56 protein-coding genes and 1 riboswitch (2 of these 57 cut by a window edge) are annotated in these 57671 nt (G+C 39.1%); of the genes, 46 read left to right on the top strand and 10 right to left on the bottom strand.

Annotated features, from left to right (window positions below):
* A protein-coding gene (locus AC3II9_RS00535) for a hypothetical protein (protein WP_489152549.1) crosses the window boundary here: on the top strand, window positions 1–130 show its final stretch. 380 nt of this gene lie to the left of the window's left edge; only the last 130 of its 510 coding nucleotides appear in the window; its start codon lies beyond the left edge, outside the window; the stop codon is at window positions 128–130.
* A 63-nt stretch (window positions 131–193) separates the two neighbouring features.
* Window positions 194–643: a ferric iron uptake transcriptional regulator gene (fur, locus tag AC3II9_RS00540; RefSeq protein WP_391366781.1), complete on the top strand. Its 450-nt coding sequence runs from the start codon at window positions 194–196 to the stop codon at window positions 641–643.
* A gap of 355 nt (window positions 644–998) precedes the next feature.
* On the opposite strand, the gene AC3II9_RS00545 is transcribed toward fur, so the two are convergent.
* On the bottom strand, window positions 999–1472 hold the full coding sequence (locus AC3II9_RS00545; protein WP_489152550.1) for a WapI family immunity protein: 474 nt from the start codon (window positions 1470–1472) through the stop codon (window positions 999–1001).
* 248 nt (window positions 1473–1720) lie between these two features.
* Here AC3II9_RS00545 and xerD point away from each other — a divergent pair, with 248 nt between their 5' ends.
* The 10 genes from xerD (at window position 1721) to AC3II9_RS00595 (ending at window position 12480) form a co-directional block, all read left to right on the top strand.
* Complete coding sequence (xerD, locus tag AC3II9_RS00550) at window positions 1721–2623, top strand: site-specific tyrosine recombinase XerD (RefSeq protein ID WP_489152551.1); 903 nt, start codon at window positions 1721–1723, stop codon at window positions 2621–2623.
* 113 nt (window positions 2624–2736) lie between these two features.
* Window positions 2737–3915, top strand: a complete 1179-nt coding sequence (gene deoB / locus AC3II9_RS00555; RefSeq protein WP_489152552.1) for a phosphopentomutase — start codon at window positions 2737–2739, stop codon at window positions 3913–3915.
* A 26-nt stretch (window positions 3916–3941) separates the two neighbouring features.
* Window positions 3942–5192, top strand: coding sequence for a thymidine phosphorylase (locus AC3II9_RS00560; protein ID WP_489152553.1), 1251 nt, complete (start codon window positions 3942–3944; stop codon window positions 5190–5192).
* Window positions 5193–5325: 133 nt separating this feature from the next.
* A complete protein-coding gene (locus tag AC3II9_RS00565; RefSeq protein WP_489152554.1) occupies window positions 5326–7080 on the top strand; it encodes a SulP family inorganic anion transporter in 1755 nt (584 codons plus the stop codon).
* A gap of 301 nt (window positions 7081–7381) precedes the next feature.
* The gene (locus AC3II9_RS00570) at window positions 7382–7735 is read left to right on the top strand and encodes an STAS domain-containing protein (protein ID WP_391366819.1); all 354 of its coding nucleotides are present in this window, start codon (window positions 7382–7384) and stop codon (window positions 7733–7735) included.
* Entirely contained in the window at window positions 7728–8165 is a 438-nt protein-coding gene (gene spoIIAB, locus AC3II9_RS00575) for an anti-sigma F factor (protein ID WP_489152555.1), read from the top strand. Before AC3II9_RS00570 ends, spoIIAB begins: the two co-directional genes overlap by 8 nt.
* Window positions 8166–8177: 12 nt before the next feature.
* Entirely contained in the window at window positions 8178–8954 is a 777-nt protein-coding gene (locus tag AC3II9_RS00580; RefSeq protein WP_391366822.1) for a SigF/SigG family RNA polymerase sporulation sigma factor, read from the top strand.
* Complete coding sequence (locus AC3II9_RS00585) at window positions 8951–10402, top strand: spore germination protein (protein WP_489152556.1); 1452 nt, start codon at window positions 8951–8953, stop codon at window positions 10400–10402. The genes AC3II9_RS00580 and AC3II9_RS00585 overlap by 4 nt, the downstream gene beginning before the upstream one ends.
* Window positions 10403–10565: 163 nt before the next feature.
* Window positions 10566–11882, top strand: coding sequence for a diaminopimelate decarboxylase (gene lysA / locus AC3II9_RS00590; RefSeq protein WP_489152557.1), 1317 nt, complete (start codon window positions 10566–10568; stop codon window positions 11880–11882).
* A gap of 229 nt (window positions 11883–12111) precedes the next feature.
* On the top strand, window positions 12112–12480 hold the full coding sequence (locus AC3II9_RS00595) for a GNAT family N-acetyltransferase (RefSeq protein ID WP_489152558.1): 369 nt from the start codon (window positions 12112–12114) through the stop codon (window positions 12478–12480).
* A 3-nt stretch (window positions 12481–12483) separates the two neighbouring features.
* Here the strand turns inward: AC3II9_RS00595 and AC3II9_RS00600 are convergent, their stop codons facing one another.
* Window positions 12484–12984: a DUF309 domain-containing protein gene (locus AC3II9_RS00600; protein ID WP_489152762.1), complete on the bottom strand. Its 501-nt coding sequence runs from the start codon at window positions 12982–12984 to the stop codon at window positions 12484–12486.
* 157 nt (window positions 12985–13141) lie between these two features.
* Between AC3II9_RS00600 and AC3II9_RS00605 the strand changes: the two genes are divergently transcribed.
* From AC3II9_RS00605 to glnA, 15 genes are all read left to right on the top strand, one after another.
* On the top strand, window positions 13142–13918 hold the full coding sequence (locus tag AC3II9_RS00605; RefSeq protein WP_391366831.1) for a segregation/condensation protein A: 777 nt from the start codon (window positions 13142–13144) through the stop codon (window positions 13916–13918).
* The gene (gene scpB / locus AC3II9_RS00610) at window positions 13893–14474 is read left to right on the top strand and encodes an SMC-Scp complex subunit ScpB (protein WP_489152559.1); all 582 of its coding nucleotides are present in this window, start codon (window positions 13893–13895) and stop codon (window positions 14472–14474) included. The genes AC3II9_RS00605 and scpB overlap by 26 nt, the downstream gene beginning before the upstream one ends.
* Window positions 14475–14490: 16 nt before the next feature.
* The gene (locus AC3II9_RS00615; RefSeq protein WP_489152560.1) at window positions 14491–15459 is read left to right on the top strand and encodes a D-alanyl-D-alanine carboxypeptidase family protein; all 969 of its coding nucleotides are present in this window, start codon (window positions 14491–14493) and stop codon (window positions 15457–15459) included.
* 260 nt (window positions 15460–15719) lie between these two features.
* Entirely contained in the window at window positions 15720–16460 is a 741-nt protein-coding gene (locus tag AC3II9_RS00620; protein WP_431029623.1) for a pseudouridine synthase, read from the top strand.
* Between the two features lie 139 nt (window positions 16461–16599).
* Complete coding sequence (gene resA, locus AC3II9_RS00625; protein ID WP_489152561.1) at window positions 16600–17133, top strand: thiol-disulfide oxidoreductase ResA; 534 nt, start codon at window positions 16600–16602, stop codon at window positions 17131–17133.
* Between the two features lie 12 nt (window positions 17134–17145).
* Window positions 17146–18807, top strand: a complete 1662-nt coding sequence (gene resB / locus AC3II9_RS00630; RefSeq protein ID WP_489152562.1) for a cytochrome c biogenesis protein ResB — start codon at window positions 17146–17148, stop codon at window positions 18805–18807.
* Window positions 18804–20018: a c-type cytochrome biogenesis protein CcsB gene (ccsB, locus tag AC3II9_RS00635; protein WP_489152563.1), complete on the top strand. Its 1215-nt coding sequence runs from the start codon at window positions 18804–18806 to the stop codon at window positions 20016–20018. The genes resB and ccsB overlap by 4 nt, the downstream gene beginning before the upstream one ends.
* Before the next feature lie 111 nt (window positions 20019–20129).
* Window positions 20130–20846: a response regulator transcription factor gene (locus AC3II9_RS00640; RefSeq protein WP_489152564.1), complete on the top strand. Its 717-nt coding sequence runs from the start codon at window positions 20130–20132 to the stop codon at window positions 20844–20846.
* The gene (locus AC3II9_RS00645; RefSeq protein WP_489152565.1) at window positions 20839–22614 is read left to right on the top strand and encodes an ATP-binding protein; all 1776 of its coding nucleotides are present in this window, start codon (window positions 20839–20841) and stop codon (window positions 22612–22614) included. Before AC3II9_RS00640 ends, AC3II9_RS00645 begins: the two co-directional genes overlap by 8 nt.
* A gap of 123 nt (window positions 22615–22737) precedes the next feature.
* The gene (locus AC3II9_RS00650; RefSeq protein WP_489152763.1) at window positions 22738–23289 is read left to right on the top strand and encodes an RNA polymerase sigma factor SigX; all 552 of its coding nucleotides are present in this window, start codon (window positions 22738–22740) and stop codon (window positions 23287–23289) included.
* Complete coding sequence (locus AC3II9_RS00655) at window positions 23286–24479, top strand: hypothetical protein (RefSeq protein ID WP_489152566.1); 1194 nt, start codon at window positions 23286–23288, stop codon at window positions 24477–24479. The genes AC3II9_RS00650 and AC3II9_RS00655 overlap by 4 nt, the downstream gene beginning before the upstream one ends.
* 79 nt (window positions 24480–24558) lie before the next feature.
* A riboswitch (FMN riboswitch) is annotated at window positions 24559–24732 on the top strand.
* 214 nt (window positions 24733–24946) lie between these two features.
* Window positions 24947–25522 carry an ECF transporter S component gene (locus AC3II9_RS00660; protein WP_391366851.1) on the top strand — a complete coding sequence of 192 codons (576 nt, stop codon included), beginning with the start codon at window positions 24947–24949 and terminating at the stop codon, window positions 25520–25522.
* 123 nt (window positions 25523–25645) lie between these two features.
* Window positions 25646–26263, top strand: coding sequence for a cyclase family protein (locus AC3II9_RS00665; protein WP_489152567.1), 618 nt, complete (start codon window positions 25646–25648; stop codon window positions 26261–26263).
* A 217-nt stretch (window positions 26264–26480) separates the two neighbouring features.
* Window positions 26481–26876 carry a MerR family transcriptional regulator gene (locus tag AC3II9_RS00670; RefSeq protein WP_489152568.1) on the top strand — a complete coding sequence of 132 codons (396 nt, stop codon included), beginning with the start codon at window positions 26481–26483 and terminating at the stop codon, window positions 26874–26876.
* A 22-nt stretch (window positions 26877–26898) separates the two neighbouring features.
* Window positions 26899–28257 carry a type I glutamate--ammonia ligase gene (glnA, locus tag AC3II9_RS00675; RefSeq protein WP_489152569.1) on the top strand — a complete coding sequence of 453 codons (1359 nt, stop codon included), beginning with the start codon at window positions 26899–26901 and terminating at the stop codon, window positions 28255–28257.
* Window positions 28258–28625: 368 nt separating this feature from the next.
* Here glnA and AC3II9_RS00680 read toward each other — a convergent pair whose 3' ends face one another.
* Window positions 28626–29336: a response regulator transcription factor gene (locus AC3II9_RS00680; protein WP_489152570.1), complete on the bottom strand. Its 711-nt coding sequence runs from the start codon at window positions 29334–29336 to the stop codon at window positions 28626–28628.
* A 102-nt stretch (window positions 29337–29438) separates the two neighbouring features.
* Here AC3II9_RS00680 and AC3II9_RS00685 point away from each other — a divergent pair, with 102 nt between their 5' ends.
* From AC3II9_RS00685 to AC3II9_RS00715, 7 genes are all read left to right on the top strand, one after another.
* Window positions 29439–30551, top strand: a complete 1113-nt coding sequence (locus tag AC3II9_RS00685; RefSeq protein ID WP_489152571.1) for a class II histone deacetylase — start codon at window positions 29439–29441, stop codon at window positions 30549–30551.
* 431 nt (window positions 30552–30982) lie between these two features.
* Window positions 30983–31099, top strand: a complete 117-nt coding sequence (locus AC3II9_RS00690) for a hypothetical protein (protein ID WP_489152572.1) — start codon at window positions 30983–30985, stop codon at window positions 31097–31099.
* A gap of 420 nt (window positions 31100–31519) precedes the next feature.
* Window positions 31520–31678, top strand: a complete 159-nt coding sequence (locus AC3II9_RS00695; protein WP_489152764.1) for a hypothetical protein — start codon at window positions 31520–31522, stop codon at window positions 31676–31678.
* A gap of 96 nt (window positions 31679–31774) precedes the next feature.
* Window positions 31775–33799 (top strand): hydantoinase/oxoprolinase family protein, encoded by a 2025-nt coding sequence (locus AC3II9_RS00700; protein ID WP_489152573.1) that lies wholly within the window; start codon window positions 31775–31777, stop codon window positions 33797–33799.
* 24 nt (window positions 33800–33823) lie between these two features.
* Window positions 33824–35803 (top strand): hydantoinase B/oxoprolinase family protein, encoded by a 1980-nt coding sequence (locus AC3II9_RS00705; RefSeq protein ID WP_489152574.1) that lies wholly within the window; start codon window positions 33824–33826, stop codon window positions 35801–35803.
* A gap of 91 nt (window positions 35804–35894) precedes the next feature.
* Window positions 35895–37304 (top strand): purine-cytosine permease family protein, encoded by a 1410-nt coding sequence (locus tag AC3II9_RS00710; protein ID WP_489152575.1) that lies wholly within the window; start codon window positions 35895–35897, stop codon window positions 37302–37304.
* Between the two features lie 375 nt (window positions 37305–37679).
* Window positions 37680–38174, top strand: coding sequence for a DinB family protein (locus tag AC3II9_RS00715; protein ID WP_489152576.1), 495 nt, complete (start codon window positions 37680–37682; stop codon window positions 38172–38174).
* Window positions 38175–38247: 73 nt separating this feature from the next.
* Here the strand turns inward: AC3II9_RS00715 and fabI are convergent, their stop codons facing one another.
* Both fabI and AC3II9_RS00725 read right to left on the bottom strand, forming a co-directional pair.
* On the bottom strand, window positions 38248–39030 hold the full coding sequence (fabI, locus tag AC3II9_RS00720; RefSeq protein ID WP_489152577.1) for an enoyl-ACP reductase FabI: 783 nt from the start codon (window positions 39028–39030) through the stop codon (window positions 38248–38250).
* An 808-nt stretch (window positions 39031–39838) separates the two neighbouring features.
* The gene (locus tag AC3II9_RS00725) at window positions 39839–40087 is read right to left on the bottom strand and encodes a ferredoxin (protein ID WP_489152578.1); all 249 of its coding nucleotides are present in this window, start codon (window positions 40085–40087) and stop codon (window positions 39839–39841) included.
* A 615-nt stretch (window positions 40088–40702) separates the two neighbouring features.
* Here AC3II9_RS00725 and AC3II9_RS00730 point away from each other — a divergent pair.
* From AC3II9_RS00730 to AC3II9_RS00745, 4 genes are all read left to right on the top strand, one after another.
* A complete protein-coding gene (locus AC3II9_RS00730; RefSeq protein WP_489152579.1) occupies window positions 40703–41737 on the top strand; it encodes a YpbB family protein in 1035 nt (344 codons plus the stop codon).
* 3 nt (window positions 41738–41740) lie between these two features.
* Complete coding sequence (locus tag AC3II9_RS00735) at window positions 41741–43177, top strand: RecQ family ATP-dependent DNA helicase (protein ID WP_489152580.1); 1437 nt, start codon at window positions 41741–41743, stop codon at window positions 43175–43177.
* Between the two features lie 76 nt (window positions 43178–43253).
* Window positions 43254–43913: a LysM peptidoglycan-binding domain-containing protein gene (locus AC3II9_RS00740; RefSeq protein ID WP_489152581.1), complete on the top strand. Its 660-nt coding sequence runs from the start codon at window positions 43254–43256 to the stop codon at window positions 43911–43913.
* Between the two features lie 93 nt (window positions 43914–44006).
* Complete coding sequence (locus AC3II9_RS00745) at window positions 44007–44771, top strand: metallophosphoesterase (protein WP_489152582.1); 765 nt, start codon at window positions 44007–44009, stop codon at window positions 44769–44771.
* A gap of 96 nt (window positions 44772–44867) precedes the next feature.
* Here AC3II9_RS00745 and AC3II9_RS00750 read toward each other — a convergent pair whose 3' ends face one another.
* The 4 genes from AC3II9_RS00750 to AC3II9_RS00765 are packed head-to-tail and all read right to left on the bottom strand — an operon-like array spanning window position 44868 to window position 48734.
* Window positions 44868–45941: a sulfate/molybdate ABC transporter ATP-binding protein gene (locus AC3II9_RS00750; protein WP_489152583.1), complete on the bottom strand. Its 1074-nt coding sequence runs from the start codon at window positions 45939–45941 to the stop codon at window positions 44868–44870.
* Window position 45942: 1 nt separating this feature from the next.
* The gene (gene cysW / locus AC3II9_RS00755) at window positions 45943–46806 is read right to left on the bottom strand and encodes a sulfate ABC transporter permease subunit CysW (protein ID WP_489152584.1); all 864 of its coding nucleotides are present in this window, start codon (window positions 46804–46806) and stop codon (window positions 45943–45945) included.
* Between the two features lie 12 nt (window positions 46807–46818).
* Window positions 46819–47649: a sulfate ABC transporter permease subunit CysT gene (cysT, locus tag AC3II9_RS00760; protein ID WP_489152585.1), complete on the bottom strand. Its 831-nt coding sequence runs from the start codon at window positions 47647–47649 to the stop codon at window positions 46819–46821.
* 50 nt (window positions 47650–47699) lie between these two features.
* Complete coding sequence (locus AC3II9_RS00765) at window positions 47700–48734, bottom strand: sulfate ABC transporter substrate-binding protein (protein WP_489152586.1); 1035 nt, start codon at window positions 48732–48734, stop codon at window positions 47700–47702.
* Window positions 48735–49033: 299 nt separating this feature from the next.
* Between AC3II9_RS00765 and AC3II9_RS00770 the strand changes: the two genes are divergently transcribed.
* The gene (locus tag AC3II9_RS00770) at window positions 49034–49990 is read left to right on the top strand and encodes a YpdA family putative bacillithiol disulfide reductase (protein WP_489152587.1); all 957 of its coding nucleotides are present in this window, start codon (window positions 49034–49036) and stop codon (window positions 49988–49990) included.
* A 96-nt stretch (window positions 49991–50086) separates the two neighbouring features.
* On the opposite strand, the gene AC3II9_RS00775 is transcribed toward AC3II9_RS00770, so the two are convergent.
* Window positions 50087–51055 carry an asparaginase gene (locus AC3II9_RS00775; protein ID WP_489152588.1) on the bottom strand — a complete coding sequence of 323 codons (969 nt, stop codon included), beginning with the start codon at window positions 51053–51055 and terminating at the stop codon, window positions 50087–50089.
* An 89-nt stretch (window positions 51056–51144) separates the two neighbouring features.
* Here AC3II9_RS00775 and prsW point away from each other — a divergent pair, with 89 nt between their 5' ends.
* From prsW to der, 7 genes are all read left to right on the top strand, one after another.
* Window positions 51145–51819 carry a glutamic-type intramembrane protease PrsW gene (prsW, locus tag AC3II9_RS00780; protein WP_489152589.1) on the top strand — a complete coding sequence of 225 codons (675 nt, stop codon included), beginning with the start codon at window positions 51145–51147 and terminating at the stop codon, window positions 51817–51819.
* A 98-nt stretch (window positions 51820–51917) separates the two neighbouring features.
* Window positions 51918–52679, top strand: coding sequence for a spore cortex-lytic enzyme (gene sleB, locus AC3II9_RS00785; RefSeq protein WP_489152765.1), 762 nt, complete (start codon window positions 51918–51920; stop codon window positions 52677–52679).
* Window positions 52680–52688: 9 nt separating this feature from the next.
* Window positions 52689–53939, top strand: a complete 1251-nt coding sequence (locus tag AC3II9_RS00790) for a PepSY1/2 domain-containing protein (protein WP_489152590.1) — start codon at window positions 52689–52691, stop codon at window positions 53937–53939.
* 81 nt (window positions 53940–54020) lie between these two features.
* Window positions 54021–54677: a flagellar brake protein gene (locus tag AC3II9_RS00795; RefSeq protein WP_489152591.1), complete on the top strand. Its 657-nt coding sequence runs from the start codon at window positions 54021–54023 to the stop codon at window positions 54675–54677.
* A gap of 821 nt (window positions 54678–55498) precedes the next feature.
* Window positions 55499–56173, top strand: a complete 675-nt coding sequence (gene cmk, locus AC3II9_RS00800; RefSeq protein ID WP_489152592.1) for a (d)CMP kinase — start codon at window positions 55499–55501, stop codon at window positions 56171–56173.
* A gap of 105 nt (window positions 56174–56278) precedes the next feature.
* On the top strand, window positions 56279–57424 hold the full coding sequence (gene rpsA / locus AC3II9_RS00805; protein ID WP_489152593.1) for a 30S ribosomal protein S1: 1146 nt from the start codon (window positions 56279–56281) through the stop codon (window positions 57422–57424).
* A 161-nt stretch (window positions 57425–57585) separates the two neighbouring features.
* A protein-coding gene (der, locus tag AC3II9_RS00810; RefSeq protein ID WP_489152594.1) for a ribosome biogenesis GTPase Der crosses the window boundary here: on the top strand, window positions 57586–57671 show its start. It continues 1225 nt past the right edge of the window; the window shows 86 of its 1311 coding nt (coding positions 1–86); the start codon lies at window positions 57586–57588; its stop codon lies beyond the right edge, outside the window.

A 57671-nucleotide genomic window follows, 5' to 3' on the forward strand; every position in this document is an offset into this window, starting at 1 on the left:
TATAGCATCCGCTCCTAAATTCGCAAAAAATAAAGAGCGCTCTTCACTCAAGATTAGCGTCACGGTTTTTATACTTATTAGTTTGCTATTTTTTGTAGAAATCGTCGTCATTTCGTACGTTTTTAAATGAATCATTATCTTGTAATAAGTTTCGCTCATTTGGTATAATGAAAAGAGTTTAGGAGGGCGTCGCATGGAGAGCCGTATTGATCGAATTAAAAAGCAATTACATAGTGCTAGCTATAAGCTGACGCCACAGCGAGAAGCAACGGTAGCAGTTTTACTCGAGCATGAAGAAGACCATTTGAGCGCAGAAGATGTTTACTTATTAGTAAAAGAGAAAGCTCCAGAAATTGGTTTGGCAACCGTGTATCGTACATTAGAGCTGCTAACAGAGCTGAAGGTTGTCGATAAAATTAATTTTGGTGATGGTGTATCACGCTATGATTTACGTCAAGAGGGCGCGACACACTTCCATCATCATTTAGTTTGTATCGAATGTGGTGCAGTGGATGAAATCCAGGAAGACTTACTGGAAGATGTAGAACAAATTGTAGAAAAACGTTGGAAGTTTATCATCAAAGATCACCGATTAACTTTCCACGGTATTTGTCATCGTTGTCAAGATAACGACGAGGAGTAGTACTAAAAAAGGAACAGCTTGAGGGGGCTGTTCCTTTTTTATTTTGTCAAAATTTCATTTGAATTGTAATAGTGTTGTTAGCGAAATGAATATCCTGCCATTGAAGATTGAAGACCTAGCAATGCACCTTTTCGTGCACCTGTAAATGCTAAAACGTGAAACAGTATACTGTATGTGATGTTTTCGCTTTTTTGTCCATCATTTAGCAATAGATTTAGCTCGGCTTCGGTTAAAAACTTTGCACTGTTTTCTTGATTTGAGCAGGGCTTTGAGTTTGTCTATAAAACGGTGGTTAAATAGTTGTTGGATTTCTTTAAATTAGGCTCTATTAAATTTCAACCTTGATTAGCGAATCTTAATAGAACTCAACATGTCTTTTTTGTTCAGAAACTGAGGTGAATTTTTTGAAATCTCGTATTAATTTGAAGAGGAATTCTGAGTCAATTTGAAATCCACCAGTCAATGTATTGATTATGGATACTTCGCTATTAAATTTAGAATTTGATAGGGAGTAAAAGGCGACAATATCTCCTTTTTTATTGTAGCTTTCAAACGTAATGTTGAAATCTTCGTAAGTCATCGCACTTAAACAAGCCTTACCTTGTCTCGTTTTTTCTAACTCTTCCAAAGCCTCAATAAATGAATGTAAATCAGAAAGTGAAAACCATACATCCGTATTCCATCCAATAAATTCATTATCTATGACCTCAATTGTACAAGACAAACTTGATAGTCGTTTATGTATATATTCGACAAGTGTAAAGGTCATATGAAAAGATTTATTATTTGAAATAATCCTGAAATCATAATCAGTTTTTGGGTTAAACATTATTTCACCTCAATATTTTTAAACTATGAACTTTGACTTCCTTAAACTACGATAAGTATCGGTCATTTCAAATACAAATGAAGTTAATGGTAATATATGTTTGTGGATTTGCTCGCTGTGAGTTGCAAATAAAGAAAGTCCAAGAAAAGCCGATTCTATACAATGCTCATATAGATGTTGCTACTGTTTGCGTTTCGAATCCAGTATAATACATACTACAAGGTTTTTCGTATAAAAGGAGACGTTTTATGGAAGCATTTACATATCCAATTGAAGATTATATTCATTTTATTCGTGTGGAAAGGCAGTTATCGAATAATACGTTAGCATCCTATCGACGTGATTTAGTGGCGTATGCACAGCATTTACAAGAGGTGCAGCAAGTAAAGAGCTTTAATGACGTGACACGGGCGCATATTTTATTGCACCTGCAAAATTTGCGGACAGAAGGAAAAACGGCGCGTACAGTAGCACGTCATATTTCTTCTATTAGGTCGTTTCACCAGTTTTTATTGCGCGAAAAGGTGACGACTACCGATCCGACTGTCCATCTTGAAATGCCACAATTGGAGCAAAAGCTACCGAAAGTATTGTCTATTGAGGAAATCGATGCGTTAATCTCCGCACCAGACCGTTCCAAACCACAGGGCATTCGTGATGTGGCCATGTTAGAGCTGTTATATGCATCAGGTATGCGTATTTCGGAGTTAATTGAGTTAAACTTAGAAGATATCCATTTAACAATGGGCTTTGTACGGGTGTTTGGGAAAGGCGGCAAGGAGCGCATTATTCCGCTCGGACGCGGTGCATTACATGCCGTCAGTAAGTATTTAGAGCGTGCACGCTATGAGCTACAAGGTAGCTATCCAAAAACAGATGCGTTGTTTATTAATCGAAGAGGAAAACGGCTGACGCGGCAAGGCTGCTGGAAATTGTTGAAGCAGCATGCACAGGCGGCTCATATCCAAAAAGAATTAACACCGCACGTATTAAGACATTCCTTTGCGACACATTTAATTGAAAATGGTGCTGATTTACGTGCTGTTCAAGAGATGCTAGGTCATGCAGATATTTCGACAACGCAAATTTACACACATGTGAGTAAAACACGTTTATCCGAGGTATATAAACAATTCCATCCAAGAGCGTAATGGAATTTAGGTGTAACTTAGCGAAAAAGATACACTGTGTCGGATGTCTGACCTTTATTTATTTTGTATTTTTGATAAAATATACTAGTAGTAAAGAGGAGGACGTATATAAGATGAAACCATTTAAAAAAATACATTTAATCGTCATGGATTCGGTTGGCATTGGAGAAGCGCCAGATGCAGCCCAGTTCGGTGACGTTGGATCAGATACACTGGGGCATATTGCAGAAAAAATGAACGGACTTCATATGCCAAATATGTCTTCGTTAGGCTTAGCAAATATTCGTGAAATAAAAGGAATTACGCCTACAGATACGCCAAAAGCGTACTACGGGATGATGCAAGAAGCGTCTGTCGGCAAAGATACGATGACAGGTCATTGGGAGATTATGGGGCTGAATATTGATAAGCCGTTTAAAGTGTACCCAGAAGGCTTCCCGCAATCATTAATCGAAGAGCTTGAAAAACGGACGGGTCGTAAAGTGCTTTGCAATAAGCCGTATAGTGGGACAGCGGTGATCGATGACTACGGTAAGGAGCATATGGAAATGGGTGCCATTATCGTTTATACATCAGCGGATCCTGTACTGCAAATTGCGGCACATGAAGAAGTTATTCCACTTGAGGAATTGTATAACATTTGCGAAATTGCACGTGAGCTCACATTAGACCCGCAATATTTAGTAGGTCGCGTGATTGCGCGTCCTTTCGTTGGTGAGGTAGGGAATTTCACACGTACTCCGAATCGTCATGATTATGCATTATCGCCGTTTGGTCGCACAACGATGAACGAATTAAAAGATGCAGGTTTGGATGTCATTGCGATTGGGAAAATTTCAGATATTTATAACGGTGAAGGTGTAACAGAAGCCGTTCGTACGAAAAGTAATACGGATGGCATGGATCGACTAAATGAAATTGTACGACGTGATTTCCATGGGTTAAGCTTTTTAAATTTAGTGGATTTTGATGCAAGTTTTGGTCACCGTCGTGATCCAATTGGTTACGGGGAAGCGTTAGAAGAATTTGACCGTCGTTTACCAGAAGTAATGGAAGCTATGTCAGAGGATGAGCTATTAATTATTACAGCAGACCATGGTAATGACCCGACATTCCCAGGTACAGACCATACACGTGAATACGTGCCATTAATTGTTTACTCGCCGCGTTTTGAAGTAGGTGGACCATTACCACTTCGTCAAACATTTGCGGATATTGCGGCAACAGTAGCAGAAAACTTCGACGTAAAACGACCTGCATTCGGCACGAGTTTTTTAGCGAGCTTAAAATAAGTACAAATTGACGGGGAGTGGGAAAGATGAATATTTTATCTATTATTGAAAAAAAGAAACATCAACAACCATTAACAAAAGAAGAAATTCAATTTTTTGTGAGCGGTTATACAAAAGAAGAAATCCCGGATTATCAAATCTCCTCATTGCTGATGGCCATTCGTTTAAACGGTATGGACGATGAAGAAATGTTTTATTTAACAGAAGCAATGGTCAACTCTGGCGATGTCATTCATTTATCGGAGATTGAAGGCTTCAAAGTAGATAAGCATTCGACAGGGGGCGTGGGCGATAAAGTAACATTAATCGTAGCCCCAATCCTCGCAGCCTTGAATATTCCGGTGGCAAAATTTAGTGGGCGCGGTTTAGGGATTACAGGTGGCACAGTGGATAAGCTAGAGTCCATTCAAGGGTTTAACGTAGAGTTAAGCCAACAAGATTTTATTGACAATGTGAAAAAGCATCATATTGCGGTTGCGGGTCAAACAGGCAATTTATGCCCAGCAGATAAAAAATTATATGCATTACGTGATGTCACAGGTACAGTCGATTCAATCCCTTTAATCGCTTCTTCTATTATTAGTAAAAAAATTGCGAGTGGCTCTGACGGCATCGTGTTAGATGTGAAATACGGGAACGGCGCGTTTATGAAGACACAGGAAGATGCGAAAGTACTGGCTGAGAAAATGTGTGAAATCGGGCGACGATTTGGTCGTAAAGTGGTGTATACACTAAGCGATATGAACAATCCACTTGGTCGCTATATTGGCAATAAAGTAGAGGTTGTCGAGGCACTTGATGTGTTAAGTGGAAATGTAGCGAATACACATGCTGACTTAATCGATGATTGTGTGGAAGTAGCTTCATTGATGTATATGCTCGCAACAGACTGCACAAAAGAAGTCGCAATGGAAAAAGTAAAGGCAGTTATGGTGAACGGCCAAGCGCGGGACAAATTTTTAGAGTTTGTGCAAGCGCAGGGCGGACAGGTAGCAGATCTCAAAACAAATGCAACAGCATACACAGTAGAAATGACGGCGAATGCTGCTGGAACAATCGCAAGTGTGGACGCACTAGCGATTGGCGAACTATCCGTCATGTTAGGTGCGGGTCGTTTAACGAAAGAGTCAAAGCTTGATTTTGATGCCGGCATTAAAATTGTCGCAAAACAAGGCGACACAGTACAAACAGGTGACACATTAGCTGTTGTTTATGCCAACATTCCTGTAACAGATGAAATGAAAGAAAAAGCAGTTTCTGCATTTACTATTCAATAATTATATAAGCGAAGAGGTCACGTATATTTTTATACATGACCTCTTCTTTTTGTTGTGATAAATATGGTATAATATGAATTGAATTCTATCGAAAATGCAGAAAGTTTGTAAATACTTAAAAAGAAGGGATTGTATGGGTTTTTGGTCAGGACGATTTGAAGGATATTCTTTCAATCATTTTAAAAAGGATGTATTATCAGGTACGATTGTAGGGATTGTCGCAGTACCGCTCGCCATGTCTTTCGCGATTGCTTCAGGCGTGAAGCCAGAGTACGGAATTTATACAGCAATTATTGCGGGTATTTTAATTTCGCTACTAGGTGGCTCGAAATATCAGATTGGTGGCCCTACTGGCGCATTCGTTCCTATCTTACTTGGTATCGTACTCGTGTATGGGTATGAAAATTTATTAATTGCCGGATTGATGGCCGGGATTATGCTTGTATTAATGGGGGTATTCAAATTAGGATCGCTCATTAAATTTATTCCGCGCCCTGTGACGGTTGGATTTACGGCAGGGATCGCAGTCATTATTTTTACTGGTCAAATAGGCAATTTTCTCGGGTTAACAGGTCTCGAGCAGCATGAGTATTTTTTAGCAAATGTAAAAGAGATTGCTACTCATCTAGACACGTTTCAGCTAAAAAGTATGTTCATAGCGGGACTTAGTTTAGCGCTTATTTTAGTAACGCCGAAAGTAGCACCAAAAGTCCCAGGTGCGTTAGTCGGCATCATTGTGTCGACGGTAGTGACAGCGATGTTCTTTAATGGACAAGTCGCTACAATTGGTTCAACATACGGAGCGATTCCGAATACATTACCGGAGTTCCGTATGCCTGAAATCACATGGGACCGCATTTATGTGTTGCTTGGACCAGCGTTTGTCATAGCGATGCTCGGTGGTATTGAGTCACTTCTTTCAGCTGTTGTAGCAGACGGTATGACGAATAGCAAACATAATAGTAATCGGGAGTTAATTGGACAAGGGATTGCCAATATCGTAACACCGTTTTTTGGAGGGATTCCTGCAACTGGCGCAATTGCCCGAACAGCGACGAATATTCGTTCAGGGGCAACGTCGCCTATGTCAGGTGTCATTCACGGCGTATTTGTCTTATTAACACTGCTTGTGCTGGCTCCATATGCGGTACATATTCCATTAGCAAGTCTTGCACCTGTATTAATGGTTGTTGCTTGGAATATGAGTGAACGCCATCATTTTGCCCATATTTTAAAGTTAAAATCTGGGGACTCACTTGTACTTGTGACTACGTTTTTATTAACGGTGTTAACAAGTTTAACGCTAGCTGTTGAGATTGGCTTAGGGATTGCGATTGTGTTATTTGCAAAACGGATGAGTGATATTTTAGTCGTGAAAAAAGTACTTCCAGATCACAGTACGAAGCAAGGGAAAGTAGTCCCCCATGTTGTAACGGATACGCATGATTGTCCGCAAATTAGTATTTATACAATTGAGGGACCGCTCTTTTTTGGGGCGGCACAAACGTTTGAACGTGCTATTTTGTCATCACTTCAGCCTAAACCACAAGTACTGATTTTACGGATGCGAAAAGTGCCGTTTATTGATACGACAGGGGAGGAATATTTCCGAAATGTTGTGCGAAGCTTCCAAACATCAGGCGGGACATTATTGGTAACGGGTGTACACCCAACACTAAGGGCCATTTTAGATGCGAATGGGCTGGCCAAGAAAATCGGAAAAGACCATTTCTTCTATAATACAGGTGATGCGATTGAAGAGGCGATTGGGCATATTCATTATGAGCAATGTTTAGGGTGCAAACACTTTGCCTTTAAAGAATGTACAAAGCTCTCTATTGGAGAACCGTCAGAAATAAAAGTGAATTATGTGGAAGCAATCAACTAGCAAGGTCTATAGGGGCCTTGCTTTTTTGTTGTGTAGGCAATTATAAAGGAAGGTAACAATTGTTGAAAAAGAGTCGTTTCCTGATACCTCCCTATGTACGACCAACACGCTTGTCGAAGGTTAGCATTTTTGTCTAGATAAGTATAAGTTTTGGCGTTTAAAAAATGCATATAATTCCTATACTGAACGTACACCCTTTGTCTATTAAGCACTACTTTCGCAGAATGAACACTAGTTTTGTCGTATGGAAAGGATATTTACCCTTGCTCTAGAAGTTATATGGGGCGAAGGAGGAGAAGCGATGAAATGTAAAATCACAATGTATCCAAACGAAGTAGCAGTCATTAAATTGTATGGAGAGCTTGATCATCATGAAGTAGAAAAAGTGCGTTCGCAAATTTCAATGACCATTTTACAAGGAAACTTAAAAACACTTATTTGGAATTTAGAATATTTACAGTTTATGGATAGTGCGGGCGTTGGTTTAATTTTAGGGCGCATGCGTGAATTACACGCTGTGAATGGGCGCACTATTATTTTAAATCCCTCGCCAACTATGGAGAAAATTTTCCGTTTTTCGGGATTAGCAGCTTATATGATGCATGGAGGAGAAGATATGGCAATTTCACAAGCAAGGGGGATTGTGAATGGATAACGAAATGACACTTTCATTTTTAGCGAAAAGTCAAAATGAAAGTTTAGCGCGACTGGCGATTACAAGTTTTATCGCACAAATTGACCCAACGATCGATGAATTAGCAGAGTGTAAAACGATTGTATCGGAAGCGGTGTCCAATGCGATTATTCATGGCTATGACGGGGCAGATGGTGTTGTAACAGTTCGTGCCGTATTAGACGGAGATATGTTAACTGTATCGATTAAAGATGAAGGACGTGGTATTCCTGATATTGCGTCAGCGAGGGAGCCATTATTTACGACAAAAGGGCATGAAGAGCGTTCGGGTATGGGCTTTACAATTATGGAAAGCTTCTCGGATGAGCTTCATATTGAGTCGCATGTAGGCCATGGTACAACGATTACGTTTACAAAAAAATTTTCGCCCGTGCAGGCGGTTGCGATGTGACGAAATAGGGGGATGAAGACAATCGAACAGCCGTCAGAAACATTATTAACACAGGAGGAAATGCGAGAGTTAATTGCGCGGGCACAGGCAGGAGACGACGAGGCACGTAAAAAAATGATTGAAGGCAATACACGGCTTGTTTGGTCCATCGTGCAACGCTTTTCTTCTCGTGGGATTGAATTGGATGATTTATTTCAGATTGGTTGTATAGGTCTTATGAAATCGGTTGATAAATTTGACTTGAAATATGAAGTGAAATTTTCAACATATGCAGTGCCAATGATTATTGGCGAAATTCAGCGTTTTTTGCGAGATGACGGCATGGTGAAAGTGAGCCGTTCCATTCGTGAGCTCAATTTTAAAATTCGTCATGCGACAGAAAATTATATGAAAACGAATGAAAAACCGCCATCAATGGCAGAATTAGCGGACATACTACAAGTGTCAGTTGATGACATTATTATGGCAACGGATGCGATGCGTGATCCAGCTTCTCTTCACGAACAGTTGTATGAAAATGACGGTGATTCTGTTACCTTAATGGATCAAATGCGAGACGAGAAATCACAGTTGCCATTCGATTATATTCCGTTGAAGGAGGTGCTAAAACGCTTAGGAAAGCGTGAACAATCCATCATTTATTTGCGTTATTTTGTAGATTTAACGCAGACGGAAATTGCTGAGCGTTTAGGAATATCACAAGTACAAGTATCGCGCCTCGAGAAGAAAATATTGGCTCAGCTCAAAGTTTGGATGGAGGCGACTACAAAAAAGACGGTGTATAAATGAGCAATAAGTTATTTACTTCCTTAGAAGATGGACGTCAATATTGCGAAGATATATTAGGAAAAGGCAAGACGTTTGATATTGTGATTCAACGAGTGCATATTCGTGATTTAGCGGTGTTAATTGTTTACGTGAGTGGACTTGTGAACAATGATAGTGTCGCGAACTTATTAACCCATCTGCAGCATGAAGGAACAGCGCATCTGCATGAAGCAAAAGATGAAAATGAATATTTTTATGATCATTTCAACTTTCAAGGCATGACGCCAATGGAAGAAAGAGATGCCTTTATTACGGGAGTATTAAGCGGGCAAGTTGGATTCATCACAAAAAGCGGTTATTGCTTTATTACGGAATTTAGGAACTACCCTGGACGCAATCCGGAAGAACCTGCGAATGAGCGAGTCATTCGTGGAGCACGTGATGGGTTTGCTGAAAATATTATTATCAATGCAGCACTTGTGCGACGACGCATTCGGAGTCCGAAACTACGACTCGAAATGCAAAAAATCTCGACATTAGGGGAAACAGACGTTGCGATCTGTTATATGGAAGATATCGTAAACGGAGAGCACTTGGAATGGGTGAAAAAACGTCTTGAACAAATTCATCACGATGGACTGACAATGGCAGATAAATCGTTAGAGGAATGGATGTTCAAACAAAAATTTCACCCCGTTCCGTTTGTCAGGTATTCCGAACGACCGGATATTGTAGCAGCCCATTTATTAGAAGGACATATTGCGATTATTGTCGATACTTCACCATCTGTTATTTTACTTCCGGTCTCAATGTTCCATTTATTGATGCATGCAGAGGAGTATCGTCAAGCGCCATTAATTGGCACCGTGATGCGTGGACTCCGTTATTTTGCCGCCCTGTTTAGCTTATTCTTAATACCGCTTTGGTATTTACTAGCGACCAATACGGAAAATCTACCGGAGAAAATATCGTTCATTGGGGTAAAGGAAGCGTCAGAAGTTCCGCTTTATTTACAACTCGTGCTCGTGGATATAGGGATTGAATTTTTAAGGATTGCCGCCATTCATACGCCGACACCGTTATCGACAGCAATGGGGTTAATTGCTGGTATTATGATCGGGGATATTGCGATTAATGTTGGACTGTTTTCACCGGAAGCTATTTTATATAGCTCCATTGCAGCCGTATTTACGTTCGCCATTCCTCATTATGAGTTAAGTATTTCGGTGAAGGTATTCCGACAAATTTTACTGGCTGCTACGGCTTTATTTGCTGCGAATGGGTTCTTTATTATGAGTTTTCTAATTTTTGTGTATTTATGCACTTTACGCCCGATGAATATTCCGTATTTATGGCCGGTAGTACCATTTTTCCCAAATGCGTTTAAACGTATCATCATCAGGTTCCCGATGGCCGATGAAGCGCTTAGACCATATATTGTTGGGGCTAAAAATCGTAAGCGTGGGTGAATAAATATAGTTTAATTGCGTATTTTTATTCGTAAAAATTAAAAAAATGCATAAACATACGTTGCAGTCCGTCCTTTGCTATGTTAAAGTTCTCGTATAATATTTTGAGACTTTTATGAAAATGAGCGAATGCTTTTTTTCAAGTAGTAGAGGAGAGAGCGCAATGCATTTATATGGAACACAGCAAATTGAAAACGGTCATTTAACAATTGGTGGTGTCGATACAGTTGAGTTAGCAAAACAGTATGGTACACCACTATTTGTGTATGATACGGCGTTAATTCGCAAGCGTGCACGCGGTTTTAAAGATACGTTTGAAAACTTAGGTGTAACAGCACAAGTTGCGTATGCATCGAAAGCGTTTGCGTGTGTGGCTGCGTATCAATTAGCAGCGCAAGAAAATCTTTCGTTAGATGTTGTGTCTGGTGGCGAGTTATATACCGCGATTAAAGCAGGGTTCCCGGCAGAACGCATTCATTTCCATGGCAATAATAAGTCGGTGGCGGAGCTAGAAATGGCGTTTGACACAAAAATCGGTTGCATCGTTGTGGATAACTTTTATGAAATTGCTTTATTAAAAGAAATTGCTGAAGCAAAACAACAAAAAATGAATATTTTACTTCGTGTAACACCAGGAGTAGAAGCACATACACATGATTTCATCACGACAGGTCAAGCGGATTCAAAGTTTGGTTTTGATTTGAATAATGGACAGACGGATGAGGCTTTTGCGCAAGTAAAAGACCATGCATACTTAAATTTACTAGGGTTACACTGCCATATTGGATCGCAAATTTTTGAAACAGATGGCTTTACATTAGCCGCTAGTAAAGTAATGAATAAAATGGGTACTTGGAAACAGGAACATGGCTTCGAGTGCTCAGTACTTAATCTTGGCGGTGGTTTTGGTATTCGCTATACAGAAGAAGATAAGCCACTTGAGCCGCATGTGTACGTAGAAGAGATGATTAAATCTGTACAAGCGGAGGCAGAAGCGGTAAAATTAGCGATGCCGGAGATTTGGATTGAGCCAGGTCGTTCGCTTGTAGGGGATGCAGGTACATCACTTTATACAGTTGGTTCACACAAAACAGTGCCAGGTGTGCGTGAGTATATCGCTGTTGATGGGGGAATGAGTGATAATATTCGTCCTGCGTTGTACGATGCGAAATATGAAGCAATCATCGCAAATAAGGCCGATGAAGCGAAGGATGCAACGTATACAGTTGCAGGAAAGCTTTGTGAATCTGGTGATAAGTTGATGATTGATGCAGCACTACAAAAAGCTGAATCTGGTGATGTTTTAGCGATGTTCTGCACAGGTGCATACGGATATTCCATGGCGTCAAATTACAATCGTGTACCACGCCCGGCCGTTGTATTTGTAGAAGCAGGTGAGCATCAATTAGCTATCAAGCGCGAAAGCTATGATGACATCGTTGTAAATGATCTCCCGTTAGTTTTAAAAAAGGGTGAGTAATCTTTGAAAATATCGAAACAGGCTAAGTGGGGTCTTGGATTGTTATTTGGGGTTTTAGCTTGGGCACTTTTATTCATCTACGTCATTAGTCCATTAATTGCAATGTTTAACGGTGAATAGGCCTTTATATTGTAATCAACACTACAGACTTGTCTTGGGAAATTGTGTTATTGCATTTCAGAAGCGGTTTTGGTAGGATGTGCAATGGTAGAATTGAGGGAATGTGACAATGCTAGTACGGTATAAAAAGGCGCTAGAGAAAATCGCAATGGGGTTACTATCTTTTATGCCTCAAGAAAAAGATGTGAAGCGCCTAATGGAAACAATTCAGCAGTATGAACAATTAGATCATTGGATGCTTTATTTATGGAAAAAGGATGAAGAATATGTGGGGATTGTTGGGGTTTTAGCTGAAGAAACAGTTGCAACAATTCAACATATTACGGTTATTCCATCGTATCGTGGGGAAGGTGTAGCGCTTGGTATGCTACAAGAACTTTACGATTTAGAAATGTTTACGCATATTCAACCGAATGAAGAAACAGCACCTTTTTTAGAAAAATGCATACCAATCATAAAAGAAGCTGAGTGTAATTAGCACTCAGCTTCTTTTCTTTTTATTTTTTACTATTTTTTGTGCACGTGCTTCAAGTATGTCGGAGCGGTCACGTAGCATATGCTTATGAAGAAGAAAATGCGCATCCTTCTTCGTCAATGTCGCGATCTTTTCTGCAATCATTCGTTCAAACGCTTCATCGATCAATGGAAGTGGAAAAGATTGAAAAGGCTGTTCTTGTTCAATTTGCGAAATAGATTGTGAGATTCGCTCTGCTAATAATGGAAAGTGGAACGGGTGCAAGAAGGCGGATGCTTGATTGGTTAGTAAATTTTTTTGTGCTTTTCGTAAAATTTTTGTTGCACCATTCAAGTTATGACGGCGCCAGTGATACATACCTGTTGCCAATTGGACAAGTCCGACGAGTACATGTTCTTTATCGCCAGGAGCAATGTCTTTCCAATATTCTTCTAATACTTCATGACATTCAAAATAATCGTGATTACCGTTAAAATATGTACAATAATCAACAAACAGTGGGTGCATATATGGCAAATGAATCACCTTTCCTCTATACTATTGATGAGCTATTTTAGTGGATTCGAAAGTAAAAGCTTTTAAGGAAATCCACAAAAATATGCTGACAACTCGCGCTATTTGTGCGTGAATTGTATTTTTAATGAAAATGACAGGTGGCATACAGATGAGCTATGAAGTAAAACTAGAAGCATTTACAGGTCCACTCGATTTATTATTACATTTAATTCACCGATTGGAAATTGATATATACGATATCCCAATGGCTGAGCTCACAGCACAATACATTGAACATATACATGCTATGCAGGAATTAGAATTAAATGAAGCAAGTGAATACTTAGTGATGGCCGCGACGTTACTTGCGATTAAAAGTCGTATGTTGCTACCCATTCATGAAGGTGAAATCGAAGAGACGGACTTTATAGAAGATGGTCCTGACCCTCGTGAAGAGCTTGTATCACGCTTAATCGAGTATAAAAAGTATAAGGAAGCAGCGTCTACCTTACAAACATTAGAAGAACAACGTGCACAAGTGTATACTCGTCCACCAGCAGATCTTTCAGAATACACTCCGACTGAATCATCTATACTATTTGAAACAGATGTCAATGTGTATGACATGTTATCAGCGTTTCAAAAACTACTACGTCGTAAGCAATTAAAAAAACCATTAACAACGCGTGTAGCGAGACAAGAAATTTCTATTAAGGATCATATGTTTGCAGTCGTGAATCGGTTGAAGGTCAGCGGTGGTCGTATGACATTTACGCAATTATTCCCGTATGAGGATAAACAAACATTAATCGTCACATTTTTGTCATTACTTGAATTGATGAAACGCCAAGTCGTTTTTGTAGAGCAATCCAATAATTTCGAAGAACTAACCGTATTACTACAAAAGGAGGAAATTGGCGATGGACTCGAAGAACTTGATGAGTAGAATTGAAGCATTATTATTTGTTGCGGGAGATGATGGTATAACAGCGCGCCAACTTGCACAATATTTAGAAGTAGAGGTGATGGATATTGAAGCAGGATTAAGTGAGCTTGAGACGAAATATAATGAAGCAGAAGAGCATGGGATTACAATTAAACAACTTGCAGGTACATACCAATTGACGACAAAGCAGTCGGTTGCGGAAACACTTCAAAAACTTGTGGAAAATCCGACGAGTCAAGTGTTAACATCAGCCTCTCTGGAAGTACTTGCGATTATAGCATATAAGCAGCCAATTACACGTGCAGAAGTGGAAGATTTACGTGGAGTGAAGAGTGAACGTCCCATTCAAACGCTCGTATCAAAAGCACTCGTGCAAGAAGTAGGGCGTGCGGAAGGAACAGGACGGGCTATTCTTTACGGTACGACGAAGGAGTTTTTAAACTACTTTGGCTTAAAAAATATTTCTGAGCTACCTCCTCTACCAACGGAGGAATCAGAAGAAGAGGAAACGACAGATTTATTTATGACGAAATTCCAAGAAGCATTTAACGAATAAAATAAGGAGCGGTAAGTTGAAAAAACTTTTGTTTGTTTTATTCTTGTTGTTTGTGCCAGTCAGTGTAGAAGCAGCGTCTAGTTATGCCGTAGTGGATGCGGAAACGGGCCGCGTGCTAATGGGAGAAGCAGAAAATGAGCGGTTCCCCATTGCGAGTTTGACAAAAATGTGGACAGCCCTTGTGGCCATTGAGGAAGGGCATTTAGACGACATGGTCACAGTGTCCAAGCGGGCCGTTTATAGCGAAGGGTCTTCGATTTATTTAGAAGAGGGGCAACAAATCACGTTAGAAGAATTACTGTACGGTTTAATGCTACGTTCAGGGAATGATGCAGCGACAGCCATTGCTGAACATGTTGGTGGTTCGGTAGAAGGCTTTGTGAAACTGATGAATGATAAAGCGGTATTACATGGTTTAAGTGGCACGGTGTTTACTAATCCATCAGGGCTCCACCATGAGGAACATTTGGCGACAGCTGCTGATACGGCGAGGATGCTACAAATCGCTATGAAAAATGAGACGTTCCGTAAAATTGCCTCAACGGTTATATATAAAGGCAGTAAAACGACGTGGCAAAATAAGCATAAACTATTATCGCAAAACGTCGGTGCGGTGGCAGGGAAAACAGGGTATACGAAAGTGGCAGGTCGTACACTGGCTACCTATTTTGAACGTGGTGACAAAGCGTTTGTCGTTGTGACGATCAACGAATCAAACGATTGGGAAACGCATAAATTTATCGCTGATGCGATTGATCAACGTTACGAATCGTATACACTTGTAGAAAAAGGGGAATATCTTATTCCGAATGCGACCATTACAATCGAAAAACCCATTACACTGTTACTTACCGCACAAGAACGTGGTCATATTGAGCATATGCTGATCGCACAGCGTGACTATAAAAGAGCAATATGGCACGTTAAATTAAACAATGACATTCTGTTTTCAACAAGAGTGTCGATTAAAGAAGACAAGGGATAACGGCATGGCAGTTATTAAAACAACAATGAAGTAAACTTACTGAATGTTTAAGTTTAACCTATACAAAAATAGATAAAGGGAGGCAAAGTCGGGTTTTGGGCTTTGTCTTTTTCTTTAGTGAAATTTTGGTAAATGAATGATGAAAGCTATTTCTCTTTATGTTTCCGTCAAAATGTGACATAATTTTCAACAGATTAGAGGGAACAAATTAGTCTAGTCCCACGTCTAACGTGTGGCGTAAAAATCAATGAGGTGAACTTATGGAAAGACTACAAAAAGTCATTGCGTACGCAGGTATTGCGTCTCGTCGTAAAGCAGAACAATTAATTACAGAAGGGAAGGTTAAAGTAAACGGCAAGGTTGTGCGTGAGCTTGGAACAAAAGTTTCCAATTCAGACACAATTGAAGTAGAAGGTGTAAAGCTTGAAAAAGAAGATAAAGTATACTTCCTACTTTATAAACCAAAAGGCTATATTTCTGCGGTAACGGACGATAAAGGACGTAAAACGGTCGTGGATATTTTGAAAAAACGCGTACCAGAGCGCGTTTTCCCTGTTGGGCGTTTAGATTATGATACGACAGGCTTGTTATTATTAACAAATGACGGGGAGTTTTCATATCAGTTAACACACCCTAAATTCAAAATCGATAAAACGTACATTGCACGTGTCAAAGGTGTACCGACGATTGAAGGGTTAAAAAAATTACAGCGCGGCATTAAGCTAGAAGATGGGAAAACAGCTCCTGCGAAAGTAAGCATGACTTCATTTGACGAAAAAGCGGGCAAGGCAATCTGTGAAATTACTATCCATGAAGGTCGTAATCGTCAAGTACGCCGTATGTTCGAAGCGATTGGTACGCCAGTTGTGAAATTAAAACGTGAGCAATTCGCCTTTTTAACATTAGGTGATTTAAACCCAGGGGAATACCGTCCACTGACAAAGCAAGAGGTGAAATGGTTACGTGTACTAGCTGAAACAGGGCATGTAGATTTACACTAAACAGTTAGTGGAAACGTTCATAAATCCTTCAAAAACCGAAGAAGGCGTCTACGCTTTCTTTGGTATAATGGATAAGGGTTAAAGTCTCTGGCGGATGCCATTACGCCGAGGCGTAATCGATTAGGGAGGAATTGCGGAAATGGACAAGAAGCAAAAGCGTTCCATGACACGAGGTATTATTTTGGCCCTATTAGCAGTAGCTATTGGCTATACGATTTATGCATCAGTAACAAAAGACAAAGTAGACGTACTGCAAAGGGGTATGGATGCACCAGACTTTGAAGTGGTTGATTTAGAAGGCAATATCCATCGCTTATCGGATTATAAAGGACAAGGAGTCGTTTTAAACTTCTGGGGCACATGGTGTGAGCCATGTAAGCGTGAATTCCCTGCAATTGAACGACAATATAAAGCTTTTGAAGAGCAAGGTGTTCATGTGTTAGCTTTGAATATTGCGCAGTCTAACTTAGAAGTGAAAAATTATGTCAAGAATATGGGCATGACATTCCCTGTAGCAATTGATAAGACGAAAAGTGTCATGACAGCTTATAACGTGACAATATTACCAGCGACGATTTTAATTAATTCGGACGGCAAGGTAGAGCAAATTATTACGGGAGAGATGTCGGAGTCGCAAATCGTGGCTCATATGGAATCGATAAAACCGGAATAGGAGTTTTACGACATGGAAAAGGAAAAAATAAGGTGTGAATGTGGCCACGAAAATCCTATTGGTACGAAACTCTGTGCGTTATGTGGACGCGCATTAACCGAAGAAGAACAGCAAAAGAAACTTGCAGATATGCGTTACGATGGGATCGCCATTCGTTCAAAAACATATAACAAATCAATTATTGATAAAATCTGGAACTTTTTCTCGAGCGTAAAGGTTGGAATTACGTTAATTATTATTAATTTAATTGCGGCTTCCATTGGTACGATTTTGCCGCAAGAGTTTTATATTGATGCGGCGACAGAAGAAGCGAAGAAGATTTATTATACAGATCTTTATGGTACGTTTGGGACACTGTATTATAATTTAGGACTATCAGATGTGTATTCTTCCTGGTGGTTCCAAATTTTAGTGGCAATGCTCGGTGTATCAATTATTATCGCGAGTATTGACCGCGGGGTGCCTTTACATAAGTCTCTTAAAAATCAGCGTGTGAAACGACATGCGAGCTTTATGAAGCGTCAGCGTGTCATTGCTGAAGGGACACCAACTGTAGCACAAGCTAATACGCTTGAATTAGCAGAGCAAAAATTAAAAGCGCTTCGTTATAATGTGCATCGCGAAGGCAATGCATTAATGGCGGAGAAAAATCGTTTCTCACGTTATGGTCCTTATATTAATCATTTAGGTTTAATTATTTTTTTAGTTGCTGTGATGTTGCGTTTAGTACCGGGTTTCCACGTCGATGAATCGATTTGGGTGGCAGAAGGAGAATTACGTGCTGTTCCTGGAATGGACGGATATTTCATCTATAATGAAAACTTTATTTTAGAAACACATGAGGGGCAAGCGCAAGGTGAACAACTGAAACAAGGTGTCAACGTTGTTGCGAAAAACTTCCAGACAGATGCCATTCTGTATAAGCAAGCAGAAGGTTCATTACCAGGGCAAATTGATAATTTGGAAGAAGTCAAATCATCTGAAATTCGTGTAAATCATCCTTTAAAGCATGAGGGATATGCATTTTATCAAATGGATTACAGTTTAAATGAATTGCATAAAATGAAATTTGCTTTAACGAATAAAGCGACAGGAGAATCATTGGGGGATATTGTTATTGATTTAACGAATCCTGACACAGTCTATGAAATCGATGAAAATACAAAAGTAGAAATACTTTCATATGTACCGGATTTTGCTGGCTTTAAAGATGGTGAACCGCAAACAGCTTCTCCATCACCGAATAATCCGGCGTTTATTTTCCGTATGTATACACCTGAAACAACAGAAGGAGAGACGAGTTTTGTTGCGATTAAAAATACATTAGAGCCGCTTGGGGAGAATACATACAAGATGAGCTTCCAGGGTATTGAAACGCGCGATAAAACAGGTTTAACGATTCGTAAAGATAGTACGATTCCGGTTTTATTTGTCGGTGGTTTTATCTTTATGCTCGGTGTAGTGATTGGTTCGTACTGGGCACATCGCCGTGTTTGGATTGAAGAACTTGAAGATGGCACAATTCGTCTTGCTGCGCATACAAACAAAAACTGGTTTGGTATTAAGAAAGAGCTAGATGCCTTAACGGAGTTTGCGCATCTTCCAGCATATGTGGATCAGGTGGATTTAGAGAAAGAGAAGGAAAAAGAAAAGGAAGGTGACAACATCTTATGAGTTTAATCGAGGTGAGTGATAAGCTCTTATATGTCGCATTTATGTGTTATTTAATCGCAACATTTTTATTTGGTGGTGCGATTAAGCCAGCAAAAGAAAATGTGCCAAAGGGTGCTAGTAAATTAGGTACATTAGCGATTGCGATTACGATAATCGGTTTCTTATCGCATTTAGGTTACTTTATTACGCGTTGGATGTACACAGGTCACGCACCTGTAAGTAATATGTTTGAATTTACAACAGCATTCGGCATGTTCTTAGTATTTTCATTTATTATTATTTATTTCATGTATAAAGTATCGGCGTTAGGTGTTGTCGCATTACCGATTGCGATTTTAATTATCGGTTATGCAGCGATGTTCCCGTCAGAAACAAGCCCGCTTGTACCATCATTACAATCTGACTTTTTAGCAGTTCACGTTATTACAGCAGCGCTTGGCCAATCGATTTTATCTATTTCTGCTGTAGCAGGGATTCTTTACTTATTAAAAGCGGTTGATAAATCTGCAACATCAAAAGAGCGCTTATGGTTAGAAGTAGTCATGTATGTTTGTGTACTCGTTGTCGGCTTCGTTATTGCATCGGTAACATTTAATGGCATGGGCGTGGAAAGAACGTACCAATTTGTGAATAATGAAGGCAGTGTCACAACGGAAACGTACAATATGCCAACATTATTTATGTTTGAAGATGCCGTGCAAGTGGAAAAAAATGCGGAAGGTCAGTATGTTGAAACAACGGAACAAAATCTAGGTGTCATTCAATTACCACCGCTATTTGATTCACGTCAATTTACAATTGTATCATGGTCTATTTTATTTGGTTCCGTACTTTATGGATTACTCCGTTTAATTGGTCGCCGCAGCATTACAAGTATGGTGCAGCCGCTTGTGAGACGGGTTGATTTAACATTAGTTGATGAAATTGGCTACCGCTCCGTGTTAATTGGTTTCCCTGTCTTCACACTGGGTGCATTAATTTTTGCAATGATGTGGGCACAAATTGCATGGGGACGCTATTGGGGCTGGGACCCGAAAGAAGTATGGGCTCTAATTACATGGTTATTTTATGCAGCGTTCCTTCACCTGCGCCTGTCGAAAGGTTGGGAAGGTAAAAAGTCTGCTTGGTTAGCGATTGTTGGTTTTGCCATCGTAATGTTTAACCTTGTCGCTGTGAACTTAATCATCGCTGGTTTACACTCTTATGCATAATGTAGCGTAAATAAAGGACAAGGGGCCGCGTTTGCTGCTCCTTTTCTTTTCATTTCCTACCTGAAAATGTACAATAGAGAATAGAGAAAGATTGAAAGGGGATTCGTACTAGTGTCTGAAAATATTTCTGTATTAGTGGTAGATGACGAAGATCGTATTCGCCGCCTATTAAAAATGTATCTTGAACGTGAAGGATACATGGTAGATGAAGCGGAAAATGGAGAAGAAGCAATCGAAAAAGTATTTGAAAATGACTATCATTGTATTCTTTTAGATATTATGATGCCGGAAAAAGACGGCTTGCAAGTTTGTGAAGAAATTCGTGAAAAGAAAACAACACCGATTATTTTATTAACAGCAAAAGGTGAAGAAGCAAACCGTGTACAAGGGTTCGAACTAGGCGCGGATGATTATATTGTGAAACCGTTCAGCCCACGTGAAGTCGTATTACGTGTTAAGGCGATTTTGCGTCGTTCGGCTGCATTCTCACCCGTATCCAATCCGACGACATCAAAAGATTTAGTGGTGTTCCCGCATCTTACAATTGACCATGATGCACACCGCGTAACAGCGGAAGGGACAGAGGTCAATTTGACGCCGAAAGAGTATGAGTTACTGTACTTCCTAGCGAAATCTCCTGATAAAGTATTTGACCGTGAACAATTACTAAAAGAGGTTTGGCATTATGACTTCTTCGGTGACTTACGTACAGTGGACACGCATGTAAAGCGTTTACGTGAAAAGTTAAACCGCGTATCTGAAAATGCGGCAAAAATGATCGTAACAGTTTGGGGTGTCGGCTATAAATTCGAGGTCGTGAATGAATAGAATATGGAATAGTATTGTCGGGAAGCTATGGGTAACCATATTGCTTCTCGTTTCATTTGTCCTTTTTATTTTCACGGTATTTATGCTAGAGTTTTTAGAAAATTACCATAGTGAGCAAGCGGAAAGTTCACTTCGACAAACGGCATCTGCCATTGCTAGTATCGTAGATCAGCATGGGGCTGTGCAATCCCCAACGCAAATTATTAAAGATATACTCGATTATCATACAAATGCATTAATTGTGAATCCTCCTGGTAAAATCGAGTATGCGATTCAAGAAGGGATTAATCAAGAACAAATTCAACATTCGATTTTAGAAAATGAAGCATTTCAAGACATCTATGAAACAGATGACCCGATTTTAAAGGAAATCATTTTGCCGTCACAAACAGAAGAAGAGAAGATGGAGTCGTATGTGGTGTTGGGCTTTCCGCTAAAATCAGAAGATGAGTTGCACGGGGCAGTCTTTATTTATCAAAACCCTGCAGCGATGCATGAAACGAGTCAGCAAACAACAAAGCTAGTCTTTATTGCCGCATTCATTGCCTTTTTATTAACAACCTTTTTTGCTTTTTTCTTATCAAGCCGTATTACGTATCCGCTTCGCCAAATGCGAGAGCATGCGTTTCAATTATCGAAAGGGCGATTTGATTCACAAGTGCCAACGAAACAAAGTGGTGATGAAATCGGTCAACTTGCTGTCGCGTTTAATCAAATGGGCCGTCAGTTAAAGCATCATTTAGAAGTGATTAACCAAGAAAAAGAGCAATTATCGAGCATTTTGACATCGATGACGGATGCTGTCATTACATTTAATCGGGATCGTACCATTTTAGTTAGTAACCCACCTGCAGAAAAGTTATTACAAAAGTGGTTTATTAGTAAAGGGAGCCAAAGTGCACGACCGATGCCAGCTGAAATTTATCATATGCTGGATCATGTGCTTGATTTAGAGGATAAGATTGAGGAAGATCTCGACATTGCTGGCTCTTACTATAGCATTACGATTTCCCCTTTATATAGTGGTGAGTCTATTCGGGGGGCGGTGGCGGTGATACGAGATAAAACCGACCAGCATCGCTTAGAAAAGTTGCGTTCAGACTTTATCGCCAATGTATCGCATGAATTGCGTACACCAATTGCGATGTTGCAAGGATACTCTGAGGCTATTTTAGATGGTGTTGTACAGTCAGAAGAAGAGCGCAACGAAATGATTCGTATTATTTACGATGAATCGCAGCGGATGGGTCGTCTTGTGACCGATTTACTTGACCTTGCTCGTATGGAATCGGGACATTTGCGCTTATATAAAGAGCAAGTACCCATCGCAGTAGTACTCGAACGCATGACGCAAAAGTTTATGCAAGTCGCCAAAGAAAACCACATTCATTTGCAGTTTGCTTCAGAGCTACCAGAGGATGTGCTCATTTCATTAGATGAAGATCGCATTGAGCAAGTATTAACGAATTTAATTGATAATGCAATTCGTCATACACCAGCAGAAGGAACGGTAACCGTAGCACTCACAAATGAATTATCGTACGCGAAAATTTCGGTAAGTGATACAGGAATAGGTATACCACAAGACGATCTTCCTTATGTATTTGAACGTTTCTATAAAGCAGATAAGGCGCGTACTCGTTCAAAAGGTGGTACAGGTCTTGGGCTTGCCATTACCCGAAATATTGTAGAAGCACATGGAGGAAATATAAAAGTAGAGAGTGTCGAAAAGCAAGGGACAGTATTTACGTTTTATTTACCGATGTAATATAGTAAAAGGGGGTGTCCAGAAAGTAAGAGCTTTCAGAACACCTCCTTTTTACTGGCAAGAGATTAGGTGTTTGGATGACGAGCCGTTTGAAACTTTCATGATGTACATACGACTAATTCTATAAGAACGGGGGTGGAGTGGATGAAGGAATCCATTTTCCATCGATTGTATGATAACTATCACCAAGATGTCTTTCAGTTTTTAATCTACTTAGTCAAAAATAGGACAGTAGCAGAAGATTTATCGCATGAAGTATATGTGCGTGTACTAAAAGCATATGAGCGTTTTGAAGGCAAAAGTTCTGAAAAGACATGGCTATTTTCGATTGCTAAAAATGTTGCGATTGATTATTTTAGGAATGCTAATGTACGGGATCGCCATACATTTGATGCATTTGATTGGGAACAAGAACAGCTGATTTCTCCGGTCAAATCGCCAGAGCAATTTGTTGAATTAGATGATGAGATGAATCGTTTACTTGAGGTGTTAGAACTATGCACGGGTGATCAAAAAATGGTGATTGTGATGCGGTATTTTCAAGAGCTTTCCATCGCTGAAACAGCCGGTATTTTAGGGTGGACAGAAGGGAAAGTAAAAACAACACAACATCGGGCCATTAAAGCACTGCGCGAGAAAATGATTCAACAAGAAAAGGAGGCGAATTCGATATGAAGGATGAAAAATGGGGCGAGCAAGAAATCGAAAAGTTATTATCGCAAGCACCAAAAATTCAAGATAATCGTTCGAAAGAAGACGTCTTCGCAAAATTAAAAGAAGCAGGAGCTTTTGAAGAAGAAGTACCCGTACAAAAAGTCATAAAGAAAAAACGAAGCTTGTTTGGTATATATGGATTAACAGCTGCTTTATTGTTATTTGCATTTGGTGGTGTGTACTATATATCTGGTAATAAGTCGCAAGACATAGCCTCTACTTCAATGGAAAATGCAGATATGGCAACAAAAGAAGCTGAAGGAGAAATGACGAGCGGAAGCCCGATGATGATACGGAACTTTGTGCTTGAAGATATGCGTACAGCTGTTTATCCCGAACAGTTAGAAAGTAGTAAAGCTTTTTATATCGGTTTAGCGGGTGATGATGCAGAGAGTGTACCTGTGACAATCATTATTCCAAATGACAAACTAATAGAGGATTTCGGCACGGATTCCCCGTCACAAGTGGCGATGTATCAGAAGTATGCAGCGCTAATTGACGAACAAGCGGCGGGCTTTCATGATTATCATCCGGTGAAAGGAATCGTGGAAGAGCAAGGGTTAACAGTTGTGCATACATTACCACAAAACCATGGCTATGATACCGCTTCTGGTACGATGTCTATGTATATCGGGATGCTTGTCGATACATTTGGGGAAAGTTATGACACGGTGGAAATCGTAAGTGAGGAAGGCTCAGCAATGACGTTTAGTGAAGTAGGAGAGTCGAGTAAGCCATTACTATTAACGGAGAAGAAGCGCTATAGTTATTTTATTGATGAACAATCAGGTGGCATTTATTTATCACCAAATTTCCGTCAAACATTCGATACGGTAACAGAAGCATTGCAGTTTATGAAAACGGAAAATAATGATATTTATCAATCGGCTATTTTATCAGGTGTGGATTATACCGTAACGGAAGAGGATATTGTGACGGTTACATTCACACAACCGTTAGATTTAGAAGCATTTGATCCGCAACAGGCGATGTATATGATAGAGGCTATGTTATTAACGGCATCTAGCTTCGATAAGCAAGTGCGTTTTGAGAATGTTATGCAGACAGAGTGGCAAGAATTTAATTTTACGCAAGTGTTACCAATGCCAGTAGGTGCAAATCGGTTATCAATAGAATTCCTACAAAGATAGTCGGAGAAAAACGAAGGAAAGTACTTTACAAATTTAGAATATAACCTATAATGATAGGTGTAAGACAATTTCATATTTGATTCATCTTCGGGGCAGGGTGTAATTCCCGACCGGCGGTAATAGAAGCCGCGATTTCTGACCATTTTGGAGGATATTGCAACAGTGCTTCTTCAGCCCGCGAGCCACTTTTTAGTGTGCAGGATTTGGTGAAATTCCAAAGCCGACAGTATAGTCTGGATGGGAGAAGGTGAAGGTACGGTCGTTATTTGAAAAAATATCGTCTATTTTTGTATACCGAAAAAGCTATGGGAACTAGCTTTATTTGTGATACAAAAAAATGATATGATAACACCTGTTTCAGTGTGCCTTATTCTCCCTTACGTTTATGTTACGTAAGGGTTTTTTCATGGAGACGACCGAAATACCTTTCTTCTTGCGAGATGGAATCAGCAAAGGAGAAGATTTCTATGACAAAACAAAACAAAAAGTTACGCTCGTTCGTAACCATTGCCATGTTAAGTAGCATTTCTTTCGTATTAATGTTATTTAACTTTCCTCTACCATGGTTCCCAGCCTTTTTACAAATTGACTTCAGTGATGTACCGGCATTAATCGCGGTCATTACGATGGGGCCTGTTGCCGGTATTTTAGTAGAGTTAGTGAAAAATATTTTAGACTGGATTTTCTCAGGTGCACCAACAGGCGTGCCAGTGGGACATATGGCAAACTTTGCGACGGGTGTGTTATTCATTTTACCTGTTTACTATATTTATAAAAAATTCACGACATCAAAAGGTTTAATGGTAGGCTTAATCGCCGGTACCATTTCCATGTCGTTAGGGATGGCGTTGCTCAATTATGTAGCGTTCTTACCGATGTATGCATACTTCTTAAACTTCCATTTAGAATCATATGAAACGATTGTGAAAGGGATTTTACCGTTTAATTTAGTTAAAGGTGTGTTATTAATCGTCATTATTACGGTATTATTCCGTACGATGAAGACGTGGATCTCTAAACAACGCTTACAATATTTATCATAAAATAGACGCAGTCACGTTCGTGGCTGCGTTTTTGCGTTTTAACTCGGGATAAATTCCTTCCGTGCTATGTAGTTCTATTGTATCGTTGGTATGGAACGATGAATGATAGAAGGAGTAATGAATATGTGGATTGATATTACGATGCCGTTACATAAAAATATGCCCATTTGGCCAGGGGATACAGCGTTTTCATATAAGCAGGATGCGACGTTAACAGAGGACGGGGCGAATGTCGGGCAAATTACGATGAGCTTACACGCGGGGACACATGTAGATGCACCGTACCATTACGATGATTTTGGGAAGGCGATTGATGCGTTGTCGCTAGAGTTGTTTATAGGCGCTGTGAAAATAGTGGATGTTGTAGGAGTGAAGTGCATTCAGTTAGAACATGTGGAAAGTCTCGAGTTACATAACGTGGAGCGTCTATTTTTTAAAACGAAAGTCGTACAGGATTTATACCATTTTGATGAAGGTTTTACAACGATTGCTCCAGAGGTGATTCGCTTTCTTGCCAATCGAGGAGTGCGTGTTGTTGGGACCGATGCGCCGTCAGTTGATGCATTAGATGATGTGAGCTTAGTTGCACATCATACGTGTAAACAAGTGGGTATTTATATTATTGAAAATTTATTTTTAAAAGATGTTGATGCGGGTATGTATGAGTTTATCGGTTTACCCCTTGCGATTCAAGGGGGAGATGCATCGCCTATACGTGCTGTTGTACGGAAAATGAAATAATGAAGAAGCCTACAGCTTAAGTGGATTACTTGAGCTGTATTTTTTGTGGGAAATTAAGGTGTCTTAAAAAGTATTTATGCTATTTTGTCGCAAGTTGTAATTTCATCTGAACTTGCGATAAAATTAATCGAAACTCTGTATGTTAAGTTTTATAACATAATATTGATAAAATACATAACATAATGTAAAGTGAAGTTAGAAAATGGAGGGGATGATGATGAGTCGAGAGTTTCGAAGGGCGATGCCGTTACTCCCTATAAGCATGGTCATGCAATTAACGGAACTAACCGCAAGGCAAATCCGTTATTATGAAGAACATGAGTTAATAGCCCCGGCAAGGTCTGAAGGGAATCGACGTATGTTTTCGTTGGATGATATCGATGCATTATTAGAAATTCGAGAACTGCTTGACCAGGGAATTAATATGGCGGGGGTCAAAAAAGTATTTGACCTGCGAAATGTAAAAGATGTCAGGAAAAATGACGTGAATTTGATTTCTGATGCAGAGCTTCGTGCTATTTTACGAGAAGAAATGTTGCAGGCACAACGGATGCAAAAATCTTCGCTACGTCAAGGTGACCTATCGCGTTTCTTCCATCTTAAAAACGAATAATAAAATAGGAGAGTGAATGAGTATGTTTAATACAGTTGCGAATTCAACGAGCAAGTATACAAAAGAGAAGATTAAAGAAATTGTGAAGGACAAAAATGTAAAGTTTATTCGTCTACAGTTTACGGATATTTTAGGCACGATTAAAAATGTTGAAATCCCAGTCAGTCAATTAGATAAAGCGTTAGACAATAAAATGATGTTTGATGGTTCTTCCATCGAAGGTTTTGTGCGTATTGAAGAATCAGATATGTACCTTCGTCCGGATTTAGATACATTCATGATTTTCCCGTGGACAGCGGAAAAAGGGAAAGTAGCTCGATTCATTTGTGATATTGCTCGTCCGGATGGCACGCCTTTTGAAGGAGATCCGCGTTCGAACTTAAAGCGTATGTTAAAACAAATGGAAGAGTTAGGTTTTACAGGCTTTAACTTAGGGCCAGAGCCAGAATTCTTCTTATTCAAGTTAGATGAAAAAGGGAACCCGACACTCAATTTAAATGATGATGGCGGATATTTCGACTTAGCGCCAACAGACCTTGGGGAAAATTGCCGTCGTGATATCGTATTAGAACTGGAAGAAATGGGCTTTGAAGTGGAGGCTTCTCACCATGAAGTAGCGCCTGGTCAGCACGAAATTGACTTCAAATATGCCAATGCGATAGAGGCATGTGATAATATTCAAACGTTCAAGCTGGTCGTAAAAACAGTAGCCCGTAAACATGGTTTACATGCAACATTTATGCCAAAACCGCTATTTGGGGTCAATGGTTCAGGGATGCACTTTAACTTATCATTGTTCCAAGGGGAGAAAAATGCGTTTTGGGATGAAGGGGCGGAGTTACAATTATCGAAGACGGCGCGTCATTTCTTAGCAGGTGTACTAAAGCACGTACAAGGTTTTACAGCGGTAACGAACCCGGTTGTGAACTCCTATAAACGTCTAGTACCAGGGTATGAAGCGCCTTGTTATGTAGCGTGGTCCCCGAAAAACCGTTCGCCACTCGTACGTATTCCCGCATCTCGTGGGTTATCGACACGTATTGAGCTACGTTCGGTAGACCCATCGGCAAACCCATATTTAGCAATGGCCGTCATTTTAGCGGCTGGCTTAGATGGCATAAAAAATGAATTAGAGCCACCAGCACCCGTAGATCGCAATATTTACGTGATGAATGCAGAAGAGCGTAAGCAGTATGGCATTGATAATTTACCCGCTTCACTTGATGCAGCATTAAAAGAACTGGAGAAAAATGACATCATTAAAGCGGCACTTGGTGGGCATATTTATGAAAACTTTAAAGAAGCAAAAGAAGTAGAGTTCGATATGTTCCGTACAACGGTTCATCAATGGGAACGCGACCAATATATGAAAATGTACTAAAAAAGTGCCGGAGTGATCATGCTCCGGCGTTTTTATTATTAGAATCAATGACCTATAATCTCGAAGTGCTTTTCTAAGAGAGTGAACAGCCCGTAATTTGGCTGGAATATCGTCATAGGTCCACTTCACAAAGCCTGTTTTTTGCTTCTAAATTGAGAGCTAGAATTTTGCCATTAACACATTTGACTCTATTCTACTGACAGAAGCGATAATACAACCTGCTTGAATTAATCCTTCAGCTTAAATCTTAAAAGTGAATTAGCAACTGCTAGGTGCTCATATGTATGAAATTTTAGTTCCATACATACGAGGTTATTGTATGAATCAAATGAATACTTCTAAAAAGTATAGAATGTTTTTACTGCCGTTTAAAATAATTTATTCACTAATTCCATTCGATTCATAACACCTGATTTTTGGAAAATATTATATAAATGCTTTTTGACAGTATTAATTGAAATATACAATTCCTCGCCTATTTGAGAATTTGTATAACCCTTTTTTACTAATTCGATGATTTCAATTTCTCTTGAGGTTAGGGGATACTTTTTTTCTTCGTTACAATGAAGAAGTACTGAAGAAATAATTTGTGATAAGTAATTAAATCTTAGTACATCATGCGAAGTAAATTGATTATAACTTTCTTTACTAGCCACTCCAATTGCTCCAATAATTTGTCCCTCATGCTTTAATGTTATAACCATTTCATCGTAAAATCCGTACTTCAGCATAAATCTTTTAAAGTATTCCGATTCCTCATATTGTTCCGTCGTCACAACATCCATTAATTTTAAAGCACTTCTTTTTTCAAATAGTTCTTTATTTAAAGAGGGATATAAAAAATCTTGCATGTAAATCTCATCTAAATATTCCGCTAACATTTTATCTGAAATGTTATTGTTTAGAGGATTGCTTAAATTCCCTTCTTTATCAGATAACCAAAATAATGTGTGCTTGTAGTCAAATATATTCTCTAATTCTTTTAGGACAATGCTTCTTGTTTTAGGGATTGATTTGGTAATCTGGGAAGCAAAATGAATAATTTTTTCATAATCTTTTATTGGTAAAAAGGAACTCAAGAACCTCACCTCGCGACGAAAAATTATACTTTAGTGTAATTTTATTCTACTTAAAACGATATTATCATAGAAATAACTTTTAAGGAAGGAAGGGATATAGATATGAAAAAAACTGCTTTTATTAGTGATGAAAGTTATTTCTGGCACGACACAGGTAATGGAGCATTATTTTTACCACCAGGAGGATATATTCAAGCAGATGGGCATGCTGAAAACCCTGAAACAAAACGTCGATTTAAAAATTTAATGGAGCGTAGTGGATTATTTGAGCAATTAATAAAGCTTAAGCCTAAATCAGCTACAGCAGAACAAATTCAGTATTATCATACAAGTGAATACGTAAAAAAAGTTAAGGATTTAAGTGACCTTGGTTTTGGTGATGCTGGTGAACTTGCTTTGGTCGGGAAAGGCTCCTATGAAATTGCTCTCCTTTCCGCGGGTGGCGCACTTACCGCGGTTGAAGCAGTTGTTAAAGGTGATTGTGATAATGCTTATTCATTATCTAGACCTCCAGGACACCATGCTGAAGCAAATTTAGGAATGGGTTTCTGTTTATTTAATAATGTAGCGATTGCTGCACATTATGCTATAAAAGAACTTGGTTTAGAACGTGTTATGATTATAGATTGGGATGTACATCATGGAAATGGTACGGAGTCGGCTTTCTATCAAGATTCAAACGTATTATTTGTTTCTTTACACCAAGAAGGTTTATTTCCGGCGGGGCGTGGCTTAATTGATGATATCGGTGAAGGTGAAGGGAAGGGATATACAATTAATATTCCTCTTCCTGCTGGTACGGGTAATGCCGGTTATATGCATGCACTTGAAGAGATCGTTAAACCTGCAACAGAAAAATTCAAACCACAACTTATCCTTATCTCTGCTGGTCAAGATGCTAGCATATTTGATCCGCTTGGCAGAATGATGATTACTGCGGACGGGTACAAGAAAATGACTGACTTTATGTTACAACTTGCAGATGCTCATTGTGATGGAAAGTTAGTTGCGGTCCATGAAGGTGGATATAGCACTGCTTATGTTCCATTCTGTTCACATGCAATTGTGGAGCAATTAAGTGGCATTAAAACAGATGTAGAAGATCCATTTATTCATGCATTTAGTGGCGTTCCTTATGAAGAGTTAACTACGAGTCAAAAAGAACGTATTGAAGAAATTAAAAAAGTACATCAATTATTGAATTTTCAAGTTTAAAAATTAAATAATGGGTTAATAGAAACTAGAGTTTCTAAAAGTCTATAGCGCACATTCGGCACCCTTCATATAAAAAATCACAGGATTTTCTAGCTCCTTCTCTAGTGATTTAAACTAAGAGAGAGGAGCTTTTTTATGCGACTAAACACAAGTTACGTATTTTGTTCTGTTATTGAGTAATTGCTTGAGAGTGGTTTGGTATTTTTGTTTACCCAATAACGATATGGTTCGCTATCACACTCAAAGTGAGGTTTTATTAAATATTTTTGTATTACAAAACTTTGAGTAATACGAGCATTCTCAAAGTTGTTCGTAATATAGAAAATGTAGAACATAAGCAAAGTGTGTCTGAGCAAATCTTAACTATGATGTTTAGTGGCACGTTAAAGGTGCAAATAGTGGCGTATGACAAGCAAATGATGAAGTAAGCGTTGTCTAAACATCTAAGTATAAGACAAGCTACAAAATCACTCGGATGCAATCAATCTACATTAGTACGGAAAATACAAAAATACCAATTAACACGAAACATATTATACGAAGATTAATGATGCAATTATACATCATAATTGTATTTGCGCACGAAAAGTTGCAAAAAAGCAATGTTTTCTCGTGTCACATTGCAATGAAATTAAAAAAATATATCAATGATTTTCAACAAAATATCTAATAATGATCTATTTAAAACATTTAGGAAGACAGAATGAGCATTTTCAAAAGGAAAAATGCTTTTTTTTATTTTCTAAAGAAGTTGGCATGAGAATTGCTACTAGGAAAGTGTATGAAATTTTAAGTGAAGAGAGGTTGATATTTATGACAATTCAATTAAAAGAAGCGTTAAGAAATATTAGATTAGAACCATTTTCCACATCCAACTACGTTCATTGAAAAACAATCACAAAGATTAGCTGCTATTTTTTATAGAAAAGAAAGGTATTTATTTAAAAAATATAGAAGGCAATATATACATTGATAGTATGTCTTCTTTATGGGATGTAAATATTGGGCATGGTCGTGAAGAAATTGCCGAAGTCGCGAAGGAGCAAATGTCTACATTAGTATTGAGCTCATGCTTTGCTGCATTCAAATGTAAGCGCAATCAGTTATATGTTCTAAGATTACTATAGAAGTTAGTAGCTATAAATATAGTTTTCTAATAATTTATCTGAATATTCAGGTAATAATGCGTCTTTTAAAACTATTAAATGAAAGAAGGTATCTCTATGACACACACTCGTTTAGCAATTGATGTTGGTGGAACTTTTACAGATGTATTTGTTTTTAACGAAACTACAGGAGAAGTGTTTGTGACGAAAACGTCTTCTACACCTTCGAACCCTGAACAAGGAATTTTAAATGGGATTGAGAAGGCTGAATTGAATGGGAAGGACATTAAAATTTTCTCTCATGGCACAACAGTGGGAACAAATGCGTTAATTGAACGGAAGCTGCCGAAAACAGCGCTCATTACAACAAAAGGCTTCCGTGATGTAACTGAAATTCGTCGTGGTACGAAGGAAGACATATGGGATACGTATAAAGATACAGCAAAACCTTATATTCAACGGCGTGATCGATTTGAAGTCACGGAACGGATAGATTATGAAGGAAATATTGTTGAAGCGATTCAAGAAGATGAGATTCGCGCATTAGCTAAGAAACTAAAGCATCGTAATACAGAATCCATTGCAGTTTGTTTCCTTAATGCGTATGTGAATGGTGAAAATGAAGTAAAAGTAAAAGAAATTTTAAAAGAGGAACTACCAGATGTATATGTTTGTATATCAAGCGAGGTACTTCCGGAAATTTTTGAGCATGAACGTATGAGTACAACGATTATTAATGCAGTTCTTGGTCCAATTATGAGTAATTATATAAACAAATTGAGCGATGAAATGCGGAAAAAAGGCTACGAAGAGGAAATTTTAGTTTTACATTCTGGTGGTGGAGTTATGACTTCTAGTACAGTTCCTCGTTATGCTGCTAGGTTAGCGAGTTCTGGTATTGCTGCTGGAGCGATTGCTAGTAAACATATTGCTAAGTTATGTGGATTTAATAATGCGATAGGTTTAGATATGGGGGGTACGAGTACCGATATTTCACTCATGTATGATGGTGATATTCGTATAACGAAAGATTGGTCTATTGAATATGGCTATCCTATTGGATTCCCGAGTATAGAAATTTTAACGATTGGTGCTGGTGGTGGTAGCTTAGCTTGGAAAGATGCAGGCGGCTCCTTACGTAATGGACCACAAAGTGCAGGGGCAGTACCGGGCCCAGCTTGTTATGGGCGAGGGGGAACAGAGCCAACAAACTCGGATGCTAATTTAGTGTTAGGGCGATTAGGTGTCAATTTATTAGACGGGACGATGCAACTGGATAAAGAGGCAGCAATACAAGCTGTGAAGAAAATTGCAGATGAATTTGGTCATTCTGTCGAAGAAGCGGCGAATGCGATTATCGAAGTTGCCAACGCCAATATGAGTGATGCAGTTCGATTAATTTCTGTACGTCGCGGATACGACCCACGTGATTTCGCTCTAGTAGCATTTGGCGGGGCAGGGCCATTACATGGAGCATATTTAGCGAAAGATTTAAATATCCCCAAAATTATTATTCCCTCTCATCCAGGAGTAGCAGCAGCTATGGGATGCTTACTAGTAGATGTACGACATGATATCTCTAAAACCTATGTAAAAAAAGCGAATGACGTTTCTATTGAGGAGCTCACAAGTCAGTTTAATGACCTACGAATAGAGGCGAAAGCACTATTAGAAGATGAAGGTATTTCAGATGAGACATCTACATTGATGAACTATATGGATCTTCGTTATAAAGGGCAATGGCGTTCATTAGCTGTTGTCGTACCAGATCAATTGACGTCATTGGATGATGTATTAGCAGCCTTCCACAGAGAACATGAGCGAGAATTTGCTTTCTCTGATCAGGAACAAGTCGTTGAAATATATGGCTTACGTGTGACAGCAATTGGTACAGTACCTAAACCTGATTTTCCACAATATGCACCAGAAGGCTCGATTGATGATGCTTATAAAGAAACACGTCCCGTTTATTTTGAGGGTAAATATGTTGAAACGGAAGTATATAATCGTGACAAGCTCCCGGTTTACACACAACTACCGGGTCCAGCAATTGTAGATCAATTAGATACGACGACGGTGATTCCACCAGGGTTTACAGCGGAAGTAGATGTTTATAAAAATATCATTATTACGGTGAACTAATACACGATAAGGGGGATGAGATTTATGAGTACAATGAAATTAGTAGAAAACAATAAAGTACAAAATCTAGATCCTGTAACATTTGAAGTGTTAAAAAACGGTTTTGTAAATTTGGTCGATCAAATGGCAGAGCAAATGTTACGTACATGTTATTCGTTTGTTATTTATAACCGAGATTTTAGTTGTGCATTATGTGATGCTCAGGGAAACACTATCATGCAAGGGACGCAAGACATTTCAGTTCATGTAGGGACATTACATTTAACTGCTAAGGCTGTATTAGAGGATTTTGCAGATGATATTCACCCTGGCGATGTATTTTTAGTAAATGATCCATACCGTGGTGGGACACATTTTAGTGATGTAAGGGTCATTCTACCAGTATTCCATGATAAGAAGCTAATTGCGCTTATGCAAACAAATGGACACTGGGCCGATGTCGGTGGTTCAAACCCTGGATCTTTTGATATTACAGCGAAAGAACATTACGGGGAAGGGGTGCGTATTCCACCAGTACGTATTTATAGTAAAGGGCAATATTTAAAAGATATCGTGAACATTATCGTGATGAATATGCGTATTCCAGAAGAACGTATTGGAGATTTACGTTCACAAGTAGAAGCAGCAAAAGTCGGCGAAAAGCAACTAAAAGAGATGATTGAGAAGTATGGTATTGATACGGTTTTATTAGCTTTCGAAGAAGTACAAAATTACGTAGAACGCTTAACGAGAGCAAAAATTACATCATTGCCTAAAGGAGAATGGGAAACAGTTGATTATATTGATATGGATCCACAACTAGGGGATGGTTTAATTCCAATTCGTGTGAAAATGACCATTACAGAGGATGAGATTTTATATGATTTAAGTGGTTCTCACCCTTATATTAGTTGTTTCTTAAATGCTGGATTTGGTTCGGCGCTTTCAGGAACATATGCAGGAACAAAGACATTTTTCCCAGAAATTCCACTAAACTCGGGCTTCTATCGTGTAGTGAAAATATACCTTCCTGAAAACTCGGTTGTTAATGCACCTAGTCCAGTAGCTGTATCAGGCTATTGTTCAGGTTCATTTGAAAAGATTATGAATGCGTGCTTTGAATTATGGTCAAACATTATGCCTAAACGTGCCATTGCATGTTCGTTTAACTTAGAGTATTTACTCATTGGTGGCTACGATAAACGGCAAGATAGTAATGAGTATTTCATGTGGTACGACTGGATGGCAGGTGGTCATGGTGGGCGTGTTGATCGGGATGGTGCGAATACAACTTCACCCGTGTTCGGAGTGGGATTAAGTGTTCAGCCGTGTGAAGGTCAAGAACGCTTATCACCGGTCATTACGACGAAGCATGAAATCATTACAGATTCTGCAGGTCCAGGGAAATATCGTGGTGGCTGTGGTGTTGAAAAGGGAGGCATGTTAACAGACATAAACCATACAGTCATGTCTTATTGCTGTGATCGCTCTCGCTCTATTACATGGGGCATCATGGGGGGATTACCGTCTATTGCCCAAGGTGCTATCTTAAATCCGAATCAAGAGGATGAGGAGTTTTTAGGGACGATTTTCTCAAACGTAGAGGTTAAAAAAGGGGATTCCTTTACACGTCCATCTGCAGGAGGTGGGGGACTGGGTGATCCGTTAGAACGCGATGTAAACGCTGTATTAGAAGATGTGATTGATGAGTATGTTTCGATTGAACGTGCGAAGCTTGATTACGGAGTAGTGATTTATGAAATTGATCGTGATATCGATGCATTTGAAATTGATTATAAGGCTACCTCCATAGAACGTGAATATATTCGCAATCATCGTCATCAATGGTTAGAAATAGACCCTCATGAGGTAGAGCAGATGTATAATGCAGGAGAAATTAATCAAATGGATGTAGTTCGTCGTTACGGTGTGATCATGGATTACAAAACGAATAAGGCATTACCAATCTCGACTGAGCAATATCGAGAAGCGATGAAAAAACGCTCTTTAGCCTACTGGTCGTAGTCAGGGAGTTGAAGGGCTACTAATTGTTTTGGTGTTATATGGAACTTCTTCTTAGTGTAACTCGTAACCAATGTAAAGGAGTGGAACACAGATGGAAGTAGTAATACCAAGAGACGAAGAGATAACGGATGTTTTAGAAAATGAGAAACGGGATGATTTCGCCTTAGAGAAAGTACCTCGAGATGGGCGGTCCATGAATTGGGCTAGCATCACCAATATTACACTTGGTGTAGCAACAGCAATGCTTTTCATACAAATGGGAAGTTTAATGGCTGTGAGCTTTGGAGCGATGAATGCTTTATTAGCTGCTATTTATGCAACGGTTATTGGAGGAACGATAGGTGTTGGTATAAGTTATTTAGCTGCAAAAACTGGATTAAATGTAAACTTATTAGCTCGTGGCGGTGGATTTGGCTATTTAGGTGCATCGATTACTTCGCTCATTTATGCATTAAATTTCATAATGTATTGTGGAATCGAAGGGGCAATTATGGCCTATGCTGTGCATGAATATGTACAATTCATTCCAGTTTGGATGCTTATGGTGTTTTTCGGTCTTGCTGTGATTCCATTGAATTGGTTTGGTATTAAGCAATTAGACAAGCTTCAAAAGTGGACTATGCCCATTTTTATTTTCTTTATTGTAGTTGGTTTTTTCATGTTGGCAAAGGAAACAACATTTACAGGGAATATCTGGACATTCTTACCTGAGGGCGTAGAAGTCGGCGGAACATCTTTACTTGCTTGTATTGGGATTATGAATGGCTTAGTAGGAATTATGGCGCTATTAATCTCAGATTATGCTCGTTTCATTAAACCATCTGAATTTAAAATGGGCGTATTTATGGTTGGCTTTATGCCTCAATTTATTTGCTTCTTTGTCATGGGCGTTATTGGTATTTGGTTTGGTGTTCAATTGAACGAGCAAAATCCGGGAATATATTTTGTCCACTTATTAGGCATCGGTGGTGTGATTTTTACAATATTAACACAGCTTCGTATTAATATTACAAACTTATATAGTAGTTCACTGTCGTTAGCGAATTTTTTTGAAAATGTATTTAAATTCAAGCCGGCTCGAGTGTTTTGGGTTATCGTAACATCGGTTGTAGCGATTTTTCTTATGTTATTTGATGTCATTAATCATATTGGTAATTTACTAACATTCCAAGGTGTATTTTTACTGTCATGGGGTGCCATTCTAATTAGCGATGCATTAGTGGTGAAGCGTTTAATGAAAATTGGGCCATTGTATTTCGAATATCGTCAGCATTATTTATATGCTTGGAATCCTGTGGGCATTGTGTCTCTAGTGGTTTCTTCTGTCATTGGTTCTATAGCCGCATTTGGATATATGGGAAGCTTTTTGCAAAGTGTTGCAGCTTTTTTTGCAGCGCTACTAGCTTTTGCTTTAACGATTGTCATTGCGATGATCACAAAAGGTAAATATTATGTGAAACAAGAAGCAAACGACATTCCTGATTATGAAAAACTAGCATAGTAACCATACTAACATTAGTAGTACGAACCAAGGCCATGGTTTGTGCTACTATTTTTTTTAGTAGAACTGTACGTTTGACCGATGTGATAATATTGAGCCGAAGAAAAGTAGTTTAATCCAGTTAATGGGAAATAATAAAAAGAAAGGCTCGAAAGTATCGTACTGTATGTTTACACATGGTATTACGAAAGGGAAGTTAGTGTGAAAGAGAATCGACTATATAGTTATAAATAGGGCTTTTCACCATTTGTTTTCCTTCTTTAAATTTCTCCATCCTCACCACTTCGTCCAGCTGTTCTTTGTTTATTCTATTGTTTAGTTCTACATAGGACATCATTTGAATATGAGATAGTAAGAGTTAAAGGGGGATGGATAATGGAGCATAATGTGAAAATTCGAGAAAAGATTTGGGAAAGTGTTAATAGTTTAACGGATGAACAATTAAATGCAGTGGTGGAAGAAGGTACGTGGAGTATTGCGCAAATACTAGAACACTTATATTTACTGGAGAAAAATGTAGGAAGGCAAATCGCTAAAACGTTGATAAGTGAGGATGTGAATGTACCAGAGGCATTTCCCGTACATGTAGTAGCAAATCGAACACAAAAAGTAGATGCTCCTCAGTATGTGCTGCCTTCTAATGAGCATCAAACATTGTTGGAACTGAAACGTAAATTAACTACATCAAGAGACACGTTAATGCAGATTGTTGGAGAGGTTTCCGATAAAGAGTTAACTGAGAAAGCGTTTGCCCATCACCGTTTTGGTACATTGTCATTGAAGCAATGGGTAGAGCTAATTGGCTACCATGAAGAACGTCACCTTGGTCAAATAGAGGAAGTGAAACAAGCGTTAGTAAAAAAGGTTTAAAAGTCTAATTTGAGAAACTGTGTAGAATAGTAAAAGGACCGAGCTAACAATGTGATGGCTCAGTCCTTTCGCTTTATCCCATAATATTATAACCACAGTCTACATAAATTGTTTCACCTGTTACACCGCGTGATAACTGGCTTAACATACCAATTGTCATATCCGCAACTTCTTCTTGATTTGTGTTGCGTTTTAGAGGAGATGTTTCTTCAATTTTGTGTAAGATTTGATTGAAGCTTGGAACACCTTTTGCTGCTAGTGTGCGAATGGCACCTGCTGAAATCGCATTGACACGAATACCATCACGGCCAAGATCTGCTGCTAAATAGCGCATAGCTGCTTCAAGTGCTGCTTTTGCTACACCCATCACATTATAGCCGTCTAGTACACGCTCAGCGCCTAAGTAACTCATTGTCACGATAGAAGCGCCTTCTGCTAAGTAAGGTTTCGCTGCTTTACTTACGGCTACTAACGAATAAGCACTTGTATCTTGTGCAAATGCATAGCCTTCTCGCGTTGTTTCAACGAAGCGATTTTTTAAATCTTCTGCATGTGCAAATGCTACTGAGTGAACAATTCCGTGAATGGAACCAAACTCTGTACCGATTTGTTCGAATGCTTTTGCGATTGACTCATCATTATTGACATCGCATTCAATGACTGCTGTTTTTTTATCGCTATAATCTGTTAAAAGCTTTTCAATTTTCCCTTTTGAACGATCTTTGCGATATGTGAAAATAACGTTTGCGCCAATTTCCAATAATCGTTTTGCGACGCCCCAAGCGATGCTTCGTTCATTTGCCACGCCCATTACGACGATGTTTTTATTAGTTAATTGTAAAAGATCCATGCTCATACCCCTTTATCAATACGGTCTATTATTAGTACCAACTACTAAAACTAACTATAACATTAAATAATTATGGTGGCAATTAGAAAATGCAACTCGCATTAAAATAGCGCCATTGGATGTCCTCTCCTTATGTATAGGAGCTTATTTACGTGCATTTTAGCTGAAAAAGGAACGATTTTATTCAAAATATCCCCCGATAGGAATAGCTGTTGTGATAAAAAAGAGGGAAAATTACTAAAAAGAGGGCTTATGTAGCGAGAGGAAAAAAGCATCGTTTTAGCTAAAAAATGAAAAGAATGATGCTTTTTTTCGAAAAATATACCGTCTATCCAAACTGGTGGATACATGTCTTTAGGTTGTGGGCAACTATAAAAATAATACATTTCTTTCTATCATGATAATAATAAACAGTGCTGTAGAATTTTTTAATAAGAAAATTAGCTGCACAATTTAAAAAACAACAAAATCTTCAACTGTCGATTTTGATATACGACTTAATTAAGGATAAATGCCATTTAGGTAAATGGTCCCGGTTTGACACTTATTTTAAATTAAGTTGTATCTCGATTTCGCTATGTGACATCAACTAGGCATTAAAAATAATCGATTTTAATTGCGGGAAGTAAAAATAGAGGTGCTTACTTTTCATTTCACTGTAATTTTTAGTACGACTAAGTATTAAAAGGAGTGGTCTCAACTGCAGCATAATTAGAATAGTTGCCCGCTATGGATGTCGGCGTAGCATGAACGTATATTTATCTATAAAAAAAGATGTGCGGGATTCGCACATCTTTATAATTAAATTTGCATACTATTCGTATTTTAATGCATCGCCATCGAATGATTCTTCTGCTACTTTAATGGAATCAGTAGGGCAACCTTCAAAAGCGTCTTGTAAATCTTCTAATAAGTCTTCAGGCACTTCTGTAGTACCCATGTTATCATCTAAAATAACGAAAGCAATTCCTTCGTCATCGTAATCATAAATATCTGGTGCAGCAGCGCCACATGCGCCACATGCGATACAAGTATCTTTATCTACAATTGTATATTTCGGCATTGTTACCTCTCCTTTTGTCATTGCTCTTCCGTAAGCTTCTTTCTTATTCTAAAGGTGTTTACTATACTTTTCAACAGTGAAAACATGAATTTCATACAAATGTATGAGATGTGAAAACCTTGTGAAATAAAGGTTTTGTCAATTGACAGATGTCAATGGGCTTCATTATAACATATTACCCGTGTTCAAAAAAATATATTTCGAGCCCTGTCTTCAACAAGCGTATACTAGCGTCCAATGATATATTATGCGATGAGAGGTACAAAAAAATTACATGTATTAATATAGGAATAAACAGTAAGAAACCTGTACCTAATAGTAAGTCGTTTTTATACTATAATGTAGCTGAGGTGATCACATGGGATAGCTGAAATAGTTACGGTTGTATTCATTATATTAAAGCTAACAGGAGTGATTGCGTGGTCTTGGTGGTTAGTCCTATTACCAGTAATCATTTCTTTTAGCATGTATGCTTTTATACTGTTGATAAAATTAGCCATAGTGATTATTACTGTAATTGCTATAAAAAAGCCTTAATATCCTTGATATAATAGGCTTTTTTGCATGATTCGGTTATACTTTTTAACAATACATTACGAAAATGAGGGATTTGCTTTGATTTTACAACAAATTCTTTTGCATATTTTTCATAAATTGAATAACGAACGGACGATCAATGCAGCCTACCATTTGCTTCGTGGAAAACGTTCGGGTCAGACGATTCAAGATGTCGGTATTTTTAAACTGTATCCGCATTTTGGTTTGTTAAGAAAGCTATCTCGTCAAACATTTGAGCAAGCGGTGCAGACATTACGAGATAACGATTATATAACGGTAGACGAAAATGACTATTTTACGTTAACGGCAACAGGTGAGGAACAGGCAAGTCAATTACAGCTTCCGTACTTTGACGGCTGGCATTACCGCGGAAATGAGCATATTTTTTTTGCGCGGCTATCGCTCGTTGTCCAAAGCTTGTCCAACCAATCTGCAGGTATTCACGCTTTTATACCTGTACAGCGAGAGGAACAAATTCAAGCATGGTGTCGTCAATTTTTACGGGACACTAAGTATCAGTCAAATGCCATTCAGCAGCCTCTTTATGAAGAAATCATCAGTAGCTTAGAGCAATCAGCGATGCCAACTTTACAGAAGGAGTTATTGATGAATCGCTTAACAGGTGTTGGGGTAATCGGTATACCGTGGCAGCAACTGAGCTTTGAATATCAGATGCCCGAGTTAGATTGTCAATTGCAATTTGTAAGTGGACTTCAACGCTGGCTTGATGCAATCAATCGTGATGGAACGCGCTGGCCATATTTATTGAAACTGGCAGAACAGATTCGCATTGAAAATGTATTGACTGGTTCCGCGTATCAAACGGCACAGCTCTATCAGCAGGGCTATTCTGTAGAGCAAATTTGTGGAATGAGACGTTTAAAACCGAGTACCATTGAGGATCATTTAGTTGAATTAGCGATGAATGAGCCAACGTTTGATATTACGCCATTTGTCACGAGTGAAGAGCAACAACAAGTGCATAGCGCGGCAGAAGACTATGCGACACGAAAGCTAAAAGTATTACATACCGTCCTGCCACATTTAACGTATTTTCAAATTCGCTTAGTCCTTGCGAAAGGGGAGGTGTAGTGTGTGTTAGAACAAACATTACAACAAGTTTTTGGCTACGATACATTTCGACCTGGACAGAAGGAAATTATTGAGCAGTTACTCAAAGGACGTGACTGTATCGCCTTGTTACCGACAGGGATGGGGAAATCTTTATGTTACCAGCTACCAGGCTATATGTTTGAAAAACCAGTGCTTATTGTGTCACCGCTACTTTCTTTAATGCAGGACCAAGTCGATCAGTTAAAGCAACGCGGTGAAAAGCGGGTTGTGGCGTTAAATTCTTTCCTATCACCGAATGAAAAGGCATATGCACTCCATTTTTTACATGAATATCGTTTTATTTTTACATCCCCTGAAATGCTCACGCAGCAGCCCGTTCGTGAACGTTTAATGGAGATGGAGTTGTCGCTTATTGTAGCGGATGAGGCACATTGTATCTCGCAATGGGGGTTTGACTTTAGACCAGATTACTTACGTATAGGCGAAATTTTACAGACTAATCGTCCACCGATTTTAGCATTAACAGCAACAGCGACGGATTCGGTATTAGCCGATATTCAAACGTATTTACACATGAAAGAGCCGTATCAATTTATTCATCATGTAGACCGAGAAAATATTAAACTGGCCAAATATACATTTTCTCTAAAAGAAGAGAAGCAACATTGGATTTTACAGCACGTCACAAGTACGAAAGGTCCGGGTATTATTTATATGCCATCACGTAAAAAATGTGATGAATTCAGTCAATTGTTAATTGAGCGAGGCATTTCTGCAGTAAGCTACCACGCTGGAAAAGAAGCGGAGGATCGGCAATTTATTCAGCAACAGTTTATTCAAGGGGATGTCGAATGGATTGTAGCGACCAATGCATTTGGCATGGGGGTACATAAGCACAATATTCGACAAGTGATTCATGAGTCTATGCCAGCCAATGTATCGAACTATATGCAAGAAATAGGACGCGCAGGACGCGATGGGGAAGACGCGTTAGCCATCTTACTCTATGCAGAAGGGGACGAGCATTACGCGCACTATGTATCGATTGAAGACTTACCAAAATCTGCCCATGTAGATGCCTATGTCCAACGTCTACAGCTGCAACAAAATCCGAAAGTGATGCTCGAAACAGGGGAGATATCTGAAACGGCTTACCGAGTGTTGGCGTATTGGATACAGCAGGAAGCACCGCAAGCGGTCAAAAAACGACTAACTCAAATGGAAGCTGCAAAATATCAGGCGGTACAAGAAATGCTTCAAATCATTGATACATCGAACTGTATGCGTCGGCAGCTCGTGCAGTATTTTGGACAAAAACTGACTGCCGTACACACCATTTGCTGTAGCAATTGTGGCTTTCATATCGGCGATGTAACGGAATCTCGTGAATTGCTTCAACCGCAAAAAACAATGCAGTGGGAAGAACGTTTGCGAAAATTGTTGTTTGGGCGTAACTGAACCATTTCGACCGTTTACTTTTCTCGTAAATTTCGTCATAATATGAAATAGATAGCGAAGTTTGGAGGGTATGCAAATGACGAAAGAAGACTATCGCGAAAAAATCGAAGAAGATCGTCAAGAAATTGAGCTTGAAACGACTAAATCTAGAATGTCTCGCTCAACAGGTAAAATAAAAAAGCGTAAAAGCCCACTTATGCCTACTTTACTTGTCATCTTCATATTTATTCCGTTATTAGTGCTTATTTATACGCAATTTATTTATGAACCTACTAGTCCAGTAGAAACAGTAGAGCAAACAAATGATGTTGTACAAGTAGAAAAAAATGAACCGCCCGTAGTAGCTGAAGCAGCAGATGATGAGGAAGATGAAGACGAGAAAAAAGACGGGAAAGCAACTTCTGAAAAGCTAGATGATGTATCGGAAGAACAGAAAAAAGAATTAGCAGCAGCTCAAGCAGCAGCGGCGGCTGAGGCAACAAAAGCGGCGCAAGAAAAAGCAGCAGCTGAGCAAAAGGCAAAGGAAGAAGCAAAAAAGAAAGCCGAAGAAGAGGCGAAGCGTCAAGCCAAGGAAGCGGCGAAATCGAAAAAAACGCATACAGTCCAATCAAATGAGACGTTATACCGTATCGCGATGAATTATTATAATGACCCAAGTGCAGTAGAAAAAATCAAACAAGCAAACGGTTTAAATTCAGAATCCATTTATGTTGGACAAACACTTGTTTTACCGTAAAATAATATGATATGTGTACATAAAGTACAATATGGAAAAAGACGGACCCATGCACGTGGAGTCGTCTTTTTCTAATGAATGGGAGGAAGCTAGATGATCTGGATGTATGGCGTATTTTGCATCTTGCTTCTGTTTGTGCTCTATATGGTGAAAGAAGCACATGAAAATAATATTCGCACACATGCGGTGCAAGCTACGGGGAATGAAGATCAATTTGCGGTGTTCTTTATTTCGGATGTCCACAATCGGCGGATTTCCACGCATATGCTGCAACAAATAAAGCTGGTAGAAGCTGTGATTATCGGTGGAGATTTTGCAGATAAACGTGTGCCATTCAAGCAGATAAAAGAAAACTTACAAAAGCTTAGGAAGCTTGGACCCATCTATTTTATTTGGGGGAATAACGACCGAGAAGTAGGAGAAGAACAGTTGCGAGCATTATTGGCTCAGTATGATGTAACCATTGTAGAAAATGATGCGGTCTTGTTGCCAAACAGGGCAAATCCGACATGGATTAGCGCAATTGACGATACATCGACACGCGCTTATAGCTTTGAAAAGGCACTTGAAAAATGTCAGGATGGGGATATTACGCTGTTTGTTTCACATAATCCTCAAGTTTTTTATAAAGCCTATCCGTTGCATAAACCGACATTAATGATGGGGGGACATTTACACGGTGGGCAAATTCGATTAGGTCCATTTAGTGTGCATCCGCACGGCTCCTTTTCCATACGAAAAGGTGTACCTACTTTAGTAAGTAACGGGTACGGGACAACGCTTTTCCCACTTCGTTTGATGGCCAAACCAGAATGCCATATTATTACGATCACATGTCAAAAAGCTACTCGTAGCTGATATGGGTGATAAGTATACAAGGAAACGAATATAAAATACACCTCGCGCTATTGGGGCGCGAGGTGTATTTAGTAATGGAGCGTTATTGAAAAAAAATCAAATAGAGAAATCCTCTGGAACAAAGACTTTTAATTGTTTTGGTCGAACATAGACCGTATCCCCTTTTTTTATTGCTAATAGGTGATATTGTTCCTTTGGTAGTGCTGCTTCTAAATATTCGTCGCTATCTAGTCGTTTTAATTCCACTTGTACGGTTGGACCTACAAGGTGGATATGTGTGATGAGCGCTGGGACAGTATGATCTGCTTTTTCTTTTTCAATCGCTATATCATGTGGTCGTACATAACCGACAGCCTCATCATATGTGGCACCATGTAATTCTTCGGAAAGATGAATTTCAAATGGCCCATGTGTTAGCTTGCCATTATGTAGGCGTCCTCTAAATAAATTCACATTTCCTAAGAAATCATAAACAAATGGGCTAGCTGGATGATCATAAACCTCTTCTGGACTACCAATTTGTTCAATTTCCCCCCCGTTCATGACAATAATACGATCTGCTACATCTAGTGCTTCTTCCTGATCATGTGTGACGAAAATACTTGTAACATGATACTCATCGTGTAACTTGCGTAGCCATCGACGAAGTTCTTTTCGTACTTTTGCATCCAGCGCACCAAATGGTTCATCCAGTAATAAGACTTTCGGTTCTACGGCTAAAGCACGGGCTAACGCAACACGTTGGCGTTGACCCCCTGAGAGTTGAGATGGATAACGATCAGCAAAGTTTTCGAGTTTTACTAGGCGCAACAAATCATAAACCTTTTGCTTTATTACTTCTTTTGAAGGGCGAGTGTTACGTGGTCGTACTTTTAAACCGTATGCTACATTATCAAATACGGTCATATGGCGAAATAGCGCATAATGCTGGAATACAAAGCCAACATTTCGCTCTTTCGGATTCACGTTTGTAATATTATGTCCATCAAATAAAATAACGCCTTCATCTAGCCCTTCTAAACCTGCAATAATTCGCAATAAGGATGTTTTCCCAGAACCAGAAGGCCCAAGCAATGCAATAAGTTCGCCTGAAGCGATGTCGAGTGAAATATTTTGTAAAGCTTGAAAACTACCAAAAGATTTCGAGACATTTTGAATTGAAATACTCATTTTAATGACCTCCCCCTCGTAATCCAGATTTCCACTCAATTAAATTTTTTAAGATGATTGTAAAAATTGCTAAAATGGACATAAGTGAGGCAACTGCGAATGCTGCTGAAAATTGATATTCATTGTATAAAATCTCAATATGCAAAGGCATCGTATTTGTCAGTCCTCGAATATGACCGGAAACAACTGACACAGCACCAAATTCTCCAATAGCGCGCGCATTACATAAAATAAGTCCATATAATAAGCCCCATTTAATGTTGGGTAATGTGACGTAGAAAAATGTTTTTAATCCGCTTGCACCAAGAGAAATAGATGCTTCTTCATCTGTAATCCCTTGCGTTTGCATAAGGGGAATCAGCTCGCGTGCAACAAAAGGCACGGTAACGAATAATGTAGCAAGGACAATTCCAGGTAGTGCAAATACAACTTTAATATCATGGGTCATTAACCATTCGCCAAATAATCCTTGCGCCCCAAACAATAAAATAAACGTTAACCCAGCAATAACTGGAGAGATAGCAAACGGTAAATCAATCAATGTAATGAATACATTTTTTCCTTTAAACGAAAATTTCGTAATACACCAAGCAGCAGCGATTCCGAAAAGGGTGTTTAGAGGGACGACAATCACCGTGACGAGTAACGTTAGTTTTATTGCTGCTAATGCGTCAGGATGTGTGATGGAGGCGATATATGTCTCCCATCCTTTTTGAAAAGCGGTAATAAAAATAGAAATAAGAGGTAGTACAAGGAAGATAGCTAAAAATAATAATGACATTGTCAATAAGGCTATCCGTACAAGCCAAGGCTCTTCAATAGAGGAGCGCGATTTTGTTTGTAGTGTATTTTGGTATGTAGCCATTTTATGCCCTCCCTAACTCGGTAAGAATTTTCGATTTGTATACCATTGAATCATGTTAATTAACAGTAATAGTAAAAATGAGATAATGAGCATGACCGTGGCAATAGCAGTAGCTCCGACATAATCGTACTGTTCTAGTTTTGTCATAATGATGAGCGGTGTAATTTCTGTTTTCATTGGCATATTCCCAGCGATAAAGACAACGGATCCATACTCGCCTAGCGCTCGTGCAAAGGCGAGTGAAAACCCTGTTAAAATGGCAGGCACCAATTCAGGAAAAATAACTTTTATAAACGTTTGAAGACGGTTTGCCCCTAAACTAGCGGATGCCTCCTCCATTTCAGTACTAAGATTTTGCAATACAGGCTGTACAGTCCGCACGACAAAAGGTAAACCGATAAATGTAAGGGCGATCATAATGCCAATCGGTGTAAAAGCGATTTTAAAGCTAAAGAACTGACCAAGCCAACCATTCGGTGCGTAAAGTGTTGTTAATGCAATCCCAGCTACAGCTGTTGGTAAAGCAAATGGTAAATCTACAAGTCCATCAATTAATCGCTTCATTGGGAAGTGGTAGCGAACTAATACCCAAGCAAGCATCGTGCCGAATATTACATTCATTAGCCCCGCTACCAGTGCAGTGCTGAAGCTGAGTTTATAAGAGGCGACAACACGTGGATGGGTAATTGTATCCCAAAACGCTGTCCAGCTCATCGATAAGGTGTTCAAAAATATCATAGAAATGGGTAGCAACACTAAAATGCTTATGTAGAGCAATGTATACCCTAAAGATAGAGAGAATCCAGGGATAATCGAATAATTTTTTTTCTTCAATCCGTACACCTCCTTAGATAAGCGTAAAAAGATAAATGTTTATCTTTTTACGCTTGTTTTTATTGTTGTTCATAAATTTCGTCAAATGTGCCGCCATCGCTAAAGTGTGTCCCTTGTGCTTCTTGCCAGCCTCCAAAATCTTCAATAGACACTAATTCTAGTGTAGGGAATTGATTGGCATATTTCGCTAAAATTTCTTCATTGCGTGGGCGGTAGTAATTAGTAGCAGCGATTTCTTGCCCGATATCTGTGTATAGGTATTCAAGATAAGCTTCTGCCACTTCTCTTGTGCCTTTTTTGTCTACGATTTCATCAACTATGGCAACAGGCGGCTCCGCTAAAATACTTAAAGAAGGTGTTACAATTTCAAATTCATCATCCCCTAATTCATTCAGTGACAAATAGGCTTCGTTTTCCCAAGCGATTAATACATCTCCAATACCGCGTTCTACAAATGTTGTCGTAGAGCCACGTGCACCAGAATCTAATACTTCCACATTGCTATATAAATCTTTGATAAACGATTTAATTTTTGCTTCATCCTTTCCGTATTGTTTCGCTGCAAAAGCCCATGCAGCTAGGTAATTCCAACGAGCACCACCCGATGTTTTTGGGTTTGGTGTAATAACAGATACATCGTCCTTTACTAAGTCATCCCAATCTTGAATGTTCTTTGGATTTCCTTTCCTTACTAAAAAAACAATGGTTGACGTGTATGGAGTTGAATTATGCTCAAATTGTGTTTGCCAATCTTTATCTAATAGATTGCGAGCTTGTGAGATTTCATCAATATCATAGGCAAGGGCCAGTGTGACAACATCAGCCTCTAAGCCATCGATAACAGCCCGTCCTTGTTTTCCAGAACCGCCGTGTGATTGATGAATTGTGACAGCTTGACCTGTTTCTTCTTTCCAATAGTTAGTAAATTGCGCATTGAATTCTTCATAAAGCTCCCGAGTTGGATCATAGGAGACGTTATATATTTCAACTGCTTCACTGCTACTATTCGATGCTTTATCACTCCCGCAAGCTGCTAATACGGCAATAGCCCCTGCTAACAATGTAGTTAATAACCAATTTTTCTTCTTTTTCATCTATACCACTCCCTTAAGAAAATAAGAAAGGCAGTGTGAATGTTTTAGAACATTCACACTGCCTTCAGTTGTCTGATCAGCGATTTTTTTGTTTTCCTTACTTGAGGCTAGCTTCTCAAATAAGCTTATAAACACATTAAAACAAATATAACCTATAAGTCAACAAGGAATTAAAAGGAAATGATAAATAGGTGTATGGTCCTATGGAATTTGTTGTTTAAATCTCGAATAAACTCGAAATTTGCATAGAAAAGCGGTACACTTAACATAATTGGATTTTGAGAAAGAAGGGTTTACTTATGCAAAAGGTAGATGCAATTATTGTTGGGGGAGGTCCATGTGGATTATCGGCAGCGATTGAGCTCCAAAAAATAGGATTAAAGCCAATTGTCATTGAAAAAGGGAATATTGTAAATGCATTATACAATTACCCAACACACCAAACGTTTTTTAGTACGAGTGAAAAATTAGCAATTGGCGATGTGCCATTTATTATAGAGGAACGCAAGCCGCGTCGAAATCAGGCGCTTGTGTATTATCGTGAAGTCGTGAAAGCGAAAAATATCCAAGTAAATCGCTTTGAAAAAGTTAACCGTGTAGAGAAAAAAGGTGACCAATTTATTGTTTCTACGACAAAAGGGCAATATGAAACACCTTATGTAGTCATTGCGACAGGTTATTACGATCATCCGAATTATATCGGTATTCCAGGCGAGGATTTGCCGAAAGTGCATCATTATTTCAAAGAAGCCCATGAATTTTTTGATACGGATGTTGTCGTAATTGGCGGCAAAAATTCAGCTGTTGATGCTGCGTTAGAGTTGAATAAAGCAAGTGCCCGTGTAACGGTTGTGTACCGAGGGAGTGAGTATTCACCTAGCGTCAAACCGTGGATTTTGCCAGAGTTTGATGCATGTGTTCGCAATGGGGAAATTACAATGCACTTTGAAAGTCATGTCACAGAAATTTACGAAGATAAGGTCGTCATTGACGTACAAGGTGAGAAGAAAATCGTGAAAAATGACTTTGTCTTTGCGATGACAGGCTATCATCCGGATCATGATTTTATTCGTGAAATGGGTGTGAACATCGATGAAAAAACGGGACGCCCGCATTTTAACCCTGAAACGATGGAAACAAATGTGGAGAACTTGTTTATTGCTGGCGTCATTGCAGCAGGGAACAATGCCAATGAAATCTTTATTGAAAATGGTCGCTTCCATGGTGACCTCATTGCTCATAAAATTAACGGATAAATAAGTTCTTAATGGATAATGATTGAAGGGGTGCTGAAAGTAAAAACTTTCAGCACCCCCCTTTATGTTAAAGTGACGTCAAAAACGTAACGTGTTTTAGGCGAAAAAGAGTTTTAAGTCAATTGGTGTATGGGCTTGATTGATGCCGATTAAGAGCTTCAAACGGGCTTTTTGTCCATTAATGCCGTTTGCAAAAATGACACCAGCATCTTCTAATTGTTTACCGCCTCCTTCATATCCGTAAATTCCTTCTGCGATTCCGTTAAAGCATCTTGAAACGAGGACGACTGGGATTTGCTGTGCTAATAGTTTTTTAATCGTATTCGCCACAGCTGGCGGCACATTTCCTTGGCCTAAACCTTCTAGTACTAACCCATCGTATCCTGCTGTATGAACCGCTTCAATAAGATCAGCTTCCATCCCAGCGTACACCTTTAATAACGCGACACGCTTTGTCATAGCCTCTAGTGGTACATATTGCCTTCTAACAGGCTGTTGTTGGATATGAATCGCTTTTTTAGTGACTAATCCAATCGGACCGTATTGTGGACTTTGGAATGTATTGACGCTAGAGGTTGACGTTTTCGTAATATTAAACGCTTGATGGATTTCGTCATTCATAACAACGAGCACACCTTTTTTACGTGCCTTTTCATCACAGGCGACACGTACGGCTTCTAATAAGTTATAAACACCATCTGCCCCGAGTTCATTAGAAGAACGCATCGCTCCTGTTAAGACAATGGGAAAGTCAAAATTCGTCGTTAAATCTAAAAAGTATGCTGTTTCTTCTAATGTATCTGTCCCATGTGTCATCACAACACCGTCGATTTTATAGAGCTGTGTTTGTGTTATAATTAAATTACGTAATGCCAACATTTCAGTAGGCGTAATATGTGGGGACGGCAAATTAAACGCTTCCATCTCGATGATATGTGCGTAGGTTGATAGGGTTTCCTTTGCGTCAACAATTGGATTTCGCTCGTTTGGCAAGACGGCACCTTCTGGACTCATTTGCATTGAAATGGTCCCGCCTGTATGAATTAATAAAATATTTTTTTTCATCAGAAAACCTCCTGTTTGCACTTTCTTGCAACTGTTTTTGTTATAATAGAAAAGATGAATTTGTTTCGAATGTAAGGAGGTAGTGACATATGTTCATATTGTTATCGGCTGCGATTGCACCAGGTCTAGCACTCCTGAGCTATTTTTATTTGCGTAATCAAATGTCTACAGAACCAAGACGCACACTCCTACACTCATTTATATACGGGGCGCTCATTACATTCCCGATTATGTTTATTCAATTTGTACTTGAGGAAGAACAAACGTTTTCAAGTTCATTTTTTACAACCGTCGTATTTACAAGCGCAATTGAAGAGTTTTTTAAATGGCTTGTCATTTTTACGGCTATTTTGCGCCATGTGGAATTTGACGATCCATATGATGGTATATTATATGGTGCTGCCGTGTCATTAGGGTTTGCGACAGTAGAAAATATTTTATATTTACTATCATTTGGTATTGATAAAGCGTTTCTTCGCGCCTTGCTACCTGTATCGAGCCATGCGCTATTCGGTGTTGTGATGGGCTATTATTTTGGCAAAAGTAAGTTTTCAAAAGATGATAAGCAAATCGAATATTTACTGCTTGCACTTATAGCGCCTATGATACTGCATTTTAGTTATAACACAATTTTAACGCTTAAAGGCAATCTTATGTATCTAGTAGTGCCGTTTATGTTATTTTTATGGTGGTTTGGTCTAAGAAAAGTGAAATTGGCGCATCGTCATTTAGTGATGCATTTATATGAAAATAATAAGATGTAACTAGCTTTTGTTAACAAAATTCGTTAGCAAAAGCTTTTTTTGTGTATAAAATGTTTCTCCTTTTCCATCCTACCTAGAAAAGGAGTGATATATGGATGATGAAAAAATGGTTGTTCATTTTAATATTATGTTTTGGTGTAGTGCCGATACAAACGAATGCTTTTTCGTCACAAGTTGTAGAGCGTGGTGCGTTTGGTGATGATGTCACTGAATTGCAAGCGAGGTTGCAATATATCGGGTACTATAAAGGGAAAATTGATGGGATTTTCGGCTATGGTACGTACTGGGCATTGCGTAATTTCCAACAAGACTACGGTTTAAAAGTAGACGGTCTTGCAGGTTCAGAAACAAAAAAAGTACTGACAAATAACTCGAAGTATTATGAAGCGTTTGTTCGCGAACAAATGAATAAAGGGACGAGGTTTACCCATTATGGTGGCATCCCACTGGAGCAACAAGTGCAACAAGGAACGAAAAACAGTCAAATTCAATTGCCTAATAAATACTCGGAGCAAGATTTACAACTCATGGCGAATGCTGTTTATGGTGAAGCCCGTGGTGAACCGTATGAGGGGCAGGTTGCAGTAGCGGCCGTGATTTTAAACAGGCTGGAATCAGACGAATTTCCAAACACTATTTCAGAGATTATTTTCCAACCACGGGCCTTTACAGCGGTAGCGGATGGGCAAATTTGGTTAACGCCAAATGATCGGGCTAAACAAGCAGTGTTAGATGCGATGAATGGGTGGGACCCTTCAGAAAATGCGCTTTATTATTTTAACCCAGAGACAGCGACGAGCCCATGGATTTGGACGCGGCCTCAAATCAAACAAATCGGCGAACATATTTTTTGCTATTAGAGGTGTAATATGAAAAATACATTATATTTATTAGGCATTTTGTCCTTTGCTTTAGTGCTGTATACGATCCATCTTTCACAAGAGAATGGGGAATTAAAACAAGCGGTCCATGCGCAATATACAAGTGAATTAGCAAGTGCGTCAGAAAAATTAAATAACCTATCGAAGACCGTACTGCAAGCACAATTGTTTCAAGATGAACAAGCGCGTTCAGAAGAAATGGATTCCATTTGGCGTTTAAGTAATGAGTTACGTAATTCTATTACTAAACTGCCGATTCAATCGGAAGTAGCAAGTGAGCTTTTAAGTTATTTAGGTAAAATGGGTGAGCAAGCGAAGCGAGGAACTGAAGCCGATTGGGAAGGTATTTCGCAAAATATGAAAATGTTATCTGAAGACTGGACTGTAGCAACAGCTCGCTATTTTGCAGCAGACAGTGATTATAATACATGGCAAGATCATGTACTGGATGAAGTCAATTCGCCATTTAAGCAAGTGTCTACTACTGTGAAAAGTTATCGTGAAGCGAACTTCCCTATTACCGCTAGTGAGTCAGATTATCAGAAAAAACGCGAACTGGCGCATATAACAGATAAAGATGTGACAAAAGAACAAGCGGTAAATAGAGTACGGGAGTTATTTCCAACGATAGATGGTGCAACACTTACTGTATCCATGAATGCAGACGATGCTGCTTATCCGTTCTATCATATTCAATTTGTGCGAGGCTCTCGACTTGGTTACGCGGATGTAACAAAAAAAGGTGGGCATTTACTGTCTTTCTTATTAGAGCGTCCAGTGAATGAGCAAAGCATTAGTCAACAACAAGCACGTGATACGGCAACACAATTTTTGAAACAAGCAGGGTTTACGGATGTTGTTTATACGGAAGTACGTGAAAATCATGAAGCATGGCATTTTGTATTTACACGACAAGCCGGCGATGCACTTGTCTACCCAGATAGTATCCAATTGAAAATTGCGAAAGACAATGGCGAAGTGTTAGGGGCGAACACAATGGAATATATACAAAAGGAAACCATTCCAGATACAAAGCCTACTCCTTTGAATGCAGATGAATATTTTACGGATCGAGTGACTGTTGAGGATACAAAACTAGTTTATACAGAAAATGCAGGATATGAATTAGTGCTTTGCTATGAAATGACAGTACGGGTGAATAATGATACAAATGATACATTCCGTGTATTAATCGATGCAAATACACATGATGTTATCCAAACAGAGAAATTAATCTAATGGAACACTATCTTCCCTTATAGAAAAAAATGCAAATTCGTGCCATAATAGGGGTATTATTTGTGATTTGAGGGGTTAGACATGGAACTTAAAATTGGCACAATGTTAATATTAGAACCAACTTATACCGAACGCGTAGAGAAATTTCGTTGTAAAGTGTTAGAGCAAAAAGATGGTGTTATTTACATCGATTACCCTGTTAATACGATTACGAAGAAGACGGCTTTTTTAATAGACGGTGCACAGTTTCGAGTGACATTTAACAATGAGGCAAAACAAAGCTTTGCGTTTAATACGGAGGTATTAGGGCGTAAAGGGGGAAATATCCCAATGATTATGTTAGCCTATCCACAAGATGAAGAAGTGATTAAAATTCAACGTCGCGAATATGTACGTGTCGAAACACCTGTGGATATTGCAGTGGAGTATGATGGGGTTTTCACACAATTCATTGCGGCAGATATTAGTGCAGGTGGCGTGTTATTAAATTTACGAGAAGCCGTTAACTTTAACGGTGGTGATACGGTTCACTTAACGGTTGTGTTGCCGTATATGAATGGGGAAATCCGTTATGTACAGACAGATGCACTCGTTGTGCGCATTTTTGAGCGGGATGAACGTACATTTGCATCGATGCAATTTACAGATACGGATGATCTTGATAAACAATATATTGTGCGCTTCTGCTTCGAACGACAGTTGCAAATTCGTAAAAAGGAATTGAATGAAAGCCTATAGTCACCAGCGATGGTGGCTTTCTTTTTTACTCATAACGAGCAAATCCACAAATATATATTACCAGTTGAGTACCCGTTGATTTCCGCTCCATTCGGCTCGCTTTCCACGGGCACGGCTTCAGCCTCCTCGTCGCTCGTACCTCGGTGCTCCTGTCGCTACGCTTTCGTCGCAAATGAATTTCCTGCGGGGTCTTCGGGCCAACATGACGTTGGTCACGAAGGCGTTGTCACAGGACGTGACGGTTTTAGCCTTCGTTCCTTTATTGCTATTCCCGTAGGAAGCTTTGCTCTGTAGCGAAAGGCGCATGCCGTCAGCTACACCTCGCCGATTCCGCTTCAATCAACTAGCAAGTCATTTTTGATCACGTTTTGCTAAAAAACACGCTTCTATAAAGGCAATATTTTGTTAATCAACACATCTGAGATTCTCATTAATTATGGTAGAGAATGGACAATTATACTTGTAAATAGAAAAAATGATTTCTCTTAAAGAAGAGAACTGTTTTTCTAGCATATTGAGAAGTATTCACTTTTTGCCGTAGCGCGCCATAGCCACAGGAGCCGGAACAGGAGATCCAAACAGGCCGCGCCTGTTTTAGCTCCTGTGTAGGCTGTGGCAAAGCGCGGAGGCTACGATTATGCTTTAGTTTAAGATTTATCTGGTGTTTTTAGGATGCTTTTTTGCTCATTTAGAGTTTTTTAGAAAAACGGTTGTTGTAGTTCCTATATCTCTTGGGAATGTTGTACGTACAACTAGAGTAGAAGTGCATGAAATTTTATATGAATATGGTACAATGGTGGAGGAAAGTAGGGATTATACTGATGGCTAAAAAAATTCAAATTGCAATTGATGGTCCAGCAGGAGCTGGTAAAAGTACAATCGCGAAAATTGTCGCAGAAAATTTAGGGTTTACATACATTGACACAGGGGCAATGTATCGCGCAGTAACGTATAAAGCTATAGAGACAGGCATACAATTAGAAGACGCAGTAACATTAGAAGAAATGCTTCGTGAAACGGAAATTAAATTACAACCTTCAAATGAAGGACAACTTGTGTTTGTGGATGGGAACGATGTGTCAGCTGCCATTCGTTCGAACGAAGTAACAGCTCATGTTTCACAAGTGGCAGCGTATGCTAATATTCGTGAGATTTTAGTAGGAATGCAAAAACAATTGGCTGCTGCGGGTGGTGTCGTAATGGATGGCCGTGATATCGGAACGCATGTATTACCAACTGCTGAATTAAAAATCTTTATGTCTGCTTCAGTGGAAGAGCGTGCTCGACGCCGTCATTTAGATAACGAAAAACGCGGTATCTCGTCATCGATTGAAAAACTGAAAGAAGAAATTGCGCTTCGAGATAAAATGGACAGCGAGCGAGAAGCTTCGCCACTTATTCAAGCAAAAGATGCTATATTTTTAGATACGACATCGTTAACGATTGACGAGGCTGCTACTGCTATTTTAAACTTAGCAAAAGAAAAAATGGTGTAATTACCAGTTCGATTACATGAAATTTCTGAAAACAAAGGGAAAATTTTTGTTTTTATGATTGTTTTCGAATAAAATAAGAATGGAAGATGCAAAGGAGGGCTACATATGTCTGAAGAAATGAACTTAGGTGTAAATGAAGGATTTCAAGAAGGAGATATTGTAAAAGGTGTTGCTGAGCAAGTAGATGAAAAATCAGTAACAGTTTCAATAGAAGGTGCTCCATTCGATGGAATCATCCCGATTAGCGAACTATCAAGCTTGCACATCGAAAAAGCTTCTGACATCGTATCAGTAGGTGATACGCTTGAACTAATAATTACGAAAGTTGAAGAGGAAAACTACGTATTATCGAAACGGAAAGTAGATGCTTTACGTGCGTGGGATGACCTTATTCAGAAGTTTGAATCGGGTGAAGTGTTCGAGGCAGAAGTGAAGGATGTAGTGAAAGGCGGCTTAGTCGTTGATTTAGGCGTGCGTGGCTTCGTTCCTGCATCATTAGTAGAAGATTATTTTGTAGAAGATTTTGAAGATTATAAAGGCAAAAAGATGAGCTTCAAAATTACAGAGTTGGATAAAGAAAAAGGGCGCTTAATTTTATCTCATCGTGCAGTAGTAGAAGAGGAAAAAGCGTCGAAAAAACGCCAAGTCATTGATACTGTTAAAGAAGGCGATGTATTGCAAGGGAAAGTGCAACGTTTAGCAAGCTTTGGGGCTTTCGTTGACTTAGGTGGCATCGATGGCTTAGTGCATATTTCACAAGTAGCACATGAGCATGTAGAGGATGTATCTACTGTATTATCAGAAGGGCAAGAAGTGAAAGTGAAAGTGCTGTCAGTTGACCGCAACAATGAGCGTATTGCTTTATCGATTAAAGAAACAATTCCGGGCCCTTGGTCTGGTATTGAAGAGAAAGCGAAAAAAGGGTCTGTTTTAGCGGGTAAAGTAAAACGTTTAGTCACGTTTGGTGCCTTTGTAGAAGTGTTCCCTGGTATTGAGGGACTTGTGCACATTTCGCAAATTTCACACAAGCATATTAACACACCGCACGAAGCCTTAAAAGAAGGGCAAGAGGTACAAGTGAAAGTACTTGATGTGAATGAAGCGGAAAAACGCTTATCGCTCAATATTAAGGACTTACAAGCAGACGCAGAAAAAGAAGAAGCGTTCGACTATGAATTACCAACAGAAAATACGGGCTTTTCATTTAGTGATGTAATTGGTGATCAGTTAAAGAAATTTACACAAAAATAATACTGTAAAAATAAGGCGGGCTATTTTGCTCGTCTTATTTTTATGGGATGAATATGTGTTTAGAGACACTTTCACCGTTTTGAATGTTATGAAAACATGCTATAGTGTGAAGATTGGTGTATAATACAAAATCGAGAAGAAGTTTGGAAGGATGATAACAGATGACAAAACCAGTAATCGCCATCGTTGGTCGTCCGAACGTAGGTAAATCGACAATTTTCAACCGTATTGTTGGAGAACGTGTATC

Source organism: Lysinibacillus sp. RU7, from assembly GCF_057837305.1.

Bases quoted from the DNA above. Each gene is read 5' to 3' on its own strand.
- AC3II9_RS00655 (WP_489152566.1), top strand. From the start codon at position 23,286: ATGAAGGATGAAAAATGGGGCGAGCAAGAAATCGAAAAGTTATTATCG.
- lysA (WP_489152557.1), top strand. From the start codon at position 10,566: ATGCATTTATATGGAACACAGCAAATTGAAAACGGTCATTTAACAATT.
- AC3II9_RS00560 (WP_489152553.1), top strand. From the start codon at position 3,942: ATGAATATTTTATCTATTATTGAAAAAAAGAAACATCAACAACCATTA.
- scpB (WP_489152559.1), top strand. From the start codon at position 13,893: ATGGACTCGAAGAACTTGATGAGTAGAATTGAAGCATTATTATTTGTT.
- AC3II9_RS00685 (WP_489152571.1), top strand. From the start codon at position 29,439: ATGAAAAAAACTGCTTTTATTAGTGATGAAAGTTATTTCTGGCACGAC.
- cysW (WP_489152584.1), bottom strand. From the start codon at position 46,806: ATGGCTACATACCAAAATACACTACAAACAAAATCGCGCTCCTCTATT.
- AC3II9_RS00645 (WP_489152565.1), top strand. From the start codon at position 20,839: ATGAATAGAATATGGAATAGTATTGTCGGGAAGCTATGGGTAACCATA.
- AC3II9_RS00545 (WP_489152550.1), bottom strand. From the start codon at position 1,472: ATGTTTAACCCAAAAACTGATTATGATTTCAGGATTATTTCAAATAAT.
- AC3II9_RS00770 (WP_489152587.1), top strand. From the start codon at position 49,034: ATGCAAAAGGTAGATGCAATTATTGTTGGGGGAGGTCCATGTGGATTA.
- AC3II9_RS00585 (WP_489152556.1), top strand. From the start codon at position 8,951: ATGAGCAATAAGTTATTTACTTCCTTAGAAGATGGACGTCAATATTGC.
- spoIIAB (WP_489152555.1), top strand. From the start codon at position 7,728: ATGGATAACGAAATGACACTTTCATTTTTAGCGAAAAGTCAAAATGAA.
- prsW (WP_489152589.1), top strand. From the start codon at position 51,145: ATGTTCATATTGTTATCGGCTGCGATTGCACCAGGTCTAGCACTCCTG.
- AC3II9_RS00600 (WP_489152762.1), bottom strand. From the start codon at position 12,984: ATGCACCCACTGTTTGTTGATTATTGTACATATTTTAACGGTAATCAC.
- AC3II9_RS00715 (WP_489152576.1), top strand. From the start codon at position 37,680: ATGGAGCATAATGTGAAAATTCGAGAAAAGATTTGGGAAAGTGTTAAT.
- resA (WP_489152561.1), top strand. From the start codon at position 16,600: ATGGACAAGAAGCAAAAGCGTTCCATGACACGAGGTATTATTTTGGCC.
- AC3II9_RS00705 (WP_489152574.1), top strand. From the start codon at position 33,824: ATGAGTACAATGAAATTAGTAGAAAACAATAAAGTACAAAATCTAGAT.
- ccsB (WP_489152563.1), top strand. From the start codon at position 18,804: ATGAGTTTAATCGAGGTGAGTGATAAGCTCTTATATGTCGCATTTATG.
- AC3II9_RS00740 (WP_489152581.1), top strand. From the start codon at position 43,254: ATGACGAAAGAAGACTATCGCGAAAAAATCGAAGAAGATCGTCAAGAA.
- rpsA (WP_489152593.1), top strand. From the start codon at position 56,279: ATGTCTGAAGAAATGAACTTAGGTGTAAATGAAGGATTTCAAGAAGGA.
- fabI (WP_489152577.1), bottom strand. From the start codon at position 39,030: ATGAGCATGGATCTTTTACAATTAACTAATAAAAACATCGTCGTAATG.
- sleB (WP_489152765.1), top strand. From the start codon at position 51,918: ATGAAAAAATGGTTGTTCATTTTAATATTATGTTTTGGTGTAGTGCCG.
- AC3II9_RS00620 (WP_431029623.1), top strand. From the start codon at position 15,720: ATGGAAAGACTACAAAAAGTCATTGCGTACGCAGGTATTGCGTCTCGT.
- AC3II9_RS00595 (WP_489152558.1), top strand. From the start codon at position 12,112: ATGCTAGTACGGTATAAAAAGGCGCTAGAGAAAATCGCAATGGGGTTA.
- AC3II9_RS00580 (WP_391366822.1), top strand. From the start codon at position 8,178: ATGAAGACAATCGAACAGCCGTCAGAAACATTATTAACACAGGAGGAA.
- fur (WP_391366781.1), top strand. From the start codon at position 194: ATGGAGAGCCGTATTGATCGAATTAAAAAGCAATTACATAGTGCTAGC.
- AC3II9_RS00790 (WP_489152590.1), top strand. From the start codon at position 52,689: ATGAAAAATACATTATATTTATTAGGCATTTTGTCCTTTGCTTTAGTG.
- AC3II9_RS00670 (WP_489152568.1), top strand. From the start codon at position 26,481: ATGAGTCGAGAGTTTCGAAGGGCGATGCCGTTACTCCCTATAAGCATG.
- xerD (WP_489152551.1), top strand. From the start codon at position 1,721: ATGGAAGCATTTACATATCCAATTGAAGATTATATTCATTTTATTCGT.
- AC3II9_RS00710 (WP_489152575.1), top strand. From the start codon at position 35,895: ATGGAAGTAGTAATACCAAGAGACGAAGAGATAACGGATGTTTTAGAA.
- AC3II9_RS00725 (WP_489152578.1), bottom strand. From the start codon at position 40,087: ATGCCGAAATATACAATTGTAGATAAAGATACTTGTATCGCATGTGGC.
- AC3II9_RS00660 (WP_391366851.1), top strand. From the start codon at position 24,947: ATGACAAAACAAAACAAAAAGTTACGCTCGTTCGTAACCATTGCCATG.
- AC3II9_RS00750 (WP_489152583.1), bottom strand. From the start codon at position 45,941: ATGAGTATTTCAATTCAAAATGTCTCGAAATCTTTTGGTAGTTTTCAA.
- AC3II9_RS00765 (WP_489152586.1), bottom strand. From the start codon at position 48,734: ATGAAAAAGAAGAAAAATTGGTTATTAACTACATTGTTAGCAGGGGCT.
- AC3II9_RS00665 (WP_489152567.1), top strand. From the start codon at position 25,646: ATGTGGATTGATATTACGATGCCGTTACATAAAAATATGCCCATTTGG.
- AC3II9_RS00795 (WP_489152591.1), top strand. From the start codon at position 54,021: ATGGAACTTAAAATTGGCACAATGTTAATATTAGAACCAACTTATACC.
- AC3II9_RS00565 (WP_489152554.1), top strand. From the start codon at position 5,326: ATGGGTTTTTGGTCAGGACGATTTGAAGGATATTCTTTCAATCATTTT.
- AC3II9_RS00745 (WP_489152582.1), top strand. From the start codon at position 44,007: ATGATCTGGATGTATGGCGTATTTTGCATCTTGCTTCTGTTTGTGCTC.
- AC3II9_RS00570 (WP_391366819.1), top strand. From the start codon at position 7,382: ATGAAATGTAAAATCACAATGTATCCAAACGAAGTAGCAGTCATTAAA.
- AC3II9_RS00700 (WP_489152573.1), top strand. From the start codon at position 31,775: ATGACACACACTCGTTTAGCAATTGATGTTGGTGGAACTTTTACAGAT.
- deoB (WP_489152552.1), top strand. From the start codon at position 2,737: ATGAAACCATTTAAAAAAATACATTTAATCGTCATGGATTCGGTTGGC.
- glnA (WP_489152569.1), top strand. From the start codon at position 26,899: ATGTTTAATACAGTTGCGAATTCAACGAGCAAGTATACAAAAGAGAAG.
- AC3II9_RS00775 (WP_489152588.1), bottom strand. From the start codon at position 51,055: ATGAAAAAAAATATTTTATTAATTCATACAGGCGGGACCATTTCAATG.
- AC3II9_RS00605 (WP_391366831.1), top strand. From the start codon at position 13,142: ATGAGCTATGAAGTAAAACTAGAAGCATTTACAGGTCCACTCGATTTA.
- resB (WP_489152562.1), top strand. From the start codon at position 17,146: ATGGAAAAGGAAAAAATAAGGTGTGAATGTGGCCACGAAAATCCTATT.
- cmk (WP_489152592.1), top strand. From the start codon at position 55,499: ATGGCTAAAAAAATTCAAATTGCAATTGATGGTCCAGCAGGAGCTGGT.